47 protein-coding genes (1 of these 47 running past the window's edge) are annotated in these 57,671 nt (G+C 70.7%); 20 read left to right on the forward strand and 27 right to left on the reverse strand.

All coding sequences use genetic code 11. The features are described 5' to 3' along the window. Positions 1–135: 135 nt before the first annotated feature. Positions 136–663, forward strand: a complete 528-nt coding sequence (locus ABD481_RS16740) for a hypothetical protein (RefSeq protein ID WP_344666595.1) — start codon at positions 136–138, stop codon at positions 661–663. Here the strand turns inward: ABD481_RS16740 and ABD481_RS16745 are convergent. Beyond that, a complete protein-coding gene (locus tag ABD481_RS16745) occupies positions 582–1,232 on the reverse strand; it encodes a TetR/AcrR family transcriptional regulator (protein WP_344666596.1) in 651 nt (216 codons plus the stop codon). The genes ABD481_RS16740 and ABD481_RS16745 overlap by 82 nt on opposite strands. A gap of 101 nt (positions 1,233–1,333) precedes the next feature. On the opposite strand from ABD481_RS16745, the gene ABD481_RS16750 reads away from it, so the two are divergent. Then, the gene (locus ABD481_RS16750; RefSeq protein ID WP_425559195.1) at positions 1,334–3,550 is read left to right on the forward strand and encodes an MMPL family transporter; all 2,217 of its coding nucleotides are present in this window, start codon (positions 1,334–1,336) and stop codon (positions 3,548–3,550) included. A gap of 79 nt (positions 3,551–3,629) precedes the next feature. On the opposite strand, the gene ABD481_RS16755 is transcribed toward ABD481_RS16750, so the two are convergent. After that, positions 3,630–4,583 (reverse strand): 2-hydroxyacid dehydrogenase, encoded by a 954-nt coding sequence (locus ABD481_RS16755; protein ID WP_344666598.1) that lies wholly within the window; start codon positions 4,581–4,583, stop codon positions 3,630–3,632. Positions 4,584–4,628: 45 nt separating this feature from the next. On the opposite strand from ABD481_RS16755, the gene ABD481_RS16760 reads away from it, so the two are divergent. Then, the gene (locus tag ABD481_RS16760; protein WP_344666599.1) at positions 4,629–5,180 is read left to right on the forward strand and encodes a DinB family protein; all 552 of its coding nucleotides are present in this window, start codon (positions 4,629–4,631) and stop codon (positions 5,178–5,180) included. Here ABD481_RS16760 and ABD481_RS16765 read toward each other — a convergent pair. Beyond that, the gene (locus ABD481_RS16765; protein ID WP_425559196.1) at positions 5,177–6,148 is read right to left on the reverse strand and encodes an amidohydrolase family protein; all 972 of its coding nucleotides are present in this window, start codon (positions 6,146–6,148) and stop codon (positions 5,177–5,179) included. The two genes, ABD481_RS16760 and ABD481_RS16765, sit on opposite strands and share 4 nt — an antisense overlap. Positions 6,149–6,331: 183 nt before the next feature. Then, positions 6,332–7,219, reverse strand: coding sequence for an NAD-dependent epimerase/dehydratase family protein (locus tag ABD481_RS16770; RefSeq protein WP_344666600.1), 888 nt, complete (start codon positions 7,217–7,219; stop codon positions 6,332–6,334). Between the two features lie 201 nt (positions 7,220–7,420). On the opposite strand from ABD481_RS16770, the gene ABD481_RS16775 reads away from it, so the two are divergent. Beyond that, positions 7,421–8,269, forward strand: coding sequence for a helix-turn-helix transcriptional regulator (locus ABD481_RS16775; protein WP_344666714.1), 849 nt, complete (start codon positions 7,421–7,423; stop codon positions 8,267–8,269). 258 nt (positions 8,270–8,527) lie between these two features. Continuing rightward, positions 8,528–9,052, forward strand: a complete 525-nt coding sequence (locus ABD481_RS16780) for a hypothetical protein (RefSeq protein WP_344666601.1) — start codon at positions 8,528–8,530, stop codon at positions 9,050–9,052. Positions 9,053–9,083: 31 nt separating this feature from the next. Here ABD481_RS16780 and ABD481_RS16785 read toward each other — a convergent pair whose 3' ends face one another. The 3 genes from ABD481_RS16785 to ABD481_RS16795 are packed head-to-tail and all read right to left on the reverse strand — an operon-like array spanning position 9,084 to position 12,849. Further along, complete coding sequence (locus ABD481_RS16785; protein ID WP_344666715.1) at positions 9,084–10,664, reverse strand: FMN-binding glutamate synthase family protein; 1,581 nt, start codon at positions 10,662–10,664, stop codon at positions 9,084–9,086. Positions 10,665–10,687: 23 nt separating this feature from the next. Next, positions 10,688–12,082: a GntP family permease gene (locus ABD481_RS16790; protein WP_344666716.1), complete on the reverse strand. Its 1,395-nt coding sequence runs from the start codon at positions 12,080–12,082 to the stop codon at positions 10,688–10,690. 20 nt (positions 12,083–12,102) lie between these two features. Continuing rightward, complete coding sequence (locus ABD481_RS16795) at positions 12,103–12,849, reverse strand: gluconokinase (RefSeq protein WP_344666602.1); 747 nt, start codon at positions 12,847–12,849, stop codon at positions 12,103–12,105. A 74-nt stretch (positions 12,850–12,923) separates the two neighbouring features. Between ABD481_RS16795 and ABD481_RS16800 the strand changes: the two genes are divergently transcribed. Then, positions 12,924–13,679 (forward strand): FadR/GntR family transcriptional regulator, encoded by a 756-nt coding sequence (locus ABD481_RS16800; protein ID WP_344666603.1) that lies wholly within the window; start codon positions 12,924–12,926, stop codon positions 13,677–13,679. A gap of 131 nt (positions 13,680–13,810) precedes the next feature. Here the strand turns inward: ABD481_RS16800 and ABD481_RS16805 are convergent, their stop codons facing one another. From ABD481_RS16805 to ABD481_RS16820, 4 genes are all read right to left on the reverse strand, one after another. Beyond that, positions 13,811–16,501 carry a COR domain-containing protein gene (locus tag ABD481_RS16805; protein WP_344666604.1) on the reverse strand — a complete coding sequence of 897 codons (2,691 nt, stop codon included), beginning with the start codon at positions 16,499–16,501 and terminating at the stop codon, positions 13,811–13,813. A 111-nt stretch (positions 16,502–16,612) separates the two neighbouring features. Beyond that, complete coding sequence (locus ABD481_RS16810) at positions 16,613–18,439, reverse strand: alkyl/aryl-sulfatase (protein ID WP_344666605.1); 1,827 nt, start codon at positions 18,437–18,439, stop codon at positions 16,613–16,615. A 98-nt stretch (positions 18,440–18,537) separates the two neighbouring features. After that, complete coding sequence (locus tag ABD481_RS16815; RefSeq protein ID WP_344666606.1) at positions 18,538–19,038, reverse strand: GNAT family N-acetyltransferase; 501 nt, start codon at positions 19,036–19,038, stop codon at positions 18,538–18,540. A gap of 156 nt (positions 19,039–19,194) precedes the next feature. Further along, entirely contained in the window at positions 19,195–19,551 is a 357-nt protein-coding gene (locus ABD481_RS16820) for a hypothetical protein (protein WP_344666607.1), read from the reverse strand. On the opposite strand from ABD481_RS16820, the gene ABD481_RS16825 reads away from it, so the two are divergent. The 3 genes from ABD481_RS16825 (at position 19,544) to ABD481_RS16835 (ending at position 23,558) form a co-directional block, all read left to right on the forward strand. Further along, the gene (locus ABD481_RS16825) at positions 19,544–19,963 is read left to right on the forward strand and encodes a DUF4352 domain-containing protein (RefSeq protein ID WP_344666608.1); all 420 of its coding nucleotides are present in this window, start codon (positions 19,544–19,546) and stop codon (positions 19,961–19,963) included. The genes ABD481_RS16820 and ABD481_RS16825 overlap by 8 nt on opposite strands. Before the next feature lie 128 nt (positions 19,964–20,091). Then, positions 20,092–20,550, forward strand: coding sequence for a universal stress protein (locus ABD481_RS16830; RefSeq protein WP_344666609.1), 459 nt, complete (start codon positions 20,092–20,094; stop codon positions 20,548–20,550). Positions 20,551–20,753: 203 nt separating this feature from the next. Further along, positions 20,754–23,558, forward strand: coding sequence for a galactose-binding domain-containing protein (locus ABD481_RS16835; RefSeq protein ID WP_344666610.1), 2,805 nt, complete (start codon positions 20,754–20,756; stop codon positions 23,556–23,558). Positions 23,559–23,609: 51 nt separating this feature from the next. On the opposite strand, the gene ABD481_RS16840 is transcribed toward ABD481_RS16835, so the two are convergent. After that, a complete protein-coding gene (locus ABD481_RS16840; protein ID WP_344666611.1) occupies positions 23,610–24,506 on the reverse strand; it encodes a helix-turn-helix domain-containing protein in 897 nt (298 codons plus the stop codon). Between the two features lie 101 nt (positions 24,507–24,607). Here ABD481_RS16840 and ABD481_RS16845 point away from each other — a divergent pair, with 101 nt between their 5' ends. After that, positions 24,608–25,567: an alpha/beta hydrolase gene (locus ABD481_RS16845; protein ID WP_344666612.1), complete on the forward strand. Its 960-nt coding sequence runs from the start codon at positions 24,608–24,610 to the stop codon at positions 25,565–25,567. A gap of 124 nt (positions 25,568–25,691) precedes the next feature. Here the strand turns inward: ABD481_RS16845 and ABD481_RS16850 are convergent, their stop codons facing one another. After that, positions 25,692–26,951 carry a Cys-Gln thioester bond-forming surface protein gene (locus ABD481_RS16850; RefSeq protein WP_344666613.1) on the reverse strand — a complete coding sequence of 420 codons (1,260 nt, stop codon included), beginning with the start codon at positions 26,949–26,951 and terminating at the stop codon, positions 25,692–25,694. Between the two features lie 216 nt (positions 26,952–27,167). Between ABD481_RS16850 and ABD481_RS16855 the strand changes: the two genes are divergently transcribed. Further along, on the forward strand, positions 27,168–28,589 hold the full coding sequence (locus tag ABD481_RS16855; protein ID WP_344666614.1) for a cryptochrome/photolyase family protein: 1,422 nt from the start codon (positions 27,168–27,170) through the stop codon (positions 28,587–28,589). A 186-nt stretch (positions 28,590–28,775) separates the two neighbouring features. On the opposite strand, the gene ABD481_RS16860 is transcribed toward ABD481_RS16855, so the two are convergent. The 4 genes from ABD481_RS16860 to ABD481_RS16875 form a co-directional block, all read right to left on the reverse strand. Further along, positions 28,776–29,975 carry an ROK family protein gene (locus ABD481_RS16860; protein WP_344666615.1) on the reverse strand — a complete coding sequence of 400 codons (1,200 nt, stop codon included), beginning with the start codon at positions 29,973–29,975 and terminating at the stop codon, positions 28,776–28,778. Positions 29,976–30,026: 51 nt separating this feature from the next. Next, positions 30,027–31,310 carry a sugar ABC transporter permease gene (locus ABD481_RS16865; RefSeq protein WP_344666616.1) on the reverse strand — a complete coding sequence of 428 codons (1,284 nt, stop codon included), beginning with the start codon at positions 31,308–31,310 and terminating at the stop codon, positions 30,027–30,029. A 5-nt stretch (positions 31,311–31,315) separates the two neighbouring features. Next, positions 31,316–32,077 carry an ATP-binding cassette domain-containing protein gene (locus ABD481_RS16870; protein ID WP_344666717.1) on the reverse strand — a complete coding sequence of 254 codons (762 nt, stop codon included), beginning with the start codon at positions 32,075–32,077 and terminating at the stop codon, positions 31,316–31,318. Positions 32,078–32,180: 103 nt separating this feature from the next. After that, positions 32,181–33,314 carry a sugar ABC transporter substrate-binding protein gene (locus ABD481_RS16875; RefSeq protein WP_344666617.1) on the reverse strand — a complete coding sequence of 378 codons (1,134 nt, stop codon included), beginning with the start codon at positions 33,312–33,314 and terminating at the stop codon, positions 32,181–32,183. Positions 33,315–33,653: 339 nt separating this feature from the next. Here ABD481_RS16875 and ABD481_RS16880 point away from each other — a divergent pair, with 339 nt between their 5' ends. Beyond that, on the forward strand, positions 33,654–34,610 hold the full coding sequence (locus ABD481_RS16880) for a hypothetical protein (RefSeq protein WP_344666618.1): 957 nt from the start codon (positions 33,654–33,656) through the stop codon (positions 34,608–34,610). On the opposite strand, the gene chrA is transcribed toward ABD481_RS16880, so the two are convergent. The 3 genes from chrA to ABD481_RS16895 form a co-directional block, all read right to left on the reverse strand. Further along, entirely contained in the window at positions 34,597–35,808 is a 1,212-nt protein-coding gene (gene chrA, locus ABD481_RS16885; protein ID WP_344666619.1) for a chromate efflux transporter, read from the reverse strand. The genes ABD481_RS16880 and chrA overlap by 14 nt on opposite strands. Positions 35,809–36,025: 217 nt before the next feature. Continuing rightward, complete coding sequence (locus ABD481_RS16890) at positions 36,026–36,454, reverse strand: MarR family winged helix-turn-helix transcriptional regulator (RefSeq protein ID WP_344666620.1); 429 nt, start codon at positions 36,452–36,454, stop codon at positions 36,026–36,028. Then, positions 36,454–36,873 carry an SRPBCC family protein gene (locus ABD481_RS16895; protein WP_344666621.1) on the reverse strand — a complete coding sequence of 140 codons (420 nt, stop codon included), beginning with the start codon at positions 36,871–36,873 and terminating at the stop codon, positions 36,454–36,456. The genes ABD481_RS16890 and ABD481_RS16895 overlap by 1 nt, the downstream gene beginning before the upstream one ends. Positions 36,874–37,035: 162 nt before the next feature. Here ABD481_RS16895 and ABD481_RS16900 point away from each other — a divergent pair, with 162 nt between their 5' ends. The 7 genes from ABD481_RS16900 to ABD481_RS16930 all read left to right on the forward strand — a co-directional run bounded on the left by ABD481_RS16900 (position 37,036) and on the right by ABD481_RS16930 (position 44,208). Continuing rightward, positions 37,036–38,613 carry a dihydrolipoyl dehydrogenase family protein gene (locus ABD481_RS16900; protein WP_344666622.1) on the forward strand — a complete coding sequence of 526 codons (1,578 nt, stop codon included), beginning with the start codon at positions 37,036–37,038 and terminating at the stop codon, positions 38,611–38,613. Between the two features lie 27 nt (positions 38,614–38,640). Continuing rightward, positions 38,641–39,240 carry a molybdopterin-dependent oxidoreductase gene (locus ABD481_RS16905; protein ID WP_344666623.1) on the forward strand — a complete coding sequence of 200 codons (600 nt, stop codon included), beginning with the start codon at positions 38,641–38,643 and terminating at the stop codon, positions 39,238–39,240. Next, complete coding sequence (locus tag ABD481_RS16910; protein WP_344666624.1) at positions 39,210–39,965, forward strand: ferredoxin reductase; 756 nt, start codon at positions 39,210–39,212, stop codon at positions 39,963–39,965. The genes ABD481_RS16905 and ABD481_RS16910 overlap by 31 nt, the downstream gene beginning before the upstream one ends. Before the next feature lie 3 nt (positions 39,966–39,968). Next, positions 39,969–40,298, forward strand: a complete 330-nt coding sequence (locus ABD481_RS16915) for a DUF6510 family protein (RefSeq protein ID WP_425559197.1) — start codon at positions 39,969–39,971, stop codon at positions 40,296–40,298. 180 nt (positions 40,299–40,478) lie between these two features. Further along, positions 40,479–41,408 carry an endo-beta-N-acetylglucosaminidase H gene (locus ABD481_RS16920; protein WP_344666625.1) on the forward strand — a complete coding sequence of 310 codons (930 nt, stop codon included), beginning with the start codon at positions 40,479–40,481 and terminating at the stop codon, positions 41,406–41,408. A gap of 129 nt (positions 41,409–41,537) precedes the next feature. Next, positions 41,538–43,313, forward strand: a complete 1,776-nt coding sequence (locus ABD481_RS16925) for a SulP family inorganic anion transporter (protein WP_344666626.1) — start codon at positions 41,538–41,540, stop codon at positions 43,311–43,313. Between the two features lie 97 nt (positions 43,314–43,410). After that, positions 43,411–44,208, forward strand: coding sequence for an alpha/beta hydrolase (locus tag ABD481_RS16930; RefSeq protein WP_344666627.1), 798 nt, complete (start codon positions 43,411–43,413; stop codon positions 44,206–44,208). Between the two features lie 51 nt (positions 44,209–44,259). Here the strand turns inward: ABD481_RS16930 and ABD481_RS16935 are convergent, their stop codons facing one another. Genes ABD481_RS16935 through ABD481_RS16965 form a run of 7 tightly spaced genes read right to left on the reverse strand, consistent with a single transcriptional unit; the run spans position 44,260 to position 56,882 of the window. Continuing rightward, positions 44,260–47,247, reverse strand: a complete 2,988-nt coding sequence (locus ABD481_RS16935; protein ID WP_344666628.1) for a helix-turn-helix transcriptional regulator — start codon at positions 47,245–47,247, stop codon at positions 44,260–44,262. 38 nt (positions 47,248–47,285) lie between these two features. Beyond that, positions 47,286–50,813 carry a discoidin domain-containing protein gene (locus ABD481_RS16940; RefSeq protein WP_344666629.1) on the reverse strand — a complete coding sequence of 1,176 codons (3,528 nt, stop codon included), beginning with the start codon at positions 50,811–50,813 and terminating at the stop codon, positions 47,286–47,288. A 3-nt stretch (positions 50,814–50,816) separates the two neighbouring features. Then, entirely contained in the window at positions 50,817–52,454 is a 1,638-nt protein-coding gene (locus tag ABD481_RS16945; RefSeq protein ID WP_344666630.1) for a cellulase family glycosylhydrolase, read from the reverse strand. A 20-nt stretch (positions 52,455–52,474) separates the two neighbouring features. Continuing rightward, a complete protein-coding gene (locus ABD481_RS16950; protein WP_344666631.1) occupies positions 52,475–53,296 on the reverse strand; it encodes a carbohydrate ABC transporter permease in 822 nt (273 codons plus the stop codon). Continuing rightward, positions 53,293–54,324: a carbohydrate ABC transporter permease gene (locus tag ABD481_RS16955; RefSeq protein ID WP_344666632.1), complete on the reverse strand. Its 1,032-nt coding sequence runs from the start codon at positions 54,322–54,324 to the stop codon at positions 53,293–53,295. The genes ABD481_RS16950 and ABD481_RS16955 overlap by 4 nt, the downstream gene beginning before the upstream one ends. A gap of 7 nt (positions 54,325–54,331) precedes the next feature. After that, on the reverse strand, positions 54,332–55,588 hold the full coding sequence (locus tag ABD481_RS16960) for an extracellular solute-binding protein (protein ID WP_344666633.1): 1,257 nt from the start codon (positions 55,586–55,588) through the stop codon (positions 54,332–54,334). Positions 55,589–55,601: 13 nt separating this feature from the next. Then, entirely contained in the window at positions 55,602–56,882 is a 1,281-nt protein-coding gene (locus tag ABD481_RS16965) for an ROK family transcriptional regulator (protein ID WP_344666634.1), read from the reverse strand. 408 nt (positions 56,883–57,290) lie between these two features. Here ABD481_RS16965 and ABD481_RS16970 point away from each other — a divergent pair, with 408 nt between their 5' ends. Further along, on the forward strand, positions 57,291–57,671 hold the 5' portion of the coding sequence (locus ABD481_RS16970; RefSeq protein ID WP_344666635.1) for an AAA family ATPase. It continues 2,481 nt past the right edge of the window; 381 of the gene's 2,862 nt are visible here — the first part of the coding sequence; it begins with the start codon at positions 57,291–57,293; its stop codon lies off the right edge, out of view.

Genomic DNA, 57,671 nt, shown 5'->3' on the forward strand with positions numbered 1-57,671 from the left:
ATCGCCCTACTCAAACTCACCGGCTGGACCAACATCGCCGCCGCCACCGACCACATGCGCGACCACCGCAACCACACCCTGAAACTACTAGGCATACAAACCAACCCATGAGAACGCAAAAGCCCTGGCTACAGCGTGGCCGCGCAGAGCCACGACGGCGCGATGAGCGTGGCCTTCAACGGCACCCAGACGGCCGCCATGCCCGCCGGCTCGGTGTTCACCGGAGCGGACTCCGCCTCAGCCTTCTTCCACTGCGCGAGCATCGCCCACTCCCCCAGCAGCTCCTCGCTCGGCGGCGACGGCTCCCAGCCCGGCGCGCACGCCGACGCCGACCACACCGCGCACGCCAGCGCCGACCACACCGCCCACACCACGCTCCGCATGGTCACCCCGCCATGGCGCGGCATCCCGGTCCAGGCCGCCTACGTCCAGTCGAGCTTCTTCGAGGACCGGTCCCGCTTCCCGCCCGGCACCGTCGAGTTCGACTCGGCGATCGCCATGCACGAGGTCCCGGCCCGGTGGGAGCCGATGGACCCCGGCCTGGACCCCGGCCTGGACCCGGACCTGTGCTCCGGCCCGGCTCACTCAGCCCTGGTCAGCCCTCGCATCAGCACATCGATGGTCCGCTTGCGCACGAAGGCCAGCACCTCCGGCGGCAGGTGACGCCCCAGCGGGCCCTCCGTGCTCAGCACCGCGAAACCGTGGACCGTCGACCAGCCCGCGATCTCGGCGCCGACCCGGCACTGCTCCGACATCCCGCCGGTCAGCACCACCTCGTCCAGCAGCCGCGAGAAGATCTGGAAAGCGGCGGCGTCCGAGAAGTCCTCCGGCTCGTCCTCCTCGGGATGCTCCAGGTCGTCGCGGCAGAACGCGGTCTGGAACAGCCCCGGCTCCGCGAACGCGAAGTCCAGGTAGCCCTCGGCCGAGGCGCGCAGCCGGGCCAGCGCCACGTCGGCCGGGTCGCCGTCGGCCGGCACGGCGTCCACGGCCTTCTCGATCCACTCCGCGAGCCGGGCCAGCGCGGCGTGCTTGACCTCGTCGAGCAGCTCGTCGGCCGCCGAGAAGTACCGGTAGGCCGCGGTCGCGGACACCCCGACCCGGCGGGCCACCTCGCGCAGCACCACGGCCGCCGGCCCGCCCAGACGCGCCAGATCGACCGCGGAGTCCATCAGCGCGTTGCGCAGGTCGCCGTGGTGGTAGCTGGTCCGAGGTGCCGTCTTGGGAGCGCCCACCAGATCATCGTGCCTGATGTTGACACCGTTAACAACGATGCCGCATCCTCGATGTTAACGGCGTCAACTTCTGGGGCGCCCGAGCCGGAGGGGGCTCCACCATGCTCGGAAGAATCGGTCGATTGGCGGTCAGGCGGCCCAAAGCCGTCCTGATCTCCGCGTCAGCAGTGCTCGTGGCCATGGTCGTGGTCGGCATCGGCGCGTTCGGCGTCCTGAAGTCCGGCGGTTTCGACGACACCGGATCGCAGTCCTGGAAGACCCGCACGGCGATCGTGGACCAGTTCGGGGGCGAGGAGAATCTCGTCCTGGTGGTGAAGGCCCGCGGCGGCACCGTCGACGAGGGCGCGGCGGCCGCCGCCGGAAAGACCCTCACGCAGCAGCTGACCGCGGACAGCGGCCTGACCAAGGTCGTGTCCTACTTCAGCACGCCGGACCCGGCGCTGCGCTCCACCGACGGCCGCAGCGCGATGGTGCTGGTCCGGGTCCTCGGGAGCGACAAGCAGATCCTGGACACCACCGACCGCCTGATGAAGGGCTACGCCGCGGACAACGCGGCGGTGACCGTCCAGGCCGGCGGCGACGCCGCCGTCAACCACGGCGTGAACGAGCAGGTCACCAAGGACCTGGCGATGGCCGAGTCGGTGGCCGTCCCGCTCACCATGCTGCTGCTGGTCCTGGCCTTCGGCAGCTTGGTGGCGGCGCTGCTGCCGCTGGCCATCGGCCTGGTGGCGATCCTGGGCACCTTCGCCGAACTGGCGGTGCTGGGCCGGATCACCAGCGTCTCGGTCTTCGCCATCAACCTCACCACCGCCCTGGGCCTGGGCCTGGGCATCGACTACGCGCTGCTGATGGTGGCCCGCTTCCGCGAGTTCCTGTCGCAGGGGGCGACCGTCCCGGACGCAGTGCTCGGCACCATGCGCACGGCCGGCCGCACCATCGCCTTCTCGGCCCTCACGGTCGCCGCCGCGATCGCCGCGCTGCTGGTGTTCCCGCTGTACTTCCTGCGCTCCTTCGCCTACGCCGGCATCGGGGTGGTCGCGATCGCGGCCGCCAGCGCCCTGATCATCATGCCCGCGCTGCTGGCGGCGCTGGGCCACCGCGTCAACGCCGGACGGCTGCCGTGGGCGAAGACGCAGGGCTCGGCCGCGCCGGCCTGGGGCCGCCTGGCCTCCAGGGTGATGCGGCGCCCGGCGCTGCTGGCCGTCCCGGTGCTGGCCCTGATGGCCCTGCTGGCCTCACCGATCCTGCACGCCACGTTCGGCACCGCCGACGAGACCGTGCTGCCCACCAGCGCCCCGGCGCGACTGGCCGCCGACGCCCTGCACAGCGACTTCCAGGGCAACCAGGCGACCGCGGTGCAGATCGTCGCCGACGGCCCGGCGGACACCTCCTCCGTGGCCTCCTACGCCGCCAAGCTGTCGACGCTGCCGCACGCGGTCCGCGTGGACAGCAGCGCCGGGTCGTTCGCCCACGGCCAGGCCGTCGGCTCCCCGCAGCCCGGCGCGGCGGCGATGGCGACCCCCACGGCGCAGCGGCTGACCCTGTTCACGGCGGACGCCGCGCACTCCCCGGCGGCGCAGCAGCTCGTCCGCGACGCCCGCGCGGTGCCCGGCCCGGCCGGCGCCACGACCTTGGTCGGCGGCGAGTCCGCCCGCCTGGTCGACACCCAGCACGCGATCACGTCCCGGCTGCCGTACGCGATCGCCTGGGTGGTGCTGACGACCTTCGTCGTGCTGTTCCTGTTCACCGGCAGCGTCACCCAGCCGCTGCGGGCCCTGCTGCTGAACTCCCTGGGCCTGGCCGCCTCGATCGGCACCATGGTCTGGATCTTCCAGGACGGCCACCTCTCCGGCGCCCTGGGCTTCACCGCCCGGCCGATGGACACGGCGATGACGGTGCTCCTGTTCTGCATCGCCTTCGGCCTGTCCATGGACTACGAGGTCTTCCTGACCAGCCGTATCAAGGAGCTGCACAGCCAGGGCGCGAACCTGCACGACTCGGTCAGCGACGGCCTGGCCCGCACCGGCCGGATCGTCAGCACCGCGGCCGGCCTGCTCGCCGTGAGCTTCTTCGCCTTCGGCACCGCCGACGTGAGCTTCCTGCAGTTCTTCGGCCTCGGCTGCGGCCTGGCGATCCTCATCGACGCGCTGCTCATCCGCGGCATCCTGGTCCCCGCCGCCATGCGGGTCCTGGGCCGCGGCGCGTGGTGGGCACCGGGCCCGCTGCGCCGCTTCCACAACCGGTTCGGCGTCAGCGAGGCCGACGAGACCGAGGGCGCGCAGGTGCCGGAGCTCGCCGGGGCGGGGAACCCCGGGTGAGGCGGGGCAGGCAGGGTTAGCGAGTGTGCGACGAAGTGGAGGGCCCGCGTGCGGGCCCTCCACTCATGAGCGGCCGGCCTCAGCGCGGAACGATGTTCGCCAGCTCCTCGCCGTTCACGAACCGCCGCAGCTGCTGATCGATGATCCGCAGAGCCCGCGGCAGGAAGGCCGACGTGGCGCCACCGACATGCGGGCTGATCAGCACGTTCGGGGCGCGCCACAGCGGATGGTCGGCCGGAAGCGGCTCGGGATCGGTGACGTCCAGCGCCGCGCGCAGCCGGCCGGAGGCGCATTCGGCGACCAGGTCGTCGGTGCGCACCACGACGCCGCGCGCGACGTTCACCAGCAGCGCGCCGTCCTTCATCCGGGCCAGGAACGCCTTGTCGACCAGGCCGCGGGTCTGATCGGTGGCCGGGACCACGATGATCACGACGTCGGCCCGGGGCAGCAGCGCGTTGATGTCGCTCATCGCGTGGACGCCCTCGCGGGCGGTACGGGCCACCCGCAGCACGTCCACCTCGAACGGCAGCAGGCGGCGCTCGATCGCCGAGCCGATGGAGCCGTAGCCGACGATCAGCACGGTCTTGTCCGCCAGAGCGTCGTCGACCACGCCGACACCGTCCTTGTACGCCGGCGCCCACTCGCCGCGGTCCTGCTGGCGCACATAGCGCGGAATGTTGCGCAGCGCCGAGAGGGTCAGCGTGAGCGCCAGCTCCGCCGCGGAGGCGTCGTGCAGGCCGCGCGCGTTGCACAGCGTCACGCCCTCGGGCACGAACGGCAGCACGTGCTCGTAGCCCGCGGTCAGCGTCTGCACGGCCGTCAGGCGCGGCATCCGCGCCATCAGCTCCGGGTGCGCGTCGGCGAAGGCGTACGGCAGAACGAAGAACTCGACCTCGCCCACCGAATCCGGCACGCCGCCGGGCGCGTCCACGTCCAGCCCGGTGAACACGTCGGCGACCAGGCCGTCGGGCACTTCCCGCGCGGAGCGGCCGAACGGCACCCACACGCGGCGCGGTCTCATCGTCTCGGGCATGGAACGCATGCTACCCAGCGGCGGCGCGGCGGTTAGGGTGACGCCATGACCATCACACCGGACACCAAGAACTGGACATGGGTGCTGGAGCGCCCCTGCCCGGAGTGCGCCTTCGACGCCTCGGTGATCGCCCCCGGCGACGTCCCGACGCTGCTCCGGACCAACGCCGAGGCCTGGCGCGCCCTGCTGGCGGCCGGCATCGCGGCCGGCCCGGACGGGCTGCGCACGCGTCCGGAGCCGGCGAAGTGGTCGCCGTTGGAGTACTCGTGCCACGTCCGCGACTGCAACGAGGTCTACTTCACCCGGGTCGGGCTGATGCTGGAGCAGGACGACCCGCAGTACCCGAACTGGGACCAGGACGAGACGGCGGTCGCCGAGAAGTACAACGAGCAGGACCCGGAGCAGGTGCTCGCGGCGCTGGTCGCCACGGCCGAGCAGCTCGCGGAGCGGTTCGCGGGCGTGTCCGGCGAGCAATGGGAGCGCACCGGCCACCGCAGCGACGGCTCGGACTTCACGATCGCCACGATCGCGCGGTACTTCATCCACGACCCGATCCACCACTACTGGGACGTGACCGGGCAGCAGTACGCGGGCTAAGACAGGCCGAAGATCCGCGCCGCGTTGCCGTAGCACACGGCGCGGAGCCAGTCGTCCCCGAAATCCAGGCGCGCGAGCGACTCCAGCGCCACGGAGTACGGATACGGGATGTTCGGGAAGTCGCTGCCGAACAGGATCCGCTCCTCGATCCCGGCGATCCGCTTGCGCTCCCGGTCCGACAGCTCGACCTCCCCGAAGAAGTCGGTGAACGCCATGGTGGTGTCCAGAAGCACGCCGTCATAGCGCTCGGCCAGGTCCAGGAACTCGACGTACTCCGGCAGCCCGAAATGCGCGATCACCGCGCGCAGCGCCGGATACCGGGCCAGCACCCGCTCCATCGGCGCGGGCCCGGTGAAGCGCGTAGCCACCGGCCCCGACGCGCAGTGCACGACGACCGGCACCCCGGCGTCCGCCAACGCACCCCAGACCGGGTCGAGCAGCGGATCGGCGGGATCGTAGTCGCCGACCTGGACGTGGGCCTTGAAGACGCGCGCCCCGTCCGCGAGCGCGGCGGGCACGTACCGCGCGGCCTCGGGCTCGGGGAAGAAGGTCGCGCTGTGCAGACAGCCGGGCGTGCGCGCCGCGAAGTCGGCAGTCCAGGCGTTCAGGCTCTCAGCCATCCCCGGCTTGTGCGGATACGCCAACGAGGTGAACGCCAGCACACCGTAGTCCCGCAGCAGCTCCAGACGCTCCGCCTCGTCCTGGCGGTACCGGATCGGCCATTCGCGACCGATGAGCGGCCCGGCGGCGTCGAAGTAGGCGCGAATGCGGTCCAGGAGACGGTGCGGCATGAAGTGGGTGTGGACGTCGATCAGCCCGGGGAGGCCCAGGGACCGCCAGAACCGGCGGACGTCGGCGGCAACCGAAGACTCTTCGGGTTGTTCGGGCTGCCCTGTCTGCTCAGGCTGCCCTGTCTGCTCAGGCTGCTCAGACTCCGCGAACTCCTCGGGCCGCTCTGCATGTGCCACGCGGTCTACCGTAGCCCGCCGAACCGCCGGCCCAGCGCCCGGAGGTCGCGGACGCGGCGCTCGTAGGTCGCCCCGAGAGTGAGCAGCAACGCTCCGGCAACGGCGCTCACACCTGCTGCTACGCCGCCGCCCACCAGCGCGATCCAGATCGGATCGAGGCGGAGGCCGGTGGCCCCCCACCCCTCACATCACCCCAGCGTCCTGCGCCTGCCGCATCGTCGGATACAGCGGCCGGAACCCGAGCACCCGCCGAGCCTTGCCGTTGTCCACGATCCCGGACCACGGGTCGGTGATCTCGCGCGCCGCCATCTCCGGCGTGAGCTCCCGGCCCATGAAGGCGTAGATCTCCGCCAGGGTGACCGCGGAGTCGTCGGCGATGTTGAAGACCTCGCCCGAGACATCTTCCGCGCGCAGGGCCAGCAGCAGTCCCTGGGCCACGTCGGCGTGGTGGACCATCTGCAGGCGTCGCGAGGGGTGCCAGTCCAGTGGGCGCCCCATGAACTGCTCGATGTGCGGGTCGCCGTCCCCGTAGATGAAGGCCAGGCGGATGACGCGGAGGTCCAGGGCGGTCTCGGTGCGCAGGTGCTGCAATGCCTGCTCGGCGGCGGTCTTCGAGGTCGGGTAGGGCGTGGGCCGGCCCAGGGGCAGCAGGGCGGATTCCTCGGTGGCCGGGGCGATGTGGCCGGCGCCGTAGACCAGGTTGGTGCTGGCGAACACGTAGCGGGTCACGCCTGTCCGCACCGCCGCGCGCGCCAGGTCGACCGCGGCGGTGGTGTTGACCGCGGTGGACTGCTCGGGGGTCTCGCCGTTGCGGAACGCGGCCGCCAGGTGGATCACGGCGGCGGTGCCGGCCGTGATCTGCTGCATTTCGGCGGCGTCCAGGGTGGTGAGGTCGCCGACGGCCAGTTCGGCGCCGGCGCGCCGCAGTCGCAGCGCGGTCTCCGACTCGGGGTCGCGGACCAGGGCCCGCACTGCCTCGCCCTGGGCGAGCAGGCGCGGCACGAGCCGGCTGCCGACGGTCCCGGTGGCGCCGGTGACCAGGATCGGCCGGTCGAAGGTCTTCAGGGTCATGGTGGTCTCCCTCGGTCGCGGGCCGCCGTGGGCCGGGCCCGCTGTGTGCTGTCCGTGGTCCGTCGCCCCGGCTGCTGCCGTTCCGGCGACATCCACCACGCTGCCGCAGGCCGGAGCCGGTGTGCAGAGACCCGGACATCCTGGGATCGCCGGTCCCTGGATAACCGTCGGCCGGTGGGGGATCCTGGACGGGTGCTCAAGATCGACCGCGCCGAACTCGCCGCCTTCCTGCGCACCCGCCGCGAGCGCCTGCGTCCGGAGGACCTGGGCCTGCCCGCGAACAGCCGCCGTCGGACGATCGGGCTGCGCCGCGAGGAGGTCGCGATGCTGGCCGGTATGTCGGTCGACTACTACATCCGGCTGGAGCAGGCGCGCGGCCCGCATCCGTCGGCGCAGTTGCTGGGCGCGCTGTCGCGGGCACTGCGGCTGACGAAGGACGAGCACGACCACTTGTTCCACCTGTCGGGCCTGATGCCGGAGGACGACCGCCGGGCCCCGACCGAGCACGTCCGCCCGGCCGTGCTGCACCTGCTGGACAAGCTCGACGACACGCCCGCGGTGGTGGTCAACAACCGCGCGGACATCCTGGCGTGGAACGCGATGCACGCGGCCCTGATGGGCGACCCGGGACGCCTGCCGCCGGAGCAGCGCAACATCGCCTGGCAGCACTTCTGCAATCCGGAGTCGGCCGAGCACTTCCTCCCGGAGGACTTCGAGCGCAGCGGCGAGAACACCGTCGCCGACCTCCGGGCGCGGCTGGCGGCGCATCCGGACGACGCCCGCCTGCGCGCGCTCGTCGAGGAGTTGAGGTTCCGCAGCACGGTGTTCGCGGAGCTGTGGGAGCGGCACGACGTCAAGCGCCGCCGCTCCGACCACAAGACGGTGCTGCACCCGGTGGTCGGCCGCATCACCCTGGACTGCGAGGTCATGCTCTCCCCCGAGCACGACCAGCGGCTGATCATCCACTCCGCGCCGGCCGGCACCCCGGCGCATCAGGCCCTTGCGTTGCTCCGGGTGCTGGGCACGGAGCGGATGTCCGCCGAGCCCTAGATGATTTATTCCTGGGGGTGCCGGCGCGAAACGGCTGATCAGCGGCGCCTGGCCGCCCCGGCCGGCCACCCACAGCCAAACCAGGCTGAGGGTGTCCGTCCGGGTCACCCATGCTTGTTGCTGAGCCGTTTCGCAGGTTTCGCTCGTCAGGTGCGGCCCCGTATGCCGGAACCCCCAGGAATCAATCATCTAGCCGGTCCGGGCATCCGATAGGGTGCACCGATCGAAAACAGGCTGACAACGGTGGGAGGGCATCCGGTGCCGAACCGCACATGGGTCAAGGCCGCGCGGATCGGGCTGGTCGCCGGGCTGATCGCGATCGTCTCGGCGGTGGTGGCGATTGTGCAGCAGCCGGGGAAGAACGACTCCCCGACGTGCGACGGCCGCCCGATGCTCAAGACCGACCTGTGCATCGAGCACTTCAGCGACGGGTCCACCGCGCGCCGGGACTACGACCAGATGAAGGGCCGTTTCAACCCGGCCGCCGCCGGGCTGTTCCTGGGCGGCGGTGTGCTGCTCGCAGCGGGTTCGGTCTGGGTGTGGCGACGGAATCGGGAGCAGCCCTCCGCGTTCGCGCCCGACCACTTCGCAGAGGTCGAAGATGCCGGCCGGACTCCCGAACCAAGTCAGACCACTGAGGCCGACCGGACTGCGGAAGCCGACCAGACTACGGAAGCCGACCAGAGCGCCGCGGCCGAACTGACCGCCGAGGCCGACCAGACCGGCAAGACCAGCCAGAGCACCAAGACAGCAACCGCTCTCGAAGTCCCCCGAACGCACTGACCGACCGCGGGTTTCCCCTAACCCGGACTACTCAGACCTCGATCACCGCCGGCCGGAACGTGTCCGGATCGGCGGCGCGCCAGTCCGTGTTCCACCCCTGGACCGGCCCGCTGAGCAGTTCGCCCGGCTCCAGGTAGCGGTAGAGCTCCGCGTAAGTGCTCACCTTCCGCTGGCTGACCCGCCGGTGCACCATCTCCGGGCGCAGCTCGTGCGGCCCGGTCAGCCCCATCGCGGCGATGAGCTGCTGGGCCTCGGCGACCGTCGCGGCCTGGAACCGCTGCACCCGCACCGCCTTGTCCGGCACGTCCAGGGCCCGGTAGCGCTTCGGGTCCTGGGTGGCCACGCCGACCGGGCAGTGGTTGGTGTGGCACTTCTGCGCCTGGATGCAGCCGACCGCCATCATCATCGCGCGGGCGGCGTTGCAGTAGTCGGCGCCTTGGGCGACGCGCTTGACGATGTCCGTGCCGCGCGCGATCTTCCCGCTGGCGCCGATCCGGATCCGGTCCCGCAGGCCGACGCCGACCAACGCGTTGTGCACCGTCAGCAGCCCCTGAGTGAGCGGAGTGCCGACGTTGTCCTCGAACTCCAGCGGCGCCGCCCCGGTGCCGCCCTCGGAGCCGTCGACGACGATGAAGTCCGGCGTGACCCCCTCGGCCAGCATCGCCTTGCAGACGGCGAGAAACTCGCGCCGCGACCCGACGCAGAGCTTGAACCCGGTGGGCTTGCCGCCGGCCAGCTCCCGCATCCGAGCGATGAACAGCACGAGCTCGCGCGGCGTCCGGAACACCCGGTGCGCCGGCGGGCTGATGCAGGTGACGCCCTGCGGAACGCCCCGGATCTCGGCGATCTGCGCCGTCACCTTCGCCCCCGGCAGCACACCGCCCAGGCCCGGCTTCGCGCCCTGGCTGAGCTTCAGCTCCACCATCTTGACCTGTGGGTCGGCGGCCTTGTCCCGGAACCTGTCGGGGTCGAAGTCCCCATCGGAGGTGCGCGCGCCGAAGTAGCCGCTGCCGAGCTCCCAGACCAGGTCGCCGCCGCCCTTGCGGTGGTAGGGCGAGATGCCGCCCTCGCCGGTGTCGTGGGCGAAGCCGCCGGCCTTCGCGCCCTTGTTCAGGGCGAGGATGGCGTTGGCGGACAGGGCGCCGAAGCTCATCGCGGAGACGTTCAGCAGCGAGATGGCGTAGGGCTTGGTGCAGTCGGGGCCGCCGACTGTCACGCGGGGCTGCTCGGGGGTGGGCTGCTCCGGGGCCATCGAGTGCTCCAGGAACTCGTAGCCGGAGGCCTCCACCTCGAGTTCGGTGCCGAAGGCCTGGTCGCCGTGGACGCCTTTGGACCGCTCGTAGACGACGGTGCGGGTGTCGCGGTCGAAGGGACGGCCGTCGGTGTTGCGCTCGATGAAGTACTGCTGCACCTCGGGGCGGATGTACTCCATCATGAACCGCACGTGGCCGAGCACCGGGAAGTTGCGCAGGATCGACTTGCGGCGCTGGAGCACGTCGTGGACGCCGAGCAGCAGCAGGGCCGCGACCGGGATCAGGGCGAACAGCCAGAAAAGCGAGAAGGACACTGCCCACGCCGCGAGCAGCGTGAGCAGTGCCAGTGCCGGCAGCATGAGCAGTCCCATGCCGCCGCAATTTAGTGCACGAACGTTCCCAGGATCAGGATGCACACGATGGACACGCTCGACAGGATGGTCTCCATCGCCGACCAGGACTTGAAGGTCTGCTTGACGTCCATCCCGAAGAACTCCTTGACCAGCCAGAACCCGGCGTCGTTGACGTGCGACAGGAACAGCGATCCGGACCCGACGGCGAGCGCCAGCAGCGCGGTGGAGGTGTTGGTACTGGTCGCGGCGATCGGCGCGATGATGCCGGAGGCGGTGACGGTGGCCACCGTCGCCGACCCGGTGGCCAGCCGAATGCCGACGGCGATCAGCCAGGCCAGCAGGAGCAGCGACAGGTGCGAGTTGTGGGCGGCCTTGCCGATGGAGTCGGCGATGCCGGTGCCGACCAGCATCTGCTTGAACCCGCCGCCGGCGCCGATGATCAGCAGGATGCCGGCGATCGGGGGCAGCGCGGCGCCCATGATGCCGGAGGTCTGCTCACGGTCGAAGCGGAGCACGAACGCGGCGTAGATCACGCCGATGATCAGGGCCATGATCGGGTCGCCGACGAAGTCCATGACCCGGTGCAGCTCGGACTTGGCGTTGTTGTCCGCGACGTCGACGACCGTCTTGGCGAGCATGATGACCACCGGCAGCAGGATCACCGACAGCGTGGTCCACACCGAGGGCACCTTGCCGTCCTCGCGCTCGGTGACGGTGTACTGCTCGGAGAGGGTCTCCGGCGGGTGCGGATGGACGTGCTTGGAGACCCAGGTCCCGTACAGCGGACCGGCGATGACCGCAGTAGGGATGGCCACGATGACGCCGAACAGCAGCGTGGTACCGAGGTCGGCGTGCAACGCGCTGATCGCGACCAACGGCCCGGGATGCGGCGGGATCAGCCCGTGCAGGATGGACAGACCGGCCAGCGCCGGAATACCGATCCGCAGAATCGAACCACCGGTGCGCTTCCACACCAGGTAGATGATCGGGATCATCAGGACCAGCCCGACCTCGAAGAACATCGGAATGCCGACCACCATGGCGGCCAGCACCATGGCCCACGGCGCACGCCGCTCCCCGACCCGGTCCACAATCGCCCCGACCAACCGATCGGCCCCACCGGAGTCGACCAGCAACTTCCCGAGCATGGCGCCAAGCGCCACCACCACCCCGACATTGCCAAGCACGCCCCCGACCCCGGTGGTCAGGGTACTGATCAGCTTGTCGGCCGGAATACCACCGGCCACACCGACGAACAGCCCGCCGACCAGCAACGCCAGAAACGGATGGATCTTCGCGACAGCGGTGAGCACCACCACCAGCGCGATACCGAGGACGGCGACCACGACCAGCCGAGTGTCGTGGCCGGTCCAGTCAGTGTTCTTGGCAGCATCGGCCGCGGCAGCGGACAGCCGCGGCGCCAGGGAGCCGAGAGCCGGGGCTATCACGCGGTGGGCTCCTTGTCGGTGGTGGAGGTGGTAATGGAGGAGCCAGAAGCAGAGCCGGAACCAAGGACCGAGCCAGAACCGGAAGCAGGACCGGAATCAGAGCCAGCCCCGGAGCCAGAGCCAGAGAAAGAACTGTCATCGGATCCGGACCCGGAGTCGTCATCGAGGTCGGAACCGAAGTAGGAACCAGCCGCGTCCCCCACCTCCGCATCATGCGCCGCCTCGACCGCTTCCAGGTGCTCGGCGCGGATCAGCCGCTCGGCGATGGCCAGCGGGTCCTCGTCGACCGGGATCCGTACCGGGTGCTCGTCGGCGGCCGGGGGCTCCAGGTCCGCGAACTGGGTGTCGAGCAGTGCGGGTGGGAAGAAGTGGCCGTTGCGGGCGGTGAGGCGGCGGGCCACGAGGTCGCGGTCGGCGTCCAGGTAGATCAGGCGGACCTGCGGACGGCCGGTTCGTAGGCGGTCGCGGTAGACGCGCTTGAGTGCCGAGGAGGTCACCACTCCAGGTCGGCCCTTCGCGCCGGTGGCGTCGATCCAGGCGCCGATGGCGTCGAGCCACGGCCAGCGGTCCTCGTCGGTCAGCGGATGGCCGGCGGCCATCTTCTCGATGTTGGCCCGCGGGTGGAAGGAGTCCGCTTCGGCGTACTCCCAGCCCAGGCGCCCGGCCAGCAACGACCCGATGGTGGTCTTGCCGCTCCCGGACACGCCGGTCACCAGCAGGATGGGCGGCTTCTCAGATTCCATGACGGTCAGTCTCCGCTAAATAGTATGAAGATTGAAGCGTTGGTGATTGATTCGTAATACGACGATGGCACGGGATGATGGTCGAGCACGTCGAGCCACGGGAGGAACACATGCCGGAGTCGGGCAAGGGCCTGGCCGCCCAGGTCGCGGACAAACTCGGCCACGCCATCGCCGCGGGTACCCACGCGCCCGGCGCCGTCCTGCGCACCGAGGACCTGGAGGTCCGCTTCACGGTCAGCCGCACGGTGGTCCGCGAGGCGGTCCAGGCCCTCCAGTCCAAGCGCCTGCTCCGCAGCAGCCCCCGCGTGGGGCTGACCGTCCGCCCGGTCGCCGACTGGCACCTGTACGACCCCGACGTGATCCGCTGGCGCCTCGACGGCCCGGCCCGCACCGAGCTGCTCGACGACCTCACCGAGCTGCGCGGCGCCGTCGAACCCGCCGCCACCGCCGCCGCCGCCCGCCGCGCCGACCGCGACCAGCGCAAGCGCCTGCTGGAATGCTCGGCCCACATGCGCGCCGCCGCGGCCACCCGCGACCGCGCCGCGTTCCTCGAAGCGGACATCGCCTTCCACCGCCTGATCCTGACGATGTCCGCCAACCCGCTGTTCGCCCAACTCGCTCCCGTCACGGAGCAACTTCTGCGCGGTCGCGCGGCTCTCAAACTGCTTCCCGCCGCCCCGGACCCGGCGGACGCCGCCCGCCACGACGCCGTCGCGATCGCGGTGGCCGCCGCCGACCCGGCCACCGCCGAGACCGCGATGCGCGCCGTAGTCGCGGAGTCGCTGGCAGACATCCACATGCGATTGCACGCACGCGAGGTTCAGGTATGACATCAGTGGCTTGATCCCGTCGGCGCCGAAAACGGTCGAGGTGAGGTCCTCAACCGATTGTGGGGCGCGGCGGAGCAGGCCGCATGACAGTGACTATCAGTGAACGGATGAGTTCGTTCGGCTACATCGAATCAGGCGCTGGGAGCTGAGCCGCCCGCGACGTAGGGATAGTTGAGCGCGGCCACGTGCTCCGGGCACAGGAACATGACGCGGCGGTCCTCGGGGCGGCTGACCGGCGAGAGGCCGCCCCAGTTCTTGGAGTGGTCGGGATCGAGGCGCTCCAGAAGTTCGCGGAGGGCCCGGAGATTGGCGCCGATATCAGCCCACTGATAAATATGCGATGGCTTGACCTGCTTGCGAGCGATGGCGGCGGAATGGTCGGCGATGATCTCCATCGTCGCCGCCGCCGCCTCAATGCTGGCTTGCACGCGCTCGCTGAGTCCGGCCGCCAAAGCGGTGGGAGCGAGAATCCCCAGCCCTTGGATCAGGAAGCGCAGATAGGGCAAATAGCCGAGCAGCGCCTCTGGCAGAGTATTGATCGGATAGTCCCCGACACCGTCAGCGAGCACGTGGGCCTCGGTGGGCCACTCGCACCACAGGCTCAGCACCAGCTTGTCCCGGCGCATGATCCGAGTCCGTCCCCTGGCCTGGATACTGAACACCGCCGGGCACTGCACCCCGGCATTGGCCCGATTCTCCAACAACGAGCGGATGCCGTTGAGCATGGCCTGCTGTCCGGCGTCGATCCGATTCAGGGTATTGAACTGGGCAGCCATATGACGCTCGATGGTCTCAAGCTCGGCGATCAGACCGGTGCCACGCAGACCGTCCAGCATAAGGGCGGCTTCGATCTTCTTCCGCGTCTTGGGACACCGGACCTTGTGATCGGCGTCCGGATCGAGATCGGTCGCCTCGGCCAACAACTCGTCCAAGCCGAAGGCGTGGCTACAGCCGGCACCATCCACACCGGGGCAGGCACAGGGGATGAGCCGCTGCTCGACCAGGCCGGGATAGCGGTCTTCGACGATGTTGTCGAACGCCTCCGTGAGCACTGACAGGAACCGCACAGGAAACGCGCCACTCACGCGAATAGTGACGGTGGGTTGCTCACGGCCGTCGTCAGTAATAAGGGCCCAGGCCGGCGAATGCGGGTCCCGGTCGTGCAGCAACGCCCCACTGCGCCAGTGCATGCCGGTGGTGTAGCGGTGTTCACGCGCGATGAACCACGTCGGGATGCCCGCCTGTCGCGAAGCCAGCCGGTAGATGATGCTTATTTCTCGCGCCCGAGGATCGGCACTGTGTTCCCGCCACACTTCTTCAGCCTGCGGCGGCGGTGCTTCAGGCAGTCGATCGACGATCAGCGCCACGTCGTCGCTGTGCTGATCCCCGACGCGGTAGGCGAGGTCGAACGCCTCCATCATGCTGATCAGCCGATCGGGCAGCTCCGGGTCGTCCTCGGCGAGATCGCCCCACAGCCGCAGCCGCTCGACGCGAGAAAGCACCCCGCCGGAAGCGGTGACCTCGTCGCTGTCGATGACCTGGGTGATCCGCGCATCCAGCCACGCGGGTTGCAAGATGACCTTAGCGGCCAGTTCCGGACGATCAGCGAAGAAGACGATCTGACCCAAGTCGTGCAACACTCGGGCGACTCCACGCTGCGCCGACACGTCCTTAAGACCGGCATGAGCCATCGCGCCGAAGACGACTTTCTGAGTCGCGGTGAGCCCCGGCAGATCACGCACCGCCTGAGCCGCCGCAAGCCAGGAAGTCGGCCACCGCATCCCCATCAACGGCAGAGCCGCGGCGCGGTCGGCAATGATCCGAGAGAGGTCGGCAATACCCGTGCCAGTGCGGGAGTCGATGGCATGTATCGCCGAGATCTGCCGATAACGCCCCGAGAGATCGGCAGGCAACGTCGCCGGGGAGTGCTCGTCCGAGTGCGTGGCGACGATAATCACCGGCGAGCCCGGAGCGCGGGCAGTGACCACGTCCAACCAGGGAACGACCTTGCCATCAGCGGCTCGGGACCGGGAGCTCCAGACCAGGATGAACAACGATCGGTCAGTCAGATAAAAGCGCTGAGTAGCCCGATACTCCAGCTGCCCGCCGAAATCCCAGGCATCCAGCTTCATCTCGACCCCGGGTCGGCTCGGATGGGGCAAGACCAGCGGATGGATCCGCACGCCATGGGTCTGGCCCTCGTCGGCATCGAAGTCGTCGCCACGTAGCTGCCTGGCCAACGTGGTCTTTCCCACCGCGGCCTCGCCGACGATCAGAACTTTCGACTGCCAGAGCTCGACCGAGGAGTCAGCCAGAGCCTGCATGAAAGCCACTACTGCCACAGCGCCCTGGGCCTGAACCTCGGGTGGCGGAGTAACCAGATCAGGATTGCCATCGAGAAAAAGGTTTCTCAAATGGACCAGCTGGCCAAAAGAGCTCGGCAATGCTTCGATTGCATTATAATTGAGCGAGAGCGTATCCAACCTGAAAAGGTCACCAAAAGATTCTGGCAACACTGACAGCAGGTTACCACCAAGGAATAGAAATGCCAGGCGATGGAACCGCCCGAACCATTCCGGCAGCGCAGACAGTTGATTGTCATTCAGCTCGATCACTTCAAGGCCGACCAACTGACCAAACCATTCCGGCAGTTCCGACAGCCGGTTGCCTTCGAGACCGATCCGGGTCAAGGCTGTTAGGCGGATCAGCGATTCCGGCAGTTCGGTCAACCCCAGCCGCGAAAGGTCCAGGATCTCGCTGCCGTCTCGCAGCGCCTTCGCAATCCGCCGCTCCGCCTCAGCCCTGCCATCCAACCCCTCCACCAACACCCCTCCCCCAGCCCAGCATCAGACCTCAGACACCCACCGCACCCCAAAACCCTCCCACACCCCCACCCCACCCGCCGCCCTTTCACCGCATTCAAGCCACCGCGCTCACGGCGTCACAATGGCAAAGTTCTGATCCACATCGTCCAACACCCCCACGATCCGCCCCAACACCCCCGCGTCCCCGGCAACCTCCACCCCGTCCAGCCCCTCCCCCGCCAACAGCGCCAAGAACTGCGCCTTCGTCACCGTGAACGTGACATCCGCACCGCCGTCCGCAGCCACCTTCCCCCGCAACGGGCTATACGTCAGCGCTCCATTCCGCAGCCGCAACCGGTAATGCTCATCCAAATCCGTAAAGTGCCAATCAACAACCGCAGTCGAATCCCACGCCTTCGGCCCGTCCACGCGGATCGCCATCGTGTCGAACAGCTGCGGCACACTCAGTGCCGACGACATGTCGCCCGAGCCCAGTGCCACATCCACCACGCCCTTGCGCAGTTCCTCGGCGCCCATCAAGTAGCAGTTGCGCCATGTCGCGCACTCCGCGCCCTGTGCCAGCCGCTCGAAGACCTCCGCCAGCGCGTTCTTCGCGTCCCAGCCCTCGGGATCCGCGAACACCGCGTGCTTCAACAACTGCGCCGCGAACCGCAAATCCCCGCCCTCGGCGTACTCCCGCGCCTTCATCACCAGGTTCGGCACGCCGCCGAAGCAGTCCGCGTACCGCTTCGCGGTCTCCACCGGCGGCTGCTCCCACAGATCCGACGGGTGCCCCGAATACCAACCCAAGTACCGCTGGTAGATCGCCTTCACGTTGTGGCTGACCGAGCCGTAGTACCCGTGCGTGCTCCATGCCGCCTCCAGCGCCGGCGGCATCTGGATCAGCTCGGCGATCTCGGAGCCGACATGACCCTGATTCATCAGCCGCAGCGTCTGGTCGTGCAGATACGCGTACAGGTCGCGCTGGACCTCCAAGAAGTCGCGGATCCGGTCCGCGCCCCACGTCGGCCAGTGGTGCGAGGCGAACACCACGTCGGACTGGAGCCCGAACAGTTCCAGGGCCTCGTTGAGGTAGTGCGACCAGACGCGGGCATCGCGGACCAGGGCGCCGCGCAGAGTCAGGATGTTGTGAAGGTTGTGGGTGGCGTTCTCGGCCATGCACAGCGCACGGTGGTCCGGCAGCAGGAAGTTCATCTCCGACGGGGCCTCGGTGCCGGGCGTCATCTGGAAGACGAAGCGGACGCCGTCGATCGTCTCCTGCTGACCGGTCTCGGTGATCGACTTCGTCGGCGGCAGCAGGCTCACGGTGCCGGTGGACGCGCTGAAGCCCAGGCCCATGCCGACCGGCCCGGCGGGGCCGTGAGCCAGACCGGCCGCCGAGTAGTACATGCCGCGCCGGAGCATCGCCGTGCCCGCGTAGACGTTCTCCGCCACCGCCTCGGCCATGAAGTCCGCCGGGGCCAGGATCGGCACGGAGGAGCCCGGTTCGAGCACGCCGCTCGCGCCGCCGAAGTGGTCCAGGTGCGAGTGGGTGTAGACCAGGCCGACCACCGGGCGGTCGCCGCGGACCGCGCGATAGAGGGCCAGGCCGGAGGCCGCCGTCTCGACCGAGACCAGCGGGTCGACCACCACCACGCCGGTGCCGCCCTCGACCAGCGTCATGTTCGACAGGTCGAAGCCGCGGATCTGGTAGACACCGGCCGTGACCTCGTAGAGGCCCGCCCTCGCGCACAGCTGCGACTGCCGCCACAGGCTCGCGTTGACGGTGTCGGGGCAGTCCGCGTCCAGGAACCGCGTCGCGTCGAAGTCCCACGCCACCCGCCCGTCGGCGGTCTCGATCCGCCGCGCCTCCGGACCGGCGAGGAATCCCTTGTCGGCGTCGGCGAAATCAGCTCGGTCGCCGAAGTCGGCACTCCCCTGGGCGGTCGCGGTCACGGCTGCTCCTCACGCTGTACGGACGTCCATCCGCCATCCTCGGAGCCGCCGCGGACGCCCGCGACCGGGGAGCGCCAAACGGCTGGCGGGCCCCGGCCCTACCTCCTCGTCCGATACCGGATCATCGGCCCGAGCACACCCTGCACCGTCTCGAACGGCTCCATCCCCAGCTTCTCAATGACGTGACGCGACGCGGCGTTCCCCTCGTCGACCTCGGCGAGCACCCGGCTCAGCCCCACCGTGGTGAGTCCGTGGTCGACGACGGCCCGCGCCATCTCGGTCGCGTAGCCGCAGCCCCACGCCGAGGGCGACAGGCTGTAGGTGACCTCGATGCCCAGCGACGACAACGGCCGCAGCCCGACGGTCCCGACCAGGCTGTCGGCGTCCTGGGTGCGGACCATCCAGAGCCCGTAGCCGTGCGCGGCGAAATCGCGCTCGCTCACGGCCAGCGTCTCGACGATGTCCTCCTCGTTCAACACCTCGTCATCGAAAAGGAACCGGCGCACCTGCGCATCCCGCCAGTGCGCCCGCAGGTCCGCCAGGTCTTCGCCGGCGAGCGGGGTGAGCTTGAGACGCGCAGTGCTCAGCACGTGGTCCATGCCCCCCACGCTAGCGGCCCGGTCTGTGAATCCGCCGCTGAAACGGACCGCGTCACATCGGGTCGCGGATCCGGACCTGCCTGGGCAGGCCACGGACGTCTTCGCTAGCCTGGCATCGCTCGAAGACCCGGAGCACCCGCTTCGCGGTCCTTGACCTCATGGGGGGCGGACTATGTCCAGACATGCACAACGTTCCCGCACCACAGGAATCTCGCTGCTCGTCGCCGGTGCCGTCGCACTGGCCGCGGCGGCATGCGCATCGCAGGGGACGTCGGCGGCCGGGGGGACCGCGACGACTCCGGCGGCGAACAGCACCAGCACGGTCAGCGGCTCGGCCAGCGGCTCGGCCTCCGGCTCGGCGCCGGCCACCACCGACACCGGCTCGCCGTCGGCGGCCGGATCCTCGTCGAGCACCGACGCGGCGTCGGCCTCGTCCTCGGCACCGGCCGAGGCGTCCAGCTCGTCGGACTCCTCCGGCTCCTCGGACGGCGACACCAAGTCGTTCGTGGCCACCAACAAGATCGGCGACACCGTCACGCAGGGCGGGTTCCACGTCAAGGTCAACTCGGTGACCATGCCGTACACCCCGCCGGCCGGCGCGACCTACAAGCCGCGGGACCCGATGGTGTGGATCGTCGTGGACTTCACGGCGACCAACGCCACCGACAAGCCGCTCGTCTTCTCGTCCATCATGGGCATGGAGCTGTACGACTCCGACAAGAACAAGTACCTCGCCTCGATCGTCTACGAGGACTCGCTGCCGAAGGGCAAGGTGTTCCCCGACACCGACATCGCGCCCGGCAAGTCGGCGACCGGCGAGGTCGTCTTCGAGGTTCCGAAGACTTCGAAGGGCTTCCTGCTGTTCGTCGAGGGCGCCCTGTTCCACAAGAGCGGGCCGATCCCGGTCGTCGGCCTCGGCCGATAGTCCACCGGCCGGGTCAGGCCGTGGCACGGCCTGACCCGGCTCGGCTGCCGAGCCCGCGGCCCCGGGCGCCTCTATGCTCGAACTGTCGGCGACGCCCTGTCGCCCGGGCATGAGGAACGAGGTCGCCGATGTCGCAGCCGCATGTGTTCGAACTGGGAACCGACGGCCCCAAAGTGATCGTGGTGGGGATCGACGGCTCCGAGTCCTCCTTCCGGGCCGCCGCGTACGCCGCCGGGCTGGCCCGCCGCCAGCGCTCGAAGCTGGCGATCGTCTACATCCGCCCGCTGGCGGCCTCCATGTCCGCGGCGGCGGCCGCCGAGCTGGTCACGGTCCGCGACGCCATCGCCGACGATCTGCGCGACCAGATCGAGGCGGCGGCCCGCCAGCTGCCCGAGGGCAGCTTCGCCGACTGGGACTTCCACGTCGGCGAGGGCGACCCGTTCCGCGGCCTGGTGGATTTCGCGACGCGGTTGAAGGCCGACGCCGTGGTGATCGGCGCGTCGCAGCAGGCCGGGCACCGCATCGTCGGCTCGGTGGCGGTCCGCCTGGTGAAGGCCGGGAAGTGGCCGGTCACCGTGGTGCCGTGACCCGCCCGGAACCGGGCCCGGACGCGCGGATCGACACCTGATCGTCACGCCCGCGCCTTCTTGCAAGCAGGGCATCGAAATTTTGCGCTCGACTATCTGAGTCTTGCGACACCTTCTCGACATCTATACGGTGACCCACGCATGGATCCGTGTCACCGCACCACGTTCCGCCGCCACCTTCCGCTCCGTGTCGAGGAGTCGCGATGAGATCACGTCCCCCCACCCCGCGTCGTGTGCTGCCACGCCTGCTCCCCCACCTGCTCCCCCGCCTGCTGCCGATGGCGCTGATCGCGGCTTCCGCCGGGGTCGCGGCGCTGGCCGCGCCGACCGTCGCGCAGGCCGCGACCGTCGGCGCCAGTACACCGTTCACCAGCCTGGAGGCCGAGTCCGGCACGCCGCTCGGCGGCGCGTCGACGGCCGCCCTGACCGCTCCCCCGACCACCCGCTTCTCCAGCGCCGCGCTGGAGGCCTCGGGCCACTCCTACGTCCACCTCGCCGGCACCGGCCAGGGCGTGCAGTGGACCAACTCCACCGGCCAGCCGATCAGCTTCCTGAACGTCCGCGCCAGCATCCCGGACGCGCCGTCCGGCGGCGGCGCCACCGCCACCCTCGACCTCTACGTCGACGGCGCCTTCCGCCAGACGCTGAATCTCAACTCCAAGCAGTCCTGGATCTACGAGGGCACCAACTACAACAACGGCGACGACAAGAACCCGGCCGACGGCAGCCCCCGCGACTTCTGGGACGAGGCGCACGCCTTCGTCACCGGCGCCGCCATCGCTCCGGGCAGCACCTTCTCGCTGGTGAAGGACTCCGCGAACGCCGCCACGTCCTACGACGTCGACGTGGTGGACGTGGAGAACCCCCCAGCCCCGCTGGCCCAGCCCGCGAACTCGATCTCGATCACGTCCTGCGGCGCGGTCGCGGACAACACCCCCACCAACGGCAGCGGCGACCCCGGCGCCCAGGACAGCACCGCGGCCATCCAGAACTGCATCAACCAGGCGCAGTCCCAGAACAAGATCCTGTGGATCCCGCAGGGCACGTTCTACCTCAAGGGCACGACCGGCCTGAACGCCACCGGCATCACGATCGCCGGGGCCGGCATGTGGTACTCGACGATCTACCGCCAGGTCCCGCTGCCCAACAGCCAGCCGCTCGCCGCGGTGTTCTCGGTGACCTCGTGCGTCGTCCAGAACTTCCACATCGACTCCAACGCCACCAGCCGCGGCACCGCCGGCGGCGACGGCGGCGCGATGGACACCACCGGCACCAACTGGGTCGCCGACGGCATGTGGAACCAGCACGTCGAATCAGGGTTCTGGGCCTCCGGCAGCGGCGGCACGGTGAAGAACAGCCGGGTCACCACCGAGTGGGCCGACGGCATCAACCTGAACAACGTCTCGCTGACCGGGACCACCGGCAGCAACCTGACGGCCACCAACAACTTCGTGCGCGGCACCGGTGACGACGCGATGGCCATCAACTCCGTCGCCTACAACACCAACGGCAGCTCCACCACGTACTACACCGCGATGTCGAACGTCACTCTGACCAACAACACCCTGGTCGCGCCGTGGGGCGGCAAGGGCATCGGGATCTACGGCGGCAGCGGCCACCACGTCCAGAACAACCACATCAGCGACACCGCGCGCTACATCGGCCTGGGCGCCGGCCGGTTCGGCGTCAACGGCAGCGACCTGACCGGCGCCACCGTCTCCGGCAACCTCGTCGAGCGCTCCGGCGGCAACGGCTACGACCAGGGCCAGCCCGCCTTCCAGATCGGCAACGGCGGCGACGGCCAGAACACCGGCGTGGTCGACAGCGTCAACGCCACGAACAACACCATCAGCCACTCCCTCTACGACGGGATCGGCTTCTCGCAGTCCACGAACACCACGCTGGCGAACAACACCGTCACCGCGCCCTGGCGCAACGGCATCGTGATCCAGCCGCCGTTCTATCCGGCGCCCAGCGGCTCGGCGTCCATCACCGGCAACACCGTCTCGGGGCTGGGCAACGGATTCTCGCCGTATCTCAACAACTCCGGCGGCTTCACCGCGAACGTCAGCGGCAACAGCTGGCAGGGCACGACGACGCCCGGCGGCCCCTACGGCGGCACCCCGGCCGCCGTCCCCGGCACCGTCCAGGCCGAGAACTACGACACCGGCGGCGAAGGCGTCGGCTACCACGTGACCTCGGTCAACGGGTCCGGCAACAGCTACCGCTCCGACGGCGTCGACCTGGAGGCCACCAGCGACACCGGCGGCGGCTCGAACGTCGGCTGGACCTCGGGCGGCCAGTGGTTCCACTACACGGTCAACGTCGCGACCACCGGCACCTACACGGTGAGCCTGCGCGTCGCCGCGCCGTCGGCGGTGACCGGCGCGCTGCACCTCGCGAACGCCTCCGGGACCAACCTGTCCGGGGCCGTGAACCTGCCGCAGACCGGCGGCTGGCAGACCTGGACGACGGTCACCACGACCGTCACGCTCCCGGCCGGCAACCAGGTCCTGACCCTGGCCGAGGACGCCGGCGGCTGGAACATCAACTCCCTGGGCTTCGCCACCGGCGGCGGCACCCCGCCGAACCCGAACCTGGCGCTGAACAAGCCGGCCACGGCCTCCGGCTCCGTCCAGAGCTACGGACCGGGCAACGCGGTCGACGGCAACACCTCCAGCTACTGGGAGAGCGCCAACAACGCGTTCCCACAGTGGATCCAGGTGGACCTGGGCTCGGCGACGAGCGTCGGCCGGGTCGTGCTGGACCTGCCGCCGTCGTCCTCCTGGGGCGCGCGGACGCAGACCATCCTGATCCAGGGCAGCACCGACGGCACGACTTACACCACGCTCGCACCGTCGCGGGGCTACACCTTCGATCCCAACAGCGGGAACACGGCGAGCGCCTCGTTCGCCGCCGCGAACGTCCGCTATCTGAAGGTGACGGTGACGGCGAACACCGGCTGGCCGGCCGGGCAGCTGTCGGAGTTGCAGGCCTTCGCCACCTGATCGGTGCCGGCCAAGGCCGACCGAGGCCGACCGAGGCCGCGCCGGGTGCGTTCAGCGCACCGGCGCGGCCGACGCGGGCAGCACAGTCGACGCGGGCAGCACAGCCGACACGGCCGACGCCGACCAGTTCAACAGGAACCTGAGACCCTCGGAGGCCGGCGAGTCCGGCTCGGCGGTGTAGGCGACGAGCAGCTGGTCGGGGTGGGTGTCGACGGTGAACTGCTGCACGTCGAGGGTCAGCCGTCCGGCCAGCGGATGGTTGTAGGTCTTCGTGAGCTGACGTGCGCCCCGTACCTGGTGGCTGGCCCACCAGGTACGGAAGTCGGGGTCGCGGGTCGTGAGCTCGTCGATCAGCGCCCGCAGAGCGGGATCGTGCGGCGTCCGGGCGGCTTCGTTGCGCAGGAAGGCGACGCACTCCCGGGCCGCGCGCGGCCAGTCCGCATACAGAGCGCGCAGGTCCGGGTCGAGAAAGGTCAGCCGGATCAGGTTCCGCTCCGCCGGGGGCAGTGCGCCGAAGTCGGTGAGCAGCGCCGCCGCTCCCTTGTTCCAGGCGAGCACTTCCATGCCGCGCCGCAGAACCATCGCCGGGACATCGTGCATGGTGTCCAGCAGCTGCCGCAGCTGCGGCGCGACCTCGGGGCGGGCCGGGCGGCTGGGCGCGGCCAGGGCGACGTCGGCAACGGTGAACAGGTACACGCGCTCGTCCGGCGCCAGTTCCAGCGCGTCGGCGAGGGCATCCAGCACCTCGCGGGAGACCCGGCGGGTGCGGCCTTGTTCCAGCCGCACGATGTAGTCGACGCTGATGTGCGCGAGCTGTGCCAGTTCCTCGCGGCGGAGTCCGGGGACGCGGCGCAGCCGGCCGTCGTCCGGCATGCCCACGCGCAGCGGATCCACGGCCGCGCGCCGGGTGCGGAGGAAGTCGCCGAGTTCGTTGCCGTCGTTCGCCATGACTCCAGTCTCCCCTCGTTGACGCGATCCTGCCTGGTACTGGTCTGCATAGGCAGAACCGTCCCTGGAACAGGGTCTTTTCGGGGGCGATCGTTGAAGACATGCGAAACGACATCACGTTCCAGAGCAATGGTTTGAAGATCGCCGGCCACCTGTATCTGCCGGACGCCCCGGCGGGCTCGCCGACGAACGTCCCGGTGGACGGCCCGCGCCCGGCGGTCGTGGTCGGCCACCCCGGTACCGGGGTCAAGGAGCAGACGGCGGGCCTGTACGCGCGCCGGCTGGCCGAGAACGGCTTCGTCGCGCTGGCTTTTGACGCGGCTTACCAGGGTGAGAGCGAGGGCTTGCCGCGCGGTCTGGAGGATCCGGCGCAGCGGGTCGAGGACCTGAAGGCGGCCGTGTCGTTCTTGACGGCGCGGGGAGAGGTCGACCCGGAGCGGATCGGCGTGCTGGGCATCTGCGCCTCCGGCGGCTACGCGCTGACGGCGACCGCGACCGACCACCGGATCAAGGCGGTGGGCACGGTCAGCGCGATGGACATCGCCCGGCAGTTCCGGCTGGGCGCCGACGGGACGCAGGACCCCGCGGTGTTCCAAGGGCTGCTGGACGCGGCGGCGGCCGCGCGGACGGCCGAGGCCCGCGGAGCCGGGACGCAGTCCTTCCCGTTGTTCCCGGACTCCGAGGAGGCCGCGCGTGCCGGGGGGCGACACAACTTCGAGGGCTGGGAGTACTACTGCACGGCGCGCGGGGCGCATCCCCGCTCGACGAAGGTGCTGCCGTGGAGCAGCGTGGACCGGATCGGGACGTACGACGCGTCCCAGTCGGTTCCGCTGATCGGGCAGCGTCCGCTGATAATGGTGGCCGGTACCGAGGCGGTGACGTCGTGGGTCAGCGTCGACGCGTTCCAGCGGGCGACCGGGCCGAAGCAGACGGTGTGGGTCGACGGTGCCACGCACGTGGATCTGTACGACGTCGAGAAGTACGTGGAGACGGCCGTGGAGGCCCTGACCGGGTTCTACCGCGCGAGTCTCGCCGAGACGGCGAAGCACATCGAAGGCTGATCCGCTACCAACGTCTTCCGGCCTGAAAAGCTCATCGCGAACGAGCGAAAGCCCCGCCGCGGCCCGGACAAGGGCCGCCGCGGGGCTTCGATGATCCGGCGTTCGTGTCCTGTCACGCCTCGTGTCAGGAGTGCGTGCCCATCCCCCGCCGACGCGTGTACAGCACCATTCCCCCACCGGCTGCGACGAGCGCCAGCGCCCCGCCGCCGAGCGCCATCGCGTTCCCGGCGCCGGTGTGGGCGAGGTCGGTGCTGCCCGACCCCGAGTTGTCGGTCGTGGTGGTGGTCGTCGCGGCCGCGGTCGTCGACGTCGTGGAGTGCGTCGAGGACGGGGTCGACGACGGCGTGGTCGACGGGTGGCTGCTCGGGCTGGAGCTCGGCGGCGTCGAGGACGAGCTGGAGCTGGGCGGCGGCGTGATGACGGTGCCCTTGAAGCCGACCGTGGCGTCCTGCTCGACCGGCACGCTCACCGGCTGCGCGAGGATCAGGTTCTGCGACGCCTTCGAGCCGTCGGACAGGAAGACCCGGGCCGCGTCGATGGTCACGGTCCCCGTGGCGGAGATCGAGACGCTGCCGTCGGCGGACAGGGTCTGCGGCAGCTGGACGTAGACGGTGGAGCCGCTCTTGAACGTGGCGCCCTTCGCGATGTCCTTGCCGTCGCCGTCGACGAGCTTCGCGCCGACGCTGTTGGCCGTGAAATCGAACGATATGAAGGAGTCCGAGGTGTCGGAGCTCACGACCTTGTAGCCGATCTTGTCCCCGGCGTGGTGCGCGGTGTCCGGCACCAGCGGGGTCAGCTGCAACGAGGGCTGCGGCTCGTCGCTGCCGGAGCTCGACGCGTTGTCGTGCAGGTAGGTGTAGACCTTGGCGATGTTGGGGTCGCCGTTCTGGGGGTCGTCCTCGCCGGCGCCGAGCGTGCTGGACCCGGAGAAGGCCCAGATCGCGGCCTGCGTGCCGGCCACGGCCTCCGACTCGGTCAGCGGGTCGGTGATGCCGGCGGCCTTCTTCAGCGCGGCGGTGTCGACGGTCGGGAAGGAGTGGTTGAGGATCCACTTGATCGCTTGGAGATTCGACTTGCTGATCCCGACCTTGGCGTCGCTCCAGTCGGCCTCGCTGTAGGTCTGCGTGGTGTCGAGCCCGACGTTCTCCTGGAGGCAGTAGGCCAGGATGGTCTTGCCGTTGCCCGGCAGCAGAGTCTTGAGATTGGTGTCCTTGGCCGGGTTGTCCGACATGATCACGACACCGGTGTCCGTGACGTCCCCGACCTTCGCCTTGCTCACTCCGCCGTCCGCGTGCGCGGCGCTCGCCGCCACCGCGGCCGAGGTGGCCCCGAGGAGCATCGCGGCGGCCAGTCTGCGCCCGGAGCTGGACGTCGAGTTATGCATGGATTTCCCACCCTTTGTGTGTTTGGCCCCGCACTGCGATTCGCGCAGGCTTTCCGGTCCTCGGTCCCCACCGGGTTCTGCGAATCGCGCCGACTTCGGGATTATACTCAGCAGTTTCATCGAGCACTGATGCTTCATCATTATTGCGCCCGATGCGCCAGGCGTCTTGTGGGGTGTCGCGCGAGTTCTGGGACGCGGGACTGTTGAAATGGACGGGTGAGCACCACCGCATCCGCGTCCTCGCCGACCGCCGCCCCCTCCGCCGTCGTGTTGTTCACCCGCGACCTGCGGGTGCACGACAATCCGGTCCTGACGGCCGGCGCCGCCGGCGGCCGGCCGGTGGTCCCGTTGTTCGTGCTCGACGACGCAATCACCGCGCGGATCCCCGGCGGGCGGCTGAGGTTCCTCGTCGAGTCGTTGACCGATCTGGACGAAGCCCTGCGCAAGCTCGGCGGCCGCCTGGTGTTGCGCAGCGGCGATGTCGTCGCGGAGGTCTGCCAGGTGGTGGGCGAGGTCGGCGCGGACCGGGTGCACGTCGCCACCGATGTCACGGCCTACGCCCAGGAGCGGGAGCGGCGGCTGGCGGCCGAGCTCGACGCGCTGGGCGTGGAGTTCCACCGGCACGACCAGGTGCACACGGTGCAGGCACCCGGGGAGATCCGGCCCGGCGACCGCGACTACTTCTCGGTGTTCACCCCCTATTGGCGCCGCTGGGCCGAGGTGCCGCTGCGGGCGCCGGCCGCCGTCCGGAAGCTGCGCGTGCCGCCGGTCGACGGCCTGGAGCCGGCGGACCTGGAGCGCCTCGTCAAGGCCGGGGAGCCGGTCGGCACGCTGCGCGGCGGCGAGACGGCGGGACGGAAGCTGGCCCAGCGCTGGCTGAGCCGGACCGTCGACGAGTACGAGGGCATCCACGACGACCTGTCGGCCGACGCGACCTCGCATCTGTCGCCGTATCTGCACTTCGGATGCCTGTCGGCGACCGAACTGGTGGCGCGGGCGACACGCGACCATCCCGGGGCCGGGGCTGACGCGTTCATCAGGCAGTTGTGCTGGCGCGACTTCCACCACCAAGTGCTGGCGGCGCGTCCGGACGCGGCCCACGAGGATCTCCGTCCGCGCGGCGAGTGGGCCGAGGATCCGCAGGCGCTGGAAGCTTGGACGGAGGGCCGGACCGGCATTCCGATCGTCGACGCCGGCATGCGGCAGCTGATCGCCGAGGGCTGGATGCACAACCGGGCGCGGTTGATCACCGCGAGCTTTCTGAGCAAGTCGCTGGGAATCGACTGGCGGGCGGGCGCGGCGCATTTCGCCCGGCACTTGCTGGACGCCGACGTCGCCAACAACGCGTTGAATTGGCAATGGGTTGCCGGAACGGGCATGGACACCAGGCCGAACCGGGTTCTCAACCCACTGCGGCAGGCCGCGCGCTACGACCCGGCGGGAGAATACGTGCGACGGTACCTGCCCGAGCTGGAAGGGCTGACGGACGTCGCCGAGGCGCATCAGCCGTGGCGGCTGGGGGAACAGGCACGGGACCGGCTCGGGTACCCGGCGCCGATCGTGAGCGTCGACGGCGCGAAGGTGGCGGCGGTGAAGGGGAAAGGCGCGGCCGGCGCCGGAGCCACCCCGCTGTTCTGACGTGCCTGTTCTGACGTGCCTGTTCTCAGGTGCCCGTTCTCACAAAACGTTCTCGAACTACGTGCTCTGAACCACGTGCTCTGACCTACGTGCTTCGAGCTAAGCGTTCCGTCGCTCCGGTTCTGCTGAACTCAGCGACCAGCGACCAGCGACCAGCGACCAGCGCCGAGCGCCGGTCGCCGCTGCTCAGCGCGCCGCCTCCAATGGGTCCGCCAGAAGCCGGGCGAAAGCCAGCTCCGCGGCGCCGATCAGCGGGGCGTCGTCCTCCAGCACCGGCGTCCGCAGCCGCACCGACTCCCGGTGCGTGGCCAGCGTCGCGGTGCGCAGCCGGCCGCGGACGTGGGTGGCGGCGCCGAGGTACACCCCGCGGAGCATGCCGCCCATGATGATCATCTGCGGATTGAAGATGTTGACGAGGTTGGCCACGCCGAACCCGAGCCAGTCCCCGACCCGCAGCAGCGCCTGCTGCGCGTCGGTGTCGCCGAGCCGGGCGGCCAGCACCACCGACTCGACCGCCTCGCGCCCGACGCCCTCCCGGCCGGCGGCCTTGAGCAGCGCGTACTCGCCGATCTCGGTCTCCCAGCAGCCGCGGGCGCCGCAGCCGCACTGCTTGCCGCCCTCCATCCGGACCGCCATGTGGCCGACCTCGCCGCCGAACCCGTCGGTGCCGGCCAGCAGCGTGCCGCCGACGATGATCCCGGCCCCGATGCCGACGTCGCCGTGCAGGTAGATCACGTCGTCGCAGCCGGTGGCCGCGCCCCGGGCGTGCTCGGCCAGCGCGCCCAGGTCGGCGTCGTTGCCGACGCTGACCGGGCGGTGCCGGCCGTACACCTCGGCCAGCGAGTCGGCCAGGGCCTTGCCCAGCGGCTCGGAGGCCCAGCCGATGTTCGGGCCGAAGCAGACCTCGCCGTGCTCGCCGTGCACTATCCCGCAGAACGCCACGCCGGTGCCGACGTGTACGGCCTCTGACGGCGCGGCCGCGCGCAGCGACCGCGCGAAGGCGCGCACCGTGCCCACCACCGACTCCAGCGAGTACTCCTCGCGGGAGGTGCCGGTGTCCCGGCGGTCCAGGACCACCCCGCCCAGGCCCACCCGGGCCGCGGTGATCCGGTCCACGCCGATGGCCACCGCCAGGGTGTGGACCCGCCGCGACTCCGGCCGGACCAGCAGCGAGGGCCGCCCGGTCCGCCCGCCGCCGGCCTGGGCCTGTTCGGTCACCAGGCCGGCGTCGACCAGCTCCGAGGTCAGGGCCCCGATGGTGGACCGGTTCAGGCCCAGCCGGGCGGTCAGGTCGGTGCGGGAGATCGGCCCGGAGAAGTGGACCTGGCGCAGCACCGCTGACAGGTTGGAGCGGCGCAGGTCCTCAGTCGTCTGCGCAGCACGCACCAAGTGAAGACTCCTCTTCCGGACCGGCGACGGCAGCTGACATCGGCCGGATCACGTCCCGGCCGCGCCCCGTCTGCGCGAGAGGGCGTCCACACCGGCCGCCGCCAGCAGCACGATACCGGTGAAGACCGACTTCGTGCCCGCGGACAGGCCCAGCAGGCCCATGCCGTTGTCGATGATGGCGATCACCGCGCCGCCCAGGACCGCGTCCAGGGCGCGGCCGCGGCCGCCGAACAGGCTGGCCCCGCCGATCACCGCGGCGCCGACCGACTTCAGCAGGATGTCGCTGCCGCCGGTGTTGGAGTCCACGGAGTTGGCCCGGGAGGCCAGGATGATGCCGCCGACCGCGGCCATCAGGGAGCAGATGACGAACGCCGATATCCGGACCTTGTTGACGTCGATGCCGGCCCGGCGGGCCGCCTCGCGGTTGCCGCCGACGGCGTACAGGTGCCGGCCGTAGGCGGTGCGGTTCAGCACGAAGCTCCAGATCACCAGCAGCGCGCCGATCACCGGCACGATCACCGGGACGCCCTTGAGCGAGCGCGCCGGGTTCAGGCTGCGCTCCATGTTCAGCATGAACACCAGGCCGCCGAGCAGCACCGCCAGCGCGCCGACCCGGACCCCGGTCAGCAGCGCCGGCTCGGAGGACAGCCCGGAGCGGGTGCGGCGGCGGACCTTCAGGATCCGGACTCCGGCGTAGGCCACGACGACCAGCAGGTACAGGATCCAGCCGACCGTCGGGTCCAGGCTGGTGTTCTCCAGGCGCAGGATGTTCGGGTCGCTGATCCGCACGATGTTGCCCTCGCCGAGCAGCATCAGGATCACGCCCTGGAAGGCCAGGTAGGCGGCCAGGGTGACGACGAAGGAGGGAATGGCGATCTTGGAGACGATCCAGCCGATCAGCGCGCCCACCGCCATGCCGGTGACCAGCGCGGCCGGCACGCCGATCAGCCAGCTCTGGCCGTGCGGCAGCATGAAGCCGGGCTGCTTGGTCATCAGCAGGGTCATCACCGAGGCGCACAGGCCGGCGGTGAACCCGGCGGACAGGTCGATCTCGCCGATGATGAGCACGAACACCAGGCCCATGGCGATCAGCGTGACGCCCGCGCCCTGGGTGAACAGGTTGGCGACGTTGGCCTTGGTGAAGAACAGGTCCGGCTTGAGGATCTCGAAGATCGCCGACAGCACCACCAGGCCGGCCACGGCGGGCAGCGAGCCGATGTCGCCGGAGCGGACCCGGGCCCAGTAGTCGCGCAGATAGTCCGCCAGCGGGGAGCTCGGCGGTCCGGCCTCGGTCCGGTCGTCGGAGGCGGAGGCAGTCGTGAGGGTGCCCATGGTCGCTAGGAGTCCTTTCGGCCCAGGCTGTCGCTGCCGCCGGTCGTGATCAGCTCGACCACCTGCGAGTGCGTGACCTCGGAGGTCTTCACCTGCGCGGCCGTGGTGCCGAGGTAGAGGGCTGCGATGCGGTCGGAGACGGCGAAGACGTCGTTCATGTTGTGGGAGATGAGGATGACGGCCAGGCCCGTGTCGGCCAGCCGGCGCACCAGTTCCAGCACCTGCGCGGTCTGGGCGACGCCGAGCGCGGCGGTCGGCTCGTCGAGGATGACGACCTTGCTGTTCCACAGCACGGCCTTGGCGATGGCGACGGTCTGCCGCTGGCCGCCGGACAGGCTGGCCACCGGCTGGCGGACCGAGCGCACGGTGCGCACCGACAGACTGCTGAGCGTCTGCTGCGCCATCTGCTCCATCTGCTCGTCGTCCAGCACGGCGCCGCGCTTGGCCTCCCGGCCCAGGAACATGTTCCCGACGATGTCCAGGTTGTCGCACAGCGCCAGGTCCTGGTACACGATCTCGATGCCGAGGGCCGCCGCCTCGCGCGGGTTGCCGATGGTGACCGGGGCGCCGTTGTAGCGGATCTCGCCGCTGTCCACCGGGTGGATGCCGCCGATGCACTTGACGAGTGTGGACTTGCCGGCGCCGTTGTCGCCGACCAGCGCGGTCACCTCGCCGGCGTTGGCTTGGAAGGTCACGTCCCTCAGGACGTGGACCGGGCCGAAGCTCTTGTGGATCCCGTTCAGGGACAGGGTGGGTTCCGTTGACACCGCGGACACGGGTGCTGACACTCCTTCTTGATTCGAGGCCTGCTGCGCACGCGGCCGGGTCCCGCCGCCCGCTGCGGTGGGCGGCGGGACCCGGCCGGCTTGCTCAGCCGATGCCGGCGGCCGAGCAGGCCTGTGCGAAGTCCGAGGTGCAGACCTGGGCCTTGTCGGCCCCGCCGGCGGTGATCACGTCGTTGATGTTCGCCTTCGTGATCGCCTCCGGAGTCAGCAGCACCGACTTCACGTCCTTGTTGAGCTGCGGGTCGTGAACGGTGGCGGTGGCGCTCGTGGCCGGGGTGCCGTTGGCCAGGTCGATGGCCAGCTCGGCGGCCGCGGCGGCCTCCTTCTTGGTGTCCTTGAACACCGTCATGCACTGGTCGCCGGCCAGGATCGACTGCAGGCCGGCCACGGACGCGTCCTGGCCGGTGACCGGGACCTTGCCGTTGAGGTGGTTCTTCTTCAGGATCGCGATCACCGACTGGGCCATGCCGTCGTTGGCGACCAGCACGCCGCCGATGGTCGGCGTCGAGGTCAGCATCTGCTCGAAGTCGGTGCCGGCGGTGGGGTTGTCCCAGCCGGTCACGGACTGGTTCGGGCCCTTGGTCAGGGTGCCGTCCGCGTACTTCGGGTCCAGCACGCTGTTGTAGCCCTGGGCGAACAGCGTGGCGTTGTTGTCGGTCGGGGCGCCGTTGAGCTCGGCCACGACCGGCTTGCTCTGCCCGGACAGGCACTGCACCAGGCCCTGGCCCTGCAGCTTGCCGACGCCGACGTTGTCGTAGCTGACGTAGTAGTCGGCGCCGCCGCCCAGGGTCAGCCGGTCGTAGTCGATGGTCGCCACGCCCTGGCCCTTGGCCTTGTTCAGCACGGCCGAGCCGGAGCCGCTGTCCAGGTCCACGATCACCAGCACCGTGACGCCCTCGTTGAGCATCTGGTCGCCGATGGTCTGGAACTGGTTCTTGTCGCCCTGGGCGTTCTGGATGTCGTACTTCAGGCCCTTGGCCTTGAACGCGGCCTCCAGCGAGGGCCGGTCCTGGCTCTCCCAGCGGACCGAGGACTTGCTGTCCGGCAGGATCACGCCGATGAACGGCTTCTTGGCCGAGCCGCCGGCAGCGCCCGAGCTCGACGAGCCGGTGGTGCTGGAGCCCGACGTGCCGGACACGGACTTGCCGCTGCTGCACGCGCTGAGCGCCAGTCCGGCGGCCGCGGTCGCGACCAGGACACGCAGCATCTGCTTGTTCATCCGATACCCCTTCTGGGACGGAGGACGATGGGTGAGGGTTTCCGGGCTTCCCGGGGACCCCGGAGTGGAACATTCGGTACGGGACGAGCAAGGCCGGCCGGCCGTTTGTTGTTGACGGGAACATATTCGAGCGCAGGCCCGTCCGGAAGGGGGTCCGGGGTATCGACTTTGTTGTAGTCGATAACAATCCGGAAACGGGGGGTGGCCGGTCCGCGGCGGCGGTAAGGGGCGCACCCGCCCGGCGACCGGTGGCGGGGTTACCCTGCACCGGCCCGCGTTCTCGAACATTGATATGTCCTCTAGCGTGGGGAACGCGGGGACATCGGCGAGGGGGAATCCATGGGCTACTTGGGCGGGCCGACGGTCGACGCGGCGGCGGGACGGGTCCGCGCCCCGCTGCCGGCGGCCCCGCCGGGAACCCCGGTGCGAGTCCGTGACGTGTTGTTGAACTGCGGCCGGGTGCTGGACGCCGAGGAGCTGACCGCCTTCGGGCTGTACCGCCGCGCGCTACGGCTGCTGGAGGACGCCGCCGCCCGGTTCCGGCCGCTGGCCGACGTCCTGATGATCGCCGCCAGCCAGACCCACGGCGCCACCGATCTGCTCACCGGACGGCCGTGGGCCGACCCCGGGCGCAAGTTCGTGACCGTGGTGTTCAAGGGCAAGGTCCTGCGCTGTCCGCGGCTCCCGGAGTGCCGCCTGGGGATCGGCTGCCACAGCTGCCCTTTCCCGGCCGCCTCCGGCGTGACCCTGGAGGGGCCGCCGGCGGTCTACGCCGCCGACGCCAGCGCCCGCCGGGTGGCTGACGAGGTGGCGGCGGTCCGGCTGGCGGCCACCCTGATGCACGAGTACGCGCACGTCGCGCTGCGGCGGATGTACGACAACGTGAGCCTGCCGTGGTTCGAGCGGGAGTCGGGGCCGGCCGCCGAGGTGGACCCGCGGATCGTCCGGATCCGGGAGCACCGCAACGCCCGTGTCAGCGTCCTGATGCAGTCCTTCGACGGCATGAAGCCGGTCCGCCACCCGGACTCCGAGCCGAACCCGGAGCTGCGCGCCTACCTGGTGGACATCGCGCTGGACTGGTGCACGTACGGCGCCGGGACGCGGATCCGGTACCAGGAGGCGGTGCCGTACGTCGTCGAGGCGTACTTCCACGCCGTCCGGCTGCACCGGCCCGACGCGGTGGGGCTGCTGTTCGGGATGTTCACCAGCACCGACCCGTTCCTGCGGCTCGTGGCGCCGGAGTTCGCCGACCTGGCGGCGGTGGTGCGGGCCAGCGGCGAGATCACGGACAACTGAGGGCGACCACCGCGCCGCAGGCGGCGGACAGCAGCAGCGCCGACACCACGCCGCGCCGCAGGAGCAGGAGCCAGGCGGCGGCCAGGACGAGCAGCACGTACTGCCAGGGACGAGCCAGCGCGGCGGCCAACGGGACGGCCGAGCCCGCGATCGCCCCGATGACGGCGGGCCCGGCACCGGTGAGGAACGCCTGCACGGTGCGATTGCCCCGCAACCGGTCGAAACGCCGCGCCCCGGCCAGGACGAACACGAACGACGGCGCGAACGCCACCGCCGCGGCCAGCAACGCCCCGCCGACCCCGGCGGCCGCGTACCCGACGACGGCGACGGTCTGCACCACCGGCCCCGGCGTGATCTGCCCGAGCGCGACGGCGTCGAGGAACTGGCCGGAGGACATCCAGTGCCGGGTGCCGACGGCGTCGTGCTGCATGAGGGGGATGATGACGAAGCCGCCGCCGTAGGACAGCGCGCCGACCTTGAAGGCGGTGAAGGCCAAGGCCAGGAGCCCGCCGGTCCCGGTCGAATCCGACGCGAGGAACGCAAGCGGGTGCGCAAGCGGCTGCGCGAGCGGCTGCGCGAGCGGAAGCGGGAGAACCGAGCGGACGGCCAGGCCACGCAGACGAACCGAGACCTCGATCAGGCCGCAGGCAAGCAGGACCAGGACCAGCCACGGGCCGATGGTGGCGGCGGAGACGGCGCCGAGGGCCGCGTAGAAAAGCCAGCGGACTTTGTCCCCTATATGGGACGCATTGTCCTCGCTGTTCTGGATCCGCTTCCAACTGGCCGGCGCCAGCCCCCACGCCGCATGCAGCGCCACCGCCGCCACCGCCGACCCGGCACCCGCCGCCGCACCGAGCACGATCTCCGGCGGATGCTCCGCGAGGAACACCGCCGCCAGACCGATGATCATCAGCAGCCCGGGAAGGATGAAGCAGAAGCCGGCGAGCAGCGCACCGACCGTGCCACGCAGGCGCCAACCGCACCAGATCGCCAGCTGCGTGGAGGCCGGGCCCGGCAGCAGATTCACCGCGGCGATGGTGTCCTCGAACTCCGCCTCCCCGATCCACCGACGATCGCTGACGCAGAGCCGGCGCAGCAGGACAATGTGCGTGGGCGGGCCGCCGAATCCGGTGACGCCGATCCGAAGCCACTCTCGGGCTATGGTCGTCAGGGGGACGGCGCATGCGGGGTCGGACACAGTGCCGACTTTAAGGCGCGGATCGACGCACTGGACGATCTTCTCCGAACAGTTCCGAAACAGTTCCGGCGGACGACTCCGCGACAGCGATTCAAGCGCTCGCACAGAGTTCGGCGGCAGCAGTTCACACCGCTTGGGCGCTGCTCGGCGGCGACGCTCAGCTCGACGGTGACGCCCAGCTCGGCGGCATTGGTTCGCTGCGCCGGCGCTCAGCGCCTCACCCCTCGAACCGCGCCAAACTCCGCAGCATCGCCAGCGCGTCCCGCTGCGCCACCGGCGCGAAGAACTCCGCGTCGGCCTGCTCCACCGCCGCCATCGCGCGTGGGGCCAGCTCGGCGCCGGCCGGGGTCACGCGCAGGCACTTCGCGCGGCTGTCCGCCGGGTCGGGCTCGCGGACCAGCAGGCCCTTCGCCTCCAGGGTGCGGACCACCTGGGAGGTCATCTTCACGTCGGTGGCGGCCTGCTCGGCGACCGTCGACTGGTTGGGGTGCAGGCCCTGCTCGTTGAGCCAGTAAGTACAGGCCAGCAGGACGAACTGGACATGCGTGAGACCGAGCGGGCCCAGGACCGCCGCGACGGCGCGCTGCCAGTCCAGCGTCACGCGCCACAGCAGGAAGCCGGGGTGGTCCCCGGGCCCGCCGGGCATCAGGCGGCGGCCGCGAGGGTCAGGAGCTTGGCGACGACGTCTTCGAAGTCGCCGCAGATCTCCGGGCCGATCCGCGGGCCGAGCTCGTCGGCGGCGTCGCCGGTGATCTCGGTGCGGTAGGTGACGCGAGTGCGGCCGTCGCCGAGGTCGTCGATCAGGTGGTGGGTGGTGACCACGATGCCCGGCCCCTCGGCGACGTCCACGAACGCCCGGCCCTCGGTCACCTCGGTCAGCGTCATGAGGATCTTGTCCTGCCCGGGCGGGACCATGGTGAACGTGCTGCCGGCCGCGAACGGGCCGTTCAGCTCGACCTCGCCGACGCCGTCGTTCCAGGCGTGCCAGCCCAGCGGGTCGGCCCAGAGCTGCCAGACCGCCTGCGCGCTGACCTCGGCCTCGGCGGTGACTTCGTACTCCCACATGATGCGGCCCCTCCGTTTGTCGTCCGGCGCGTGTCGCCCGTCGTTGTTCTACGCACAGATTATCTGCGCGAAGAATATTACGCAACCCCCGCCGCCCGGGCTTCAGCCGCCTGATACCGGGTAAGGGCGCGGCTCGGCATGCGGGCCGTACCGGGGCTCGGAATGCGGACCGTGCGAATCGAGGAGAACATGGAGCGCGTGAGCGAGATCGACGCACGCAGGGCCGAGAAGATGGTGTCCGAAGGAGCTCCGGTGTTCCCGGAGGGCGTGGCACCGTCCCTCGGCGACGACGGGCTGCCCACCGGCGGCCCGGCCGACGACGACCTCTACGACGTCGTCGTCATCGGCGGCGGCCCCACCGGCGAGAACCTCGCCGAACGCGCCCACGCCGGCGAGCTGCGCGTCGCCGTCGTCGAACACGAACTCGTCGGCGGCGAATGCTCGTACTGGGCCTGCATGCCGAGCAAGGCGCTGCTGCGCCCGGCCGCCGCCCTGGCCGACGCCCGCCGCGTGGGCGGGGCCGCGCAGGCGGTGACCGGCGCGCTGGACGCCGCCGCGGTGCTGGCCCGCCGCGACTCCTTCGCCTCCGACTGGAACGACGACGGCCAGGTGCGCTGGCTCGCCACCGCCGGCCTGCACCTGGTGCGCGGCCACGGCCGCCTCGACGGCCCGCGCCGCGTCGTGGTCCGGACCCCCGACGGCGGCGAGCGCGTCCTGCGGGCCCGCCACGCCGTCGCCGTGTGCACCGGCTCCCAGGCCGCGCTGCCGGACCTGCCCGGCCTGGCCGAGGCGCGGGTCTGGACCAGCCGCGAGGCCACCTCCGCCAAGACCGTCCCGCCCCGGCTGGCCGTGGTCGGCGGCGGCGTCGTGGCCGTCGAGATGGCCACCGCCTGGCGGGCCCTGGGCAGCGAGGTCACGATGCTCGTGCGCGACGACCGGCTGCTGGGGAACATGGAGCCGTTCGCCGGCGAGCTGGTCGCCGAGAGCCTGCTGGCCTCCGGTGTCGACCTCCGCTTCGGCGAGTCGGCGACCGAGGTGCGGCGCTCCGCCGCCCACGAGATCGTCCTCACCCTGGCCTCCGGCGGCACCCTGACCGCCGACGAGGCCCTGTTCGCCACCGGCCGCCGCCCCACCACCTCGGACCTGGGCCTGGAGACCGTCGGGTGCAAGCCCGGCGACTGGCTCGCCGTCGACGACACCGGCCTGGTGGCCGGGGTCGAGGGCGAGTGGCTCTACGCCGCCGGCGACGTCAACCACCGCGTCCTGCTCACCCACCAGGGCAAGTACCAGGGCCGGATCTTCGGCGGCGTGATCGCCGACCGCGCCCACGGCCGGCCGCTCGACCTCGCGCCGTGGGGCCGCAGCGTGGCCACCGCCGACCTGGCCGCCGTGCCGCAGGTGGTGTTCACCGATCCGGAGGCGGCGGCCGTCGGCCTCACCCTGGAGCAGGCGCACCGCCAGGGGCTGCGGGTCCGGGCCGTCGACTACGACCTCGGCGGCGTCGCCGGGGCCTCGCTGTACGCCGACGGCTACCGCGGGCGGGCCCGCGCCGTCGTCGACCAGGACCGCGAGGTGCTGGTCGGCGTCACCTTCGTCGGCCCCGGCGTTTCCGAGCTGGTGCACTCCGCGGCGGTGGCCGTGGCGGCGGAAGTCCCGTTGAACCGGATGTGGCACGTGGTCCCGGCGTACCCGACCATCGGGGAGATCTGGTTGCGACTGCTGGAGACCTACCGCGGCTGAGGCCGCGGACGAAAGGGCGGACCCACGATGGCGATCGTCTCGCGCGGCTTCCACGGCCGCCGGCAGCCCTCGGACCACCGGCTGCCGCCGGGCCAGTACGAGACCCGGGACTTCCCGGTGCTCTCGGCCGGGCCCACGCCGCGGATCGCCCGCGACCTGTGGGAGTTCACCGTCGTCACCGAGACCGGGACCCGGCACAGCTGGACCTGGGCCCAGCTGATGGCGCTGCCCGCCGAGCGCCCGGTGGTGGACCTGCACTGCGTGACCAAGTGGTCGAAGTTCGCCACCACCTGGCAGGGCGTCTCGCTGGACACGCTGCTGGGCGGCGTCGAGACCGAGGCCGAGTACGCGCTCGTGCACTCCTACGGCGGCTACACCACCAACCTGCCGCTCAAGGACCTGCTCGACGGGCAGGCCTGGATCGCCTACGGCTACGACGGCGCCGACCTGGCCCCCGAGCACGGCGGCCCGGCCCGGCTGCTGGTGCCGCACCTGTACCTGTGGAAGTCCGCCAAATGGGTGCGCGGCCTCCAGCTGCTGGTACGGGACGAGCCCGGCTTCTGGGAGAGCGCCGGCTACCACGACTACGGAGACCCATGGCGCGAGCAGCGATACCAGGGCGACTAGCCGAGCGGCTGCGGTGGCGGGTCGCCACCCTGGTCGGCGAGCGTGCGGAGACCGAGGCGGCGCGCACGCTGGTGTTCGACGTGCCCGGCTGGCCCGGCCACCTGGCCGGGCAGCACGTCGACGTGCGCCTGACGGCCGAGGACGGCTACAGCACGCAGCGCAGCTACTCCATTGCCTCGGCGCCCGACGGCGACGTCGTCGAGCTCACGGTCCAGCACGTCCGCGACGGCGAGGTCTCCTCCTACCTCACCGACGGGGTGCTCGCCGGCGACCAGCTCGAACTGCGCGGCCCGGTCGGGGGCTGGTTCGTGTGGCGGCCCGAGCAGACCGAGCCGGTGCTGCTGGTCGCCGGCGGCTCCGGCGTCGTGCCGCTGATGGCCATGGTCCGCAGCCGCCGCCGGACCGGGAGCCGGGCGCCGTTCCGGCTGCTGTACTCGGTGCGCACTCCGGCCGACCGGATGTACCTCGACGAGCTGCGGACCCCCGATCCGGGTCTGGACGTCCGCTTCCTCTACACCCGGCAGGCCCCGGACGGCTGGTCCCGCCGCCCGGGCCGGCTGGCCGCCCCGGACCTGGCCGCGCTCGCGTGGCCGGCGGACGCCGGGGCCACCGTCTACGTCTGCGGGCCCACCGGCTTCGTCGAGCACGCCGCCGACCTGCTGGTCGCCCTCGGGCAGGACCCGGACCGGATCCGCACCGAACGCTTCGGCCCGACGGGAGGCTGACCGATGATGCCCGACGAGCGACCGCCGGAACCGGAGCCCTTCGCCGACGACCTCGTCGTCGCCTTCACCGAGGGCGACCACGAGGACGGCAACGCCCTGGCCGGGCCGCTGTCCGAGATCTTCGCCGTCGACGTCACCACCGCCGTGGGCCGCTGCGCCGGCTGCGGCACCGACGGCCCGATCGCGCAGCTGCACGTCTACGGACCGGGGCCGGGACTGGTCGCCCGCTGCCCGCACTGCCGCCAGGTCGTGCTGCGGCTGGTGCGCGGAGCCGATGCGGCCTGGCTGGACCTGCGCGGCGCGGTCAGCCTGCGGATCAGCGTCGGCGAATAACCGCAACTAAAGCGCTTCTAGTTAACTCCCTCCACTCCAGTCACGCGTGACTCCTGGCTTTGAGCCTCAACCAGCCATCCCTTGACACTCCTTCACCGCAGGTGCATATTCACGGCGCTGAATCGTTTTATCTCAGAGCGCTCCCATGTCACCGGCACCCAGTAAGGAGCCTGATCGACGATGACCGGATCCAGATCGAAGTGGACCGTGGCCCTCGCCGCCCTGCTGACGCTCGCGTTCTCCGCCGGCACCGCCACCGGCGCCACGCACCCCGCGTCGAAGAACCCTGTCGCGGCGAACAGCCCCGCCGTGGCAAAGAACGGCCCGCTGTCGGTCGCCTACATCGAGGTCAACAGCAACAGCATGGTGAACGTCGGCAAGTACACCCTCGCCGGCAGCGGTGCCAACGTCTTCGACATCGGCGTTATATTCGCCGCCAACATCAACTACAACGGCAGCCAGGCGTATCTCTCCTTCAACCCGCAGGTGCAGAGCGTGCTGGACAACGCCGCGACGCAGATCCGGCCGTTGCAGGCGAAGGGCATCAAGGTCGAGCTGTCGATCCTGGGCAACCACCAGGGCGCCGGATTCGCCAACTTCACGTCGAAAGCGGCAGCCACGGCTTTCGCCAAGCAGCTGTCGGACGCCGTCACCAAGTACGGCCTGGACGGCATCGACTTCGACGACGAATACGCCGACTACGGCGTGAACGGCACGCCGCAGCCCAACGCCAGTTCCTTCGTCTATTTGATCCAGGCACTGCGCGGCTACATGCCGAACAAGCTGATCACGCTGTACGACATCGGCCCTTCGGCGTCGCGGCTGTCGTACCGGGGCGTCAACGTCACCTCGATGTTCAACTACGCGTGGAACCCCTGGTACGGGTCCTTCGACGTCCCGAGCATCAACCTCCCGGCCGGCCATCTCGGCCCGGCGGCGATCGACTTCGGGTCGACGAGCGCGGCGGACGCGGCCGGCATGGCGCAGCAGACGATCAGTGGCGGGTACGGGGTGTATCTCACGTACAACCTGACGAGCACTGACATCCACAGCTACATCTCCAGCTTCACGAACGTGCTCTACGGCGCGAACGCGGTTTACACCAACTAGGAACGCTGGCCGAGAAGACCGTGGGGCAGATATCTGCCCCACGGCATGGCACGACCGCCGCAAGGCGAAGACCCCGCCGCAGTCGGGTGACTGAAGCGGGACACCGCGCGTCGCCGCGACCTTGGGGGCATGCCGAGCCCATCAGGACTGTCGCGACCAGCCCGGTCTTCCCGTCCAGCGATCCCCGCGCTGTCGCGAGGCGACGTCCTCGCCGCGTTGACGGCCTGCGCGATCCTCGTCCCCGAAGGCGTCGCGTACGCGGGCATCGCCGGGGTGCCGCCATCGGTCGCCTTCTACACAGCGCCGATCGTGCTGTTCCTCTATGCACTGCTCGGCACGTCGCAGACCCTCATCGTCGGCGCCACCGCCGCCGCCTCGGTCTTCTCGGCCGCGACGGTCGGCTCCATGTCCCACGATCCGGTGCGGGTGCTGCAGCTGACCGCTGCCCTAAGCGTGCTGACGGGATTGGTGCTGCTGGCGACCGGCCTCGCGCGCTGCGGCTTCATCGCCGACTTCCTCGAACCCTCAGCGCTGGTCGGCTTCCTGTTCGGCATGGCGCTGGCGATCGACGCGCGCCAGGCGCCCAAACTGGTCGGCATCGAGGGCCACGACGGCGACTTCTTCGACCGGTTCTGGGAGCTGTTCCGCCGGATCGGCGACTGGAGCATGGTGAGTCTGATGGTCGGCGGGCTCGCACTGTTCGCGATCGTGGTGCTGGAGCAGCGGTTGCCGCGAATCCCCAGCGCGCTAGTGGTGCTGGCAGCGGGAATCGGCGTATCACCGGGTTTTGATCTCTCCGCTCACGGCATCGCAGTGGTCGGACGGATCCCGGCCGCAGTCCCGAGCTGGCGACCGCCGACCGTCGACCGATCCTCTTGGACCCACCTGGCCGGCGGAGCGCTCGGCCTGGCACTGATCGTGTTCGCGGTGTCGTTCGGCTTGGCGCAGCGTCTGGATCGGGAGTCCGGTGGCGGCGATGGCAACGGCGATCGCGATGGCGCGGGCGCGGGCGCGGGCAACGTCCCGGCCACAACTTCAAGATCCGCTGGCTCGTGGCTCGCTTTCCGTCCCCTGGACGCGAATCGCGAAATGATCGCCCTGGGTGCCGCCAACCTCGGCGCGGGACTGGTCGGCGGGTTCGCGGTGACGGGGAGCGCTTCGGCGAGTCCGGCGGCGGTGAAGGCCGGTGGGCGGACGCGGGTCGCGTCGCTGGTGGCCGCGATGGTCGCGCTCGGGGTCGGCGCGGTGGCCACGCCGGTAATTCGGCCGTTGCCCGAGCCGGTGTTGGCCGCCATCGTCGTCGGCGCGGTCCGCGAGTTGGTGAATTTCAAGACCCTGATGCGGTATTGGCGGACGTCGCGTCGAAGCCTGCTGATCTGCCTGACCGCGGTGTTCGGGGTGCTGCTGTTCCAGCTGCTGGCCGGGTTGCTGATGGCGGTGCTGTTGTCGCTGATCCTGTTCATCGCTGAGGTATCGCGCCTGAAGGTCTCGGTGATCGGCCTGCTGCCCGGCACCGACGACTACGTCGCCGTCGACCGTTACCCGGAGGCCCGCACGGTCCCCGTTCTGCTGATCCTCCGCCCCGACGGCGGCGCCTTCTACGGCAACGCGCGCCGGCTGCGCGGGGCGGTGGTGTCCGAAGTGCGAGCTCAGGAGGGCCCGGTATCGACCGTGGTCCTGGACCTGGCGGCCAGTTTCCATCTCGACGCCCCGACGCTCGACATGCTCTCCGAACTGCGCGCCGACCTCGACCGCCTCGGCATCAGCCTTGCGTTCGCGCACCTGTATCGGGGCAGCGCGACCGCCGTCGCCGCCGGGAAGCTGGCCGACGTCCGCGTGTATCTGGGGCTCGACGAAGCCATGGCCGATGTGGCCCCAGAAACAGAGACAGCCACCACCCCCTGAATCCGCTGTCGCCTCCGCAGTCAACCGACCCAAGCCCAGGCAGCCTCGCCGTCCATACCGTCAAGACATACACCGAACCCGATCCTCAGGAGTCCCAATGCCCGCCAAGCCTCCCGTCCTCTTCGTCCACGGCCTGTGGCTCCACCCCGCCTCCTGGCAGCCGTGGATCGACCTGTTCACCGAGCGCGGCTACGACTGCGCGGCCCCCGGCTGGCCCGGGGTCGCCGACACCGTCGCGGAGTCCCGCGCCGACGCCGACGCGATCGCCGACCACGGCATCGACGACGTCGACGCGCACTACAGCACCATCATCGAGAAGCTGCCCGCCGCGCCGATCGTGATCGGCCACTCCTTCGGCGGGATGATCGCGCAGAAGCTGCTCGGCGAGGACAAGGCCGTCGCCGCGATCGGGCTGGACGCCGCGCAGATCAAGGGCGTTCTGCCGCTGCCGCTGTCGTCATTGCGCTCGACGCTGCCGGTGTTCAAGAACCCGGCGAACAAGCACCGCGCGGTGTCGCTGACCGCCGAGCAGTTCCGCTACAGCTTCGGCAACGCCCTCACCGAGGAGGAGTCCGACGCGCTGTACGAGAAGTGGGCCATCCCGGCGCCGGGCCGACCGCTGTTCGAGGCGGCCACGGCGAACTTCAGCCCGCATTCGCCGGCGGCGGTGGAGACCGGGAACTCCGGCCGGGGACCGCTGCTGCTGGTGGCCGGCGGCCGGGACCACACGGTCCCGGAGGCCATCACGAAGGCCACGCTCAAGCAGTACCGGCACTCCGACGCCGTCACCGACTACGAGGTCTTCCCCGACCGCGGCCATTCGCTGACGATCGACGGCGGCTGGCGCTCGATCGCGGCGTTCTGCCTCACCTGGCTGGCCGAGCAGGGCTTGTAAGCACCCTGCCGCCCGACGGCCGCAGGTCCGAGTTCGGGCCCAGCCTCTGGATCAGCTCGCCACCTTGTCCCCGTCGGACCGGCTCAGCGCGTCCCGCAGCGCCGCCCGGGTCGTGATCCCCAGCTTCGGAAAGATCCGGTACAGGTGCGAGCTGACCGTCCGGGGCGACAGATGCATCCGCTTCCCGATCTCCTTGTTCGTCAGTCCGCTGGCCGCCAGGTCCGCGATCCGCCGCTCCTGCCAGGTCAGCGACGCCAGGTTCAGGATCGAGGCCCGCGGCGCGGACCCGGTGGCCCGCAGCTCCAGGTGCGCCCGCTGGGCCCAGGCCGTCGCGCCCAGCCGGTCGAAGGACTCGGCGGCCTGCACCAGCAGCTGGCGCGCCGCGACCCGGCCCTTGACGTGCCGTACCCGGATCCCGTGCGCGAGCCGGATCCGGGCCAGCTCGAACGGGAACCGCGCGGCGTCCGGGTGGGTCTCGGCCCGCGCGAACATCTCGTCGGCCTCCTGCTCGCTGTCGGCGGTCATCGCCAGCGCGCCGTAGGTGAGCAGCGCCAGACGCGGCGAGACGTCCGGCAGCCCGGCGTCCCGGGCGGCGAGGGCGTGCTGCCGGGCCTGTTCGGAGCGGCCGGTGTGCCGGGCGGCCTCGACCAGGTCCAGCAGCATCCGCGGGGCCTGATACGTGTACGGCTGGAAGGTCCCGGGGGCGGTGACACCGACTGTGTACAGGTACGCGGTCTCGTAGTCCCCGGTGGTCAGCGCGGCCAGCGCGCCGGCGGCGTCGGCCAGCTGGGTCAGGAACCCCAGCCCGCGCGGCCGGGCCCAGGCGTCGACCTCGGCCTGGAGGTCGCGGGCCTGGCCCACCTGGCCCCGCAGCGCGGCCAGGTGGGCCAGGTAGCCGCGGCTCTGCATGGCGAACAGCTCCAGGCCGTGCTCGACCGCGACCTCCAGGGCCCGCCGGCCGCGCTGCTCGGCCTCGTCCCACTCCCCGACCGCGAGCTGGTCGAGCATGACCAGGTGCAGCATGACGATGCCGCTGGCCACCGCGCCGGTCTCCAGTTCGCGGTCGACGACGCGTTGCAGGTGCGGCCGGTACTGGCCGAGCACGTCGAGGTGGTAGGCCGAGACGCCCAGCCGCGTGACCGCCCACGGCTCCAGCTCCGCCAGGTCGGCGGTGGCCCGCTCCACCGGCCCGGCGCAGGCCGCGCCGTACCGGACGACGTCGCTCCAGGTCCGGCCGAACAGCCGCGACCGCTCGGAGAGCGTCTCCCCCAGCGAGTCCAGCAGCGCCAGGGTGTGCTCCCAGCCGGCGGCGTCCCCGGCGTACTGGCTCATCGCCAGCAGCAGGTCGGCCAGCCGGCCGAGCACCTCCTCGGACTCCGGCGCGCGGCCGTCGCGCAGGTGCTCGATCGAGGCGGTGACCTGCCGCCAGGTGGAGCGGACGTCGCCGTTCTGATACAGCGCCTGGTAGGCCGAGGCCAGCACGGCCGCCGGCGACTCGTGCGGCCCGGCCCAGGGGTCGGCCAGCACCAGCCGGTGCGCCTGGCCGAGCTGGGCCGCGTGCCCGGCGATGAACGCCGCGTCGGCCAGCCGCCGGGACCGGTCGGCGTGGCTCTCGCTCAGCTCGGCCGCGCGGGTCAGCCAGGACACGGCGGCCAGCGCGCCGCCGCGCCGGGTCACCGACTCGGCCGCGGCCTCCAGGATGTCGGCGACGTCCTCGTCCGGGTCTACGGTGGCCGCCGCCAGGTGCGTGGCCCGGCGCTCCAAGTGGTCGCGGTGCACCTGGGCCAGCACCCGGTGCGCGGCACGGCGCTGGTTCGGCGTGGCCATCTGCACCACGGTGGAGCGCACCAGCGGGTGCCGGAACGTGAAGTCGCCGGTGCCCGGCTCGATGTCGAGCAGGCCGGCGGCGACCGCCTCGTCGGCGTCGCGCATGCGGTAGCGCGCGCCGCGGGCGGCGCTTTCGCCGGTGCGGCCGCCGGCGCCGTCGAGGGCGCCCATGAGCAGTTCGGCGCGGACGCCGTGGCTCAGGGCCGCGATCCGGGTGCCGTAGAGGTGCTGGAGGCGCCGGGGCACCGGCACGGCGTGGTGGCCGAACAGGTCCTCGGGCAGGTCGTCGCCGAGGGCGCCGTGGCCGCCATGACCGCTGTGACCGCCGTGACCGCCATGGCCGCCATGGCCGCCTCCAAGCCCGCCGGGCCCGCCGGCGCCGCCGCCGGTGAAGTGCGCGGGCAGTTCCAGCAGCGCCAGCGGGTTGCCCTGGGCCTGTTCCAGCACCAGGCGGCGGACCTGGGTGCTCAGGTGCGGATGGGCCCGGTCCAGCAGCGCCGAGGCCTCGTCCTCGGCCAGCGCGGCCACCGCCAGCTCCGGCAGGGCGGCGGCGTCGAAGCGGCAGTCGACGTCGGCGCGGATCGCGGCCAGCAGCGCGACCGGGCTGCCGGCCAGCCGGCGGCCGACGAAGCCGCACACGTCGGTGCTGGCGTCGTCGAGCCACTGGCCGTCGTCGAGCACGAGCAGCAGCGGCCGGTCGGCGGCGGCCTGGGACAGCAGCGCGAGGACGGCGATGCCCAGGGCCATCACCGAGGGCGGTTTGCCGCCCTCGGTGTAGCCGAAGACGGCGTCGAACACCGCGCGGCTGCCGTCGTCGAGGTGGCGGGCGTCGGCCAGCAGCGGGTGCAGGAGCTGGTGCAGCCCGGCGTAGGGCAGTCCGGCCTCGGCCTCGATGCCGGTGGCGCGGATCACCCTGCGGCCGTCCTGGAGCGCCAGCCCGGCCGCGTGGTCGAGCAGCGCGCTCTTGCCGACGCCGGTCTCGCCGCGGAGCACCAGCGACCGGCCGAGGCCGGCGGTGACGAACTCGGCGAGCCGTTCCCGTTCGCCGGAGCGGCCGATGATCGTCGGCGGGGCCGGCGCCTGGGTCGACGGCTGGGCCGGCGCCTGGGCCGGCGTCTGGGCCGGCGTCTGGGCCGACCTCCGAGCCGGCTCCCGGTCCGGCGCCGCGCTCGGGGCTGACGCCGTGGCCGGCGCCGTGGTCGTGGCTGACATAGTCACCTCTCCTCACTGCTGAAGGCGGGTGGCCGCCGCTACTGGAAGACCCGCAGCTCGGCGACCGACCACCAGGCCCCGCCGGTCCCCGTGCCCTGGGTCAGGGTGACGCGGACGTACCGGTCCTGGGTGAAGGGGAAGTTCACGGCCGTCCAGGCCCCGGTGCCGAAGCCGTTGGCGACGGTGGTCCAGGTCGTGGCGTCCGTCGACACCTGCACGGTGAAGGCGCGCGGGTAGTCGTTGGTGGAGGTCCCGGAGTCCAGCACGACGTGGTTGAACCACTGCTGGCCGCCCATATCGAGCTGCACCCACTGGCCGGCGGCCTGGGCCGCGCCGCCGGTCCAGCGGGTGCTGCCGGAGCCGTCGAGGACGTTGGCGGTGGCCGAGCCGCTCCCGGTGGCGGAGGCGGTGACGGCCCAGCCGGTGCGGGCGTTCTCCTGCTCGCCGTAGACGTTCAGCTCGGCGATGGACCACCAGTTGGCGGCCGTGCCGGTCTGGGTGACGCGCAGATAGCGCGCGGTCTGCGGCGCGAAGGTCGAGACCACCTGCTGGCCGGATCCGGTCCCGGTGGCGGCGGTGGTCCAGGTGGTGCCGTCGGCGGAGGTCTGGATCGTGTAGCCGCGCGGGTAGTCGCCGCCGAAGGCCGCACTGTCCAGCAGGACCGTGTCGAAGGTCTGGGTCTTTCCCATGTCGACCTGGTACCACTGGCCCGGGGCCTGGGCCGCGCCGCTGTTCCAGCGGCTGGTGGCCGAGCCGTCCAGCGGGCCGGCCAGGGTGGTGCCGGGTCCGGTACCGGAGGCGGTGGCGGTCCAGCCGCTGCGCGCCAGCGGCGGCTCGGTGTAGGCGTGGAACTCGGCCATCGTCCACCAGGTGCTGGAGGCGCTGGTCTGGGTCAGTTTGAGGTAGCGGGCGTAGACCGGTGCGAAGGCGAGGTTCTGCTTATAGCCCCAGCCGGGTCCGGTGCGGACCGTGGTCCAGGTGGTGCCGTCGACCGAGGTCTGCACGGCCAGGCCGCGCGGGTAGTCGAACAGGTCGGTGGCGCGGCTCTCGATGGAGACGGCGCTGACCAGCTGCGCGGTGCCCATGTCGACCTGGAACCACTGGCCCGGGGCCTGGTCGGCGCCGGAGGCCCAGCGCGTGGTGGTGTTCCAGTCCAGCGCGCCGGACGGCGGCGCGGTCGCCGAGGACGACGACGCGGTCGCGGTCCAGCCGGTCTGGCTGATCGGCGTGGCCTGCGCCATCGGGGCGCCGGCGGCGACCTTGGCGACGTCGTTCTGGAACGGGATGTTCGGCTGGAAGTTCGCGGTGCCGAAGGCGCCGAGCTTGGCGATGACAGTGGCCGCGGTGTCGTTGTTGATGATCGGCGCGGGGCTGGCGTCGCCGTTGTAGAGACCCCAGTAGCCGCCGCCAACGTCGCTCTGGCTCTGCGTGACCTTGTAGGTCCAGTTGCTCCAGGACACGTTCAGGGCGTTGAGTCCGGCCAGCCAGCGGCGCCAGACGTCGTCGTACTGGTAGAGCTGGAACTCGCCGGCCAGGATCGGGGTGCCCCAGGTGGCGTCGGCCTGCTTGGCCGCGAGCGCCGCGAGCTGGTTGGTGACCAGGCTGTTCTGGGCGTCGGCGTTGAGCGGGTCGGCCATGTCGTAGGGGTGGACCTCGTACATGACGTTGGTCCAGCCGTAGGTGGCGGGCTTGGTGGTGCCGCTCCAGCTGAAGAAGGCCTCCATGATGACGACGTGGTCCGGGTCGGCGGCGCGGACGGTCTGGTAGAGGCGGTTCTGGTAGGCGGTCTTGGCGGCGTTGTCCGCGGCGGTCTCGCTGATCGCCAGCAGCGGCTCGTTCATCAGGTCGTAGGCCGCGACGGTCGGGTTGCCGGCATAGCGGGCGGCCATCTGCTGCCAGATGGTGTTGACCCAGTTCTGGTAGGTGGTGTTGCTCCAGAACTCGTTGGGGCTGTTGGCCTGGCGGCCGCAGCTGGCCCAGGGGCAGTCGCCGCCGGGCAGGGTGTGCAGGTCCAGAATGACGTAGATGCCGCGCTGTCCGGCCTGCTGGACGAGCCAGTCGATACGGTCCCAGGCGTTGGCCTTCCAGGTGCCGTCGGGGTTGAGCAGGGTCTGCCAGCCGATCGGCAGCCGGACCATGTTCAATCCCAGGGCTTTGATGTTGTCCAGGTCGGCGGCCTGGATCCAGGTGCTCTGGTGGGCGTCGACGACGCTCTGCGCCGTGGCGGCGCCGAACCGCTGGTTGTAGGTCAGGTTCATGTCGTAGTCGTCGCCGAGCAGCGCGACGTCGACCTTGCCGATGGTCAGGGCGGCGGTCTGGGCGCCGGACTCGGTGAGTTTGAAGTAGCGGGCCCGCACGGCCGGGAAGTTGATCGGCGTGGACAGCGGGTACCCGGAGCCGGCGGCGACCTGGGTCCAGGCGGTGCCGTCGTCGGAGACCTGGACGGTGTACGAGCCCGGATAGTCGGTCGCCGAGGAGGAGGTGAACTGGACCTGGTCGAACGTCTGCTCCGAGCCCATGTCGGCCTGGATCCACTGGCCGGCGGAGCTGGTCACGGTCCAGCCGCTCTTGGTGAAGTACGGACTGGAGTAGATGTTCACTCCGGTGACCGACCACGGCACGCTCTTGGTCCCGACCTGCACCAGCTTCAGGTAGCGGAAGGTCTGCGAGGCGGGCAGCGTGGAGGTGGTGACCTGGCCGGCGCCGATGCCGTCGGTGTACTTCGTCCAGGTGGTGTTGTCCGGGGAGCCCCAGACCTCGTACTCGGCCGGGAACTGGCCGGGGGTGGCCGCTCCGGCGTCGAACAGGACCTTCCAGACGGAGGTCTGCGCTCCGAGGTCGAGCACGCAGGTCTGCCCGGAGACCTGGTTGCCGGCTGTCAGACAGCTCGGCGCGTAGGTCAGGACCGGGTCGTTGAAGGCATTGATCTCCGCGACGGTCCACGGCGAGGCGCCGGTGCCGGTCTGCGTCACCCGCAGGTAGCGGGCGACGCGCGGCGGGAAGGCTATCGACTGGCGCTGCGCGGTGGCGGCGCCGGAGGTCACGGTGCTCCACGTGGTGCCGTCGCTGGAGACCGCGACCTGGTAGGCGGCCGGATACTGGCCGGCGTTGGCGGCGGCGTCGACGTAGACCCGGTCCAGCTGAGTGGGCGCGCCCAGGTCGACCTGGAGCCATTCGCCGCCGGCCTGGGCCGCGCCGGAGCTCCAGCCAGTGGTGGCGTCGCCGTCCAGGGCCGCGCCAGCCGTGCCGGCGGAGGCCGAGGCCGTGGCGGTCCAGCCGGTGCGGTCCAGGGCGAACTCCCCGAGCGGGGACATCCAGTCCTCCTGGGTGAGCCAGCCGCCCAGGTTGGTGCCGTGCAGGTCGACGACGCCGCCGGTGCCGGAGGCGTTGCGCAGCACTGTTCCGTTGGTCTTCAGGAAGTCGCCGGAGGCGAACGCGGCGTGTGCGCGTCCGGGCGCGGCGACCGGCAGGACCGCGGCGGCGGCCAGCGCGGCCGCGACGAGGGCCAGTCGGGGACGGGTGATCGGACTGTTCGGACTGTTCGGATGGTTCGGACGGATCGGCATGCGTCAGGCCGTTCTGACGTCGAGATGGTCCACGACGGTCGCGTCCGCGGTGGCGAGCAGCCGCAGACGGTGGTCGCCGGCCGGCAGGGCCGCGGGGCTGACGTAGCTCCAGGTGCCGCCGGGAGCGGCAGCCGCGGAGGCGGCCGGGTCGACGACGACGGAAACGTATTCGGTAGCGATGTGCTCGGTGGCGATCCCGTCGAGCAGGACTTCCGGAGCCTGCGCGGCGGTCTGGTAGGACACCGTGACGTGCACCGGCCCGGGCTGGGTCAGCACGAACCGGTACTCCACCCAGTCCCCGGCCTCCAGCCGCAGGTGCAGGTGGTCGGAGGGGTCGCGGGCCTCGCCCCAGATGTGGTGGAAGTTCGGCTTCCCGTCCTCGCTCTTGTCGGCCAGGATCGTGACCTGCTCGTCGGCCCGGAACCCGGCCAGCGGCCGGGCGCCGCCGGTCCGGTAGGACACGCCCGGGCCCTCGAACCCGAAGCCCCAGGCCGGGATGCGCACCGGCGCGGTCTTCAGCAGAGCGCTGACGACCTCCGGCCGCCAGCGGCAGCGGGCCACGTCGAAGCGCGGGATCAGCTCCGACAGCGTCGCCCAGGCCGCCTCGGAGTCCGGGCGCGGACCGGTGCCGGAGGCGAAGGCGACGATGTCCCACCAGCCCTCCGGCGCCTCCACCGAGCACGGCGAGGACAGCGTGTCGATCTTCTTCCAGGGCCAGAAGTTCCAGCCGATGCCGTGGTCCTCGTACATGGTGAAGGCGGTGAGGATCCAGTCCGGGTTGTTCTCGCCGCCCTCGCCCATGTACAGCGGCAGGCCGAGGCGCTCGCCGACCTCCAGGTAGGGGCGGATCCAGGCCCGGTCCGGCGGCTGCCAGTAGCCGTGGAACTGGAGCAGCGAGTTCTCGTCCCAGAGCTCGAAGCCGGTGAAGTTGGTGGCCCAGTGCGAGCCTTCGTACATCAGCAGGTGGTTCTGGTCGACCTCGCGGATCACCGCGGTGAGGTCCTTGTACATCGCGACCAGCCGGTCGGCGTAGGAGTACTGGTACTCCTCCGGCAGCGGCTCGTTCAGCAGGTCGTAGGCGGCCACGACGGTCTCGTCGCGGTAGCGGACGGCGATGTACCGCCACAGGTCGAGGGTCAGCCGGCGGTAGCGCTCCTCCTCGAACAGCGCCGGGGTGCCCAGCGAGTCGTCGATGTTCTTGCCGGTCTGGCCGCCGGGCGCGCCGTGCAGGTCCAGGACCACCCACAGCCCGTACAGCCGGCACCAGTCGATGAGCCGGTCCACCAGCGCGAACCCGGCCTCGATGGGCTCGCCCTCGTCGGTCCACACCACGCGCGCGTTGATCGGCAGCCGGACGTGGTCGGCGCCGAGCGCGGCCATCCGCGCGATGTCGTCGCCGGTGATGTAGGTGTCGCGGAACGCCGTCCAGAACTGCGCGGCCCGCTCCTCCCCCACCAGGTCGGCGAACAGCGCCTCGATCCCCCGCGGCGCGGTCGGGCCGGGCTCCACGAACTTCCACATGTAGCCCTCGGGCAACAGCCAGTTGCCGAGCCCGAAGCCGCGCATCAGCAGCGGCCGTCCTGTTCCGTCGTGGACCTCTCGGCCGACGCGGTGGACGAACCCTGTGAACTCCGCTGTCATTTCCCCTGATTCCCCTGATCTCATTTCAACCCGGACATGGTGAAACCCCGTACGATCTGCCGCTGGAACACCACAAACACGACGAGGACCGGCAGGACCATGAAGGTGGCCCCGGCCAGTTGCAGCGACGGGTCCACGCTCTGCTGTTTGTTCAGCAGCGACAGGCCCACCGCCACGGTGTACTTGCTCTGGTCATCGGCCACGATCAGCGGCCACAAAAAGCTGTTCCAGCCCGCGATGAACGTCAGCACGGCCTGCACCGCCAGGATCGGCCGGGACATCGGCAGCACGATCGAGCCGAAGGTGCGCCACGGCCCGGCGCCGTCGATCCGCGCCGCCTCCAGCAGCTCGTCCGGGATGGTGCCCATGAACTGGCGGAACAGGAATATGCCGAACGCCCCGACCAGCGTGGGCAGTGCGACCCCGAGCAGAGTGTTGGTCAGCCCGAGGAAGTTCAGTGTGAGGTAGGTCGGGATCATGGTGATCTGGACCGGCACCATCAGGGTGGCCAGCACCATGGCGAACATGACGCCGCGCCCCCGGAACCGCATCTTGGCGAACGCGTACCCGGCCATCGCCATCAGCAGCAGCCCGACGAAGTCGATCGCCACCACGATCAGCGTGTTCCCCAGGTAGGTGCCGAACTGCTGGTCCTCGAACAGCCGCTGATAGGCGTTGACCGTCGGATGGTGCGGCAGCAGCCCCGGCGGGTCGCTGCGCGACTCCGACAGCGGCTTGAACGAGGAGGACACCATCCAGATCAGCGGGAAGGCGACCAGCAGCGCACCCACGCTCAGGAGCATGCCGCTCACCCGCGGCCGGCGCTTGGCCGCCGCGCTCATCGCCGCTCTCCCGACCGGCGGGCCAGCCACAGCTGGAAGGCGGTCACGGCGAAGATGAGGACGAACAGCACCAGCGAGGCCGCCGAGGCGAAGCCGAACCGGTCAAGCTCGAAGCCCTCTTTGTAGATGTAGAGCGACGCCGAGGTGGTGGCGCCGACCGGGCCGCCGCCGGTGAGCACGAACGGCTCGTCGAAGAACTGCATCCAGTTGATCAGCGTGGTCACCGTGACGAAGAACAGCGCGAACCGCAGCAGCGGGATGGTGATCGAGAACGCCTGCCGGGTCCGGCCGGCGCCGTCGAGCGCGGCCGCCTCGTAGTACTCGCGCGGGATGTCCTGCTGGGCGGCCAGCAGGATGATGACGTTCAGCCCGAGCGCGCGCCAGACGGCGACGAGCGCCACCGACACCTTGGCCCACGTCGGATCGGCCAGCCACGGCACGGTCGGCAGGCCGACGCTGTCCAGCAGGTGGTTGATCAGCCCGAACTGCGAGTTGTAGAGGTTGGCGAAGACCAGCGACACCGCGACGATGCCGGTGACCGCGGGCACGAAGTAGAACGCCCGCAGCGCCCGGAACAGCCGCGACCGGCTCCGGTCGAGCCCGATCGCGACGGCCAGCGAGGTGGCCACGACGACCGGGACGCCCATGACGATGAACAAGGCCGTGTTGCCCAGCGCCGGCCAGAAGTCCGAATCCGGGGCCAGCAGGCTGGTGAAGTTGTCCAGCCCGACGAAGCGCACCTGGCTCAGGTCCCCGAGCCCGGCCACGTTCAGGTCGGTGAGGCTGACCACCGCCGCCAGCCCGATCGGCAGCACGCCGAAGGCGAACAGCAGCAGGAACGCGGGGCTGACGAACAGGTACGGCGCGGCGCGGTCGGCGCGGGCGGTCCAGGCCGCCCGGCGGGACTGGCGGTCCCGGCGGTCCCGCCGTTCGGAGACGCCGCCGCGGCCGGTGCCGGAACCGCCGGCACCGCGAATTCGGAAGGCTGCGGTGCCGGAGCGCTGCTCCGGCACCGCGGCGCGGGTCACGGCCGACTCACTTCTGTTGCTCCTGCGCGTCCTGGGCGAGCTTGGCCAGGGTCTGGGTGACGTCCGCACCCTGCAAGGCCATTTTGTTCAGGCTGTCCAGCAGATCCTGGTCGACCTTGTCCCACGCCGGGTTCAGCGGCAGCAGCTTGGCGTCGTCGAGCTGCTTGACGTAGACCGCGACGTTGGGGTCGGCGGCCAGCGCCGGGTCGCTCAGTGCCGACTTCACCGAGGGCAGGTCGCCGTCCAGCTGGAACCATTTCACCTGGGTGGCCGGGGCCGCCAGGAAGTCCAGCAGCTTCAGGGCCGCGTCGGTGTTCTTGCTGTTCTTCCACACCCCCAGGCCCGAGCCGGCGAACAGCGAGGTCCCGCCGGCGGGCCCGGCCGGCAGCGGCACGGTGGCCCATTTGCCCTTCAGGTCAGGGGCCTGGGTCTCGATGCTCTTGGCCAGGTAGGGGCCGCTGATCACCATCGGGGCCGCGCCGGAGACGAACCCGGCGACCTGGTCGAAGTCGGCGGCGGTGGGCACGGCCTTGTCCTTGTAGAAGGACAGGTAGTAGTCGACGGCGCTGCGCAGCTGCGGGGTGTCCAGCTTGATCGCGCCGGAGGCGTCGGTGACGTCGCCGCCGGCCTGCCAGGCGAACTCCACCGGCAGCGCCAGATCCCACTGCGGAATGTAGTACCCGTATTTGCCCGAGCCGCGCTTGGCCAGGGTCACGGCGTCGTCGTGCAGCTCGGCCCAGGTGGCCGGGGGCTTGCTGATGCCGGCAGCGGCGAGCACGTCGGAGCGGTAGAACAGGACCCGGGTGTCACTGATCCACGGCACGGTGTCCAGCTTGCCGTCCGGGTTCAGGGTCTTGGGGGAGGCGCCGGCCAGGTAGGCGTCGTTCTGCAACGCGGGGTGCGCGGCGGCGTACGAGCTCAGGTCGGCCAGGGCGCCGGCCGCCCGGAAGGTCGGGACCAGGGAGTAGCCGACCTGGACCACGTCCGGGCCGTTGCCGGAGGCGACGGCGGTGGTGAGCTTGGTGTGGATGTCCGACCACGGGATGGCCTGCACGTCGACCTTGATCCCGCTCTGCTTGCTCCAGTCGGACGTCAACGTCTTGAACGCGTTCCCGGCGTCGCCCATGACCCACATCTTCACGGTCGTTCCGGAGGCGCCGGAACCGCCGGCCTTGCTCGATCCGCAAGCGGTCAGCGCGGCGGCCGCGGCCAGCGCCGTGACCGCGGCGGCCGTTCTTCGCCACGTCGTCGATCGTATTCGCATGGGGCTGCTCTCCTCAGTCCTCAGTCCTAGGTCGTCCGGTTGCGCGGGGGCGGGCGCCGGGCGGGTCGCCCGAATCGCTCGGGACACCCGAACCGGCGGCCCAGGGGGCTCGCAGCTCTCCGTTGATCAGGCGGTCCAGCGGCAGCAGGGCCGAGCCGGTGGCGATGGCGTCCTCGCCGAGCTGGCACGGCACCACCGCCACCTGCTCGGCAGGGCGGGCCAGGGAGTGGGCACGCACGGCGCGCTCCAGCTCCGCGCCGCGCACCGCCATCAGCCGCTGACCCAGCCAGCCGCCGACCACGATCCGCTCCGGGTTCATCATGTTGACGAGGTTGGCCAGGCCCAGGCCCAGCACTTCGACCGCGTCGTCGAGGATCCGCACGGCGCGCGGGTCCTCGTCGGCGACCGCGGCCAGGAACCGGTCCACGCCGTGGGTGCCGGTGAAGGCCAGTTCGTCCTCGTCCGGCAGCCAGCGCCGCACGATGGCGTCGCCGCCGACGTGCGCCTCCAGACAGCCGCGCGAGCCGCACTGGCAGCTGGGGCCGCCGATCGAGATCTTGGTGTGGCCCCACTCCCCGGCGCTGCCGGCCAGACCCTGCAGGATCCGGCCGCCGTTGATGAAGCCGGCACCGATGCCCCGGCCGACCAGCACCACGGCCGCCTCGTCGCTGCCCCGGGCGGCGCCCAGCCAGTGCTCGGCGATGGTCAGCGTCTTGGCCACGTTGTCGGCGAACACCGGCACGTCGCCGAGGTCGAAGACCTCCGCGATCGGCATCCGCCGCCAGCGCAGGGTCTGGGCGTACAGGAACGGCCCGTCGTCCTGGTGCTCCACGATCCCCGGCAGCCCGAGGCCGATGCCGACCAGCGAGGCCATCCGCTCCGGGTGCTCGGCGCGGAACCGGTCCAGCGCGTCGCGGATCGCCGAGGCCACGGCCTCGCCGGTGACGGTGCGCCGGTCCAGCTCCACCCGGACCTCGGCGTGCCGCCGCAGGCCCAGGTCGAACAGCTTGACCGCGACCCACTCCTCGCCGAAGTCGGCGCCGACCACGTGCGCGCCGTGCGCCACCACGCCCAGCCGGGCGATCGGCCGGCCGCCGACGGAGGGCACGTGGCCCAGTTCGGCCACCAGCCCCTCGCCGATCAGATCGTTGACCACGTTGGTGACGGTGGCGGCCGACATCCCGCAGGCGGCGGCCAGATCGGCGCGAGTGGTCTCGCCGTCGAGCACCATCCGACGGAGCACCGCGGCGCGGTTGCGCAGTCGGAGATCCTTCGACGTCGCGCTGTGCGTCATCACCGCCCCTGTCGTTTCATGACTAAAGTTAAGCCTTGAAATTATGGGGCGCGGGCTCCCGCGATTTCAACCCGCACCGGGGAAAACGCAGGTGAAGCAGGCTTCTTAGGCGCTGGGTGACTCGTCTTCACACCGTCAACGGTATAGAAGGAGGGGCCCGGAGCGACCTAGGTCAATCGACTGTGGTCGCGGTGCAGCCGGTCGGTCGACGGACGGGCACCCCGGTCGACGCCGATCACCGGCGACACCCCGGTGAACAGACAGCATCGCGCAGATCTCCGGCGCCCGCTCAGCGACTCACCGTTCGCACATGACCGAATTGCCCAGGGATGCCAGGGCTTTCGTCCGGCCCCGCACTGTGCAACACTGATATTCCTGTACTTAAAATAAGACGGGGTGGAACCGGACATGACTGATCTCCTCACTGATCTGCTCGGGCGTGACAAAGAGCTGATCCGGATCGGGCAGCTGGTGGCGCGCACCGGCGACGAGAGCGCGCTGATCGTCAACGGCCCGGCCGGAATCGGCAAGTCGGTACTGCTGGCCGCCGGCGCCGACCGGGCCGCGCGGGCCGGCCACACCGTGCTGGCCACCCACGGCGTCGAGTCCGAGGTGCGGCTGCCGTTCGCCGGGCTGCACCAGCTGCTGCTGCCGCTGCTGCACCTGGTGCCGCGCCGGCCGGCGCCGCAGCGGCGGGCCCTGGCCGCGGCGTTCGGCGAGGCCGACGGCCCGGCGCCGGAGCCGTTCCTGATCGCGCTGGGCGCGCTGAACCTGCTGACCGACGCCGCC

The organism is Catenulispora yoronensis (assembly GCF_039531695.1).
GTDB lineage: Bacteria > Actinomycetota > Actinomycetes > Streptomycetales > Catenulisporaceae > Catenulispora > Catenulispora yoronensis.

Coding starts and splice junctions, on each gene's coding strand:
- ABD481_RS16750 (WP_425559195.1), top strand. CDS start 1,334: ATGCTCGGAAGAATCGGTCGATTGGCGGTCAGGCGGCCCAAAGCCGTC.
- ABD481_RS16755 (WP_344666598.1), bottom strand. CDS start 4,583: ATGCCCGAGACGATGAGACCGCGCCGCGTGTGGGTGCCGTTCGGCCGC.
- ABD481_RS16760 (WP_344666599.1), top strand. CDS start 4,629: ATGACCATCACACCGGACACCAAGAACTGGACATGGGTGCTGGAGCGC.
- ABD481_RS16770 (WP_344666600.1), bottom strand. CDS start 7,219: ATGACCCTGAAGACCTTCGACCGGCCGATCCTGGTCACCGGCGCCACC.
- ABD481_RS16785 (WP_344666715.1), bottom strand. CDS start 10,664: ATGCTGCCGGCACTGGCACTGCTCACGCTGCTCGCGGCGTGGGCAGTG.
- ABD481_RS16795 (WP_344666602.1), bottom strand. CDS start 12,849: ATGGAATCTGAGAAGCCGCCCATCCTGCTGGTGACCGGCGTGTCCGGG.
- ABD481_RS16800 (WP_344666603.1), top strand. CDS start 12,924: ATGATGGTCGAGCACGTCGAGCCACGGGAGGAACACATGCCGGAGTCG.
- ABD481_RS16815 (WP_344666606.1), bottom strand. CDS start 19,038: ATGGACCACGTGCTGAGCACTGCGCGTCTCAAGCTCACCCCGCTCGCC.
- ABD481_RS16830 (WP_344666609.1), top strand. CDS start 20,092: ATGTCGCAGCCGCATGTGTTCGAACTGGGAACCGACGGCCCCAAAGTG.
- ABD481_RS16835 (WP_344666610.1), top strand. CDS start 20,754: ATGAGATCACGTCCCCCCACCCCGCGTCGTGTGCTGCCACGCCTGCTC.
- ABD481_RS16840 (WP_344666611.1), bottom strand. CDS start 24,506: ATGGCGAACGACGGCAACGAACTCGGCGACTTCCTCCGCACCCGGCGC.
- ABD481_RS16845 (WP_344666612.1), top strand. CDS start 24,608: ATGCGAAACGACATCACGTTCCAGAGCAATGGTTTGAAGATCGCCGGC.
- ABD481_RS16850 (WP_344666613.1), bottom strand. CDS start 26,951: ATGCATAACTCGACGTCCAGCTCCGGGCGCAGACTGGCCGCCGCGATG.
- ABD481_RS16865 (WP_344666616.1), bottom strand. CDS start 31,310: ATGGGCACCCTCACGACTGCCTCCGCCTCCGACGACCGGACCGAGGCC.
- ABD481_RS16875 (WP_344666617.1), bottom strand. CDS start 33,314: ATGAACAAGCAGATGCTGCGTGTCCTGGTCGCGACCGCGGCCGCCGGA.
- ABD481_RS16880 (WP_344666618.1), top strand. CDS start 33,654: ATGGGCTACTTGGGCGGGCCGACGGTCGACGCGGCGGCGGGACGGGTC.
- ABD481_RS16890 (WP_344666620.1), bottom strand. CDS start 36,454: ATGCCCGGCGGGCCCGGGGACCACCCCGGCTTCCTGCTGTGGCGCGTG.
- ABD481_RS16895 (WP_344666621.1), bottom strand. CDS start 36,873: ATGTGGGAGTACGAAGTCACCGCCGAGGCCGAGGTCAGCGCGCAGGCG.
- ABD481_RS16900 (WP_344666622.1), top strand. CDS start 37,036: ATGCGGACCGTGCGAATCGAGGAGAACATGGAGCGCGTGAGCGAGATC.
- ABD481_RS16905 (WP_344666623.1), top strand. CDS start 38,641: ATGGCGATCGTCTCGCGCGGCTTCCACGGCCGCCGGCAGCCCTCGGAC.
- ABD481_RS16910 (WP_344666624.1), top strand. CDS start 39,210: ATGGCGCGAGCAGCGATACCAGGGCGACTAGCCGAGCGGCTGCGGTGG.
- ABD481_RS16915 (WP_425559197.1), top strand. CDS start 39,969: ATGATGCCCGACGAGCGACCGCCGGAACCGGAGCCCTTCGCCGACGAC.
- ABD481_RS16920 (WP_344666625.1), top strand. CDS start 40,479: ATGACCGGATCCAGATCGAAGTGGACCGTGGCCCTCGCCGCCCTGCTG.
- ABD481_RS16925 (WP_344666626.1), top strand. CDS start 41,538: ATGCCGAGCCCATCAGGACTGTCGCGACCAGCCCGGTCTTCCCGTCCA.
- ABD481_RS16930 (WP_344666627.1), top strand. CDS start 43,411: ATGCCCGCCAAGCCTCCCGTCCTCTTCGTCCACGGCCTGTGGCTCCAC.
- ABD481_RS16935 (WP_344666628.1), bottom strand. CDS start 47,247: ATGTCAGCCACGACCACGGCGCCGGCCACGGCGTCAGCCCCGAGCGCG.
- ABD481_RS16940 (WP_344666629.1), bottom strand. CDS start 50,813: ATGCCGATCCGTCCGAACCATCCGAACAGTCCGAACAGTCCGATCACC.
- ABD481_RS16945 (WP_344666630.1), bottom strand. CDS start 52,454: ATGACAGCGGAGTTCACAGGGTTCGTCCACCGCGTCGGCCGAGAGGTC.
- ABD481_RS16950 (WP_344666631.1), bottom strand. CDS start 53,296: ATGAGCGCGGCGGCCAAGCGCCGGCCGCGGGTGAGCGGCATGCTCCTG.
- ABD481_RS16960 (WP_344666633.1), bottom strand. CDS start 55,588: ATGCGAATACGATCGACGACGTGGCGAAGAACGGCCGCCGCGGTCACG.
- ABD481_RS16965 (WP_344666634.1), bottom strand. CDS start 56,882: ATGACGCACAGCGCGACGTCGAAGGATCTCCGACTGCGCAACCGCGCC.